Origin of the sequence: Agrobacterium sp. MA01 (assembly GCF_009650195.1) — a bacterium.
Taxonomy (GTDB): domain Bacteria; phylum Pseudomonadota; class Alphaproteobacteria; order Rhizobiales; family Rhizobiaceae; genus Allorhizobium.
Window position 1 is genome coordinate 230,686 of the sequence record NZ_CP045856.1, and the last position, 57,671, is coordinate 288,356.

Annotated in this window: 52 protein-coding genes and 1 pseudogene (2 of these 53 only partly in view); 31 read left to right on the forward strand and 22 right to left on the reverse strand. The window is 57.0% G+C overall.

Features of this window, described 5'->3' with window-relative positions; genetic code table 11:
- The 5 genes from GH983_RS23720 to GH983_RS23740 all read right to left on the reverse strand — a co-directional run.
- Window positions 1-1,039, reverse strand: the 5' portion of a protein-coding gene (locus tag GH983_RS23720) for an O-antigen ligase family protein (RefSeq protein WP_069044205.1). The gene continues 320 nt to the left of window position 1, outside the view; the window shows 1,039 of its 1,359 coding nt (coding positions 1-1,039); its start codon is at window positions 1,037-1,039; its stop codon lies off the left edge, out of view.
- A gap of 82 nt (window positions 1,040-1,121) precedes the next feature.
- The gene (locus GH983_RS23725; protein ID WP_069044206.1) at window positions 1,122-1,856 is read right to left on the reverse strand and encodes a glycosyltransferase family 25 protein; all 735 of its coding nucleotides are present in this window, start codon (window positions 1,854-1,856) and stop codon (window positions 1,122-1,124) included.
- 1,045 nt (window positions 1,857-2,901) lie between these two features.
- Entirely contained in the window at window positions 2,902-3,963 is a 1,062-nt protein-coding gene (locus GH983_RS23730) for an aldo/keto reductase (RefSeq protein WP_069044208.1), read from the reverse strand.
- Window positions 3,964-3,979: 16 nt separating this feature from the next.
- Entirely contained in the window at window positions 3,980-4,711 is a 732-nt protein-coding gene (locus GH983_RS23735) for an aspartate/glutamate racemase family protein (protein WP_246727642.1), read from the reverse strand.
- The gene (locus GH983_RS23740) at window positions 4,708-5,787 is read right to left on the reverse strand and encodes a LacI family DNA-binding transcriptional regulator (RefSeq protein WP_069044209.1); all 1,080 of its coding nucleotides are present in this window, start codon (window positions 5,785-5,787) and stop codon (window positions 4,708-4,710) included. The genes GH983_RS23735 and GH983_RS23740 overlap by 4 nt, the downstream gene beginning before the upstream one ends.
- Before the next feature lie 185 nt (window positions 5,788-5,972).
- On the opposite strand from GH983_RS23740, the gene GH983_RS23745 reads away from it, so the two are divergent.
- The 12 genes and pseudogenes from GH983_RS23745 to GH983_RS23795 all read left to right on the forward strand — a co-directional run bounded on the left by GH983_RS23745 (window position 5,973) and on the right by GH983_RS23795 (window position 19,559).
- Window positions 5,973-6,995 carry an ABC transporter permease gene (locus GH983_RS23745; RefSeq protein ID WP_069044210.1) on the forward strand — a complete coding sequence of 341 codons (1,023 nt, stop codon included), beginning with the start codon at window positions 5,973-5,975 and terminating at the stop codon, window positions 6,993-6,995.
- Window positions 6,996-7,025: 30 nt separating this feature from the next.
- Window positions 7,026-8,036 (forward strand): substrate-binding domain-containing protein, encoded by a 1,011-nt coding sequence (locus GH983_RS23750; RefSeq protein ID WP_069044211.1) that lies wholly within the window; start codon window positions 7,026-7,028, stop codon window positions 8,034-8,036.
- 101 nt (window positions 8,037-8,137) lie between these two features.
- Window positions 8,138-9,682 carry a sugar ABC transporter ATP-binding protein gene (locus GH983_RS23755; RefSeq protein ID WP_069044212.1) on the forward strand — a complete coding sequence of 515 codons (1,545 nt, stop codon included), beginning with the start codon at window positions 8,138-8,140 and terminating at the stop codon, window positions 9,680-9,682.
- Window positions 9,679-10,710, forward strand: coding sequence for an ABC transporter permease (locus GH983_RS23760; RefSeq protein ID WP_069044213.1), 1,032 nt, complete (start codon window positions 9,679-9,681; stop codon window positions 10,708-10,710). The genes GH983_RS23755 and GH983_RS23760 overlap by 4 nt, the downstream gene beginning before the upstream one ends.
- A gap of 14 nt (window positions 10,711-10,724) precedes the next feature.
- Complete coding sequence (locus tag GH983_RS23765; RefSeq protein WP_069044214.1) at window positions 10,725-11,726, forward strand: dihydroxyacetone kinase subunit DhaK; 1,002 nt, start codon at window positions 10,725-10,727, stop codon at window positions 11,724-11,726.
- 4 nt (window positions 11,727-11,730) lie between these two features.
- Entirely contained in the window at window positions 11,731-12,378 is a 648-nt protein-coding gene (locus GH983_RS23770; protein ID WP_069044215.1) for a dihydroxyacetone kinase family protein, read from the forward strand.
- Between the two features lie 31 nt (window positions 12,379-12,409).
- Complete coding sequence (locus GH983_RS23775; protein ID WP_153763860.1) at window positions 12,410-14,008, forward strand: FGGY-family carbohydrate kinase; 1,599 nt, start codon at window positions 12,410-12,412, stop codon at window positions 14,006-14,008.
- A gap of 322 nt (window positions 14,009-14,330) precedes the next feature.
- Complete coding sequence (locus GH983_RS23780) at window positions 14,331-15,038, forward strand: FadR/GntR family transcriptional regulator (protein ID WP_069044217.1); 708 nt, start codon at window positions 14,331-14,333, stop codon at window positions 15,036-15,038.
- Window positions 15,039-15,048: 10 nt separating this feature from the next.
- The gene (locus GH983_RS23785) at window positions 15,049-16,251 is read left to right on the forward strand and encodes a mandelate racemase/muconate lactonizing enzyme family protein (protein ID WP_153763861.1); all 1,203 of its coding nucleotides are present in this window, start codon (window positions 15,049-15,051) and stop codon (window positions 16,249-16,251) included.
- A 24-nt stretch (window positions 16,252-16,275) separates the two neighbouring features.
- Window positions 16,276-16,395, forward strand: a pseudogene (locus tag GH983_RS24435) (FGGY-family carbohydrate kinase); the annotation flags it as partial.
- Between the two features lie 357 nt (window positions 16,396-16,752).
- Window positions 16,753-18,057, forward strand: a complete 1,305-nt coding sequence (locus tag GH983_RS23790) for a sodium:proton antiporter (RefSeq protein ID WP_153763862.1) — start codon at window positions 16,753-16,755, stop codon at window positions 18,055-18,057.
- Between the two features lie 128 nt (window positions 18,058-18,185).
- Complete coding sequence (locus tag GH983_RS23795) at window positions 18,186-19,559, forward strand: NAD-dependent succinate-semialdehyde dehydrogenase (protein WP_153763924.1); 1,374 nt, start codon at window positions 18,186-18,188, stop codon at window positions 19,557-19,559.
- A gap of 540 nt (window positions 19,560-20,099) precedes the next feature.
- On the opposite strand, the gene GH983_RS23805 is transcribed toward GH983_RS23795, so the two are convergent.
- Window positions 20,100-20,465 carry a cell wall metabolism sensor histidine kinase WalK gene (locus tag GH983_RS23805; protein WP_153763864.1) on the reverse strand — a complete coding sequence of 122 codons (366 nt, stop codon included), beginning with the start codon at window positions 20,463-20,465 and terminating at the stop codon, window positions 20,100-20,102.
- Between the two features lie 264 nt (window positions 20,466-20,729).
- On the opposite strand from GH983_RS23805, the gene GH983_RS23810 reads away from it, so the two are divergent.
- From GH983_RS23810 to GH983_RS23835, 6 genes are read left to right on the forward strand one after another with little or no spacing between them, the layout of a single operon-like run.
- The gene (locus tag GH983_RS23810) at window positions 20,730-21,833 is read left to right on the forward strand and encodes a LacI family DNA-binding transcriptional regulator (protein WP_153763865.1); all 1,104 of its coding nucleotides are present in this window, start codon (window positions 20,730-20,732) and stop codon (window positions 21,831-21,833) included.
- On the forward strand, window positions 21,830-22,825 hold the full coding sequence (locus GH983_RS23815; protein WP_153763866.1) for an ABC transporter substrate-binding protein: 996 nt from the start codon (window positions 21,830-21,832) through the stop codon (window positions 22,823-22,825). Before GH983_RS23810 ends, GH983_RS23815 begins: the two co-directional genes overlap by 4 nt.
- 60 nt (window positions 22,826-22,885) lie before the next feature.
- Window positions 22,886-23,689 (forward strand): ABC transporter permease, encoded by an 804-nt coding sequence (locus GH983_RS23820; RefSeq protein WP_153763867.1) that lies wholly within the window; start codon window positions 22,886-22,888, stop codon window positions 23,687-23,689.
- A 5-nt stretch (window positions 23,690-23,694) separates the two neighbouring features.
- Window positions 23,695-24,480: an ABC transporter permease gene (locus tag GH983_RS23825; RefSeq protein ID WP_153763868.1), complete on the forward strand. Its 786-nt coding sequence runs from the start codon at window positions 23,695-23,697 to the stop codon at window positions 24,478-24,480.
- Window positions 24,477-25,538 carry an ABC transporter ATP-binding protein gene (locus GH983_RS23830; RefSeq protein ID WP_153763869.1) on the forward strand — a complete coding sequence of 354 codons (1,062 nt, stop codon included), beginning with the start codon at window positions 24,477-24,479 and terminating at the stop codon, window positions 25,536-25,538. Before GH983_RS23825 ends, GH983_RS23830 begins: the two co-directional genes overlap by 4 nt.
- Window positions 25,513-26,331, forward strand: coding sequence for a phosphodiesterase (locus tag GH983_RS23835; protein WP_153763870.1), 819 nt, complete (start codon window positions 25,513-25,515; stop codon window positions 26,329-26,331). The genes GH983_RS23830 and GH983_RS23835 overlap by 26 nt, the downstream gene beginning before the upstream one ends.
- A 1,012-nt stretch (window positions 26,332-27,343) precedes the next feature.
- Here the strand turns inward: GH983_RS23835 and GH983_RS23840 are convergent.
- The 6 genes from GH983_RS23840 to GH983_RS23865 all read right to left on the reverse strand — a co-directional run bounded on the left by GH983_RS23840 (window position 27,344) and on the right by GH983_RS23865 (window position 33,971).
- A complete protein-coding gene (locus GH983_RS23840) occupies window positions 27,344-27,811 on the reverse strand; it encodes a transposase (RefSeq protein WP_153763871.1) in 468 nt (155 codons plus the stop codon).
- An 88-nt stretch (window positions 27,812-27,899) separates the two neighbouring features.
- Window positions 27,900-28,967, reverse strand: a complete 1,068-nt coding sequence (locus tag GH983_RS23845) for a hypothetical protein (RefSeq protein ID WP_153763872.1) — start codon at window positions 28,965-28,967, stop codon at window positions 27,900-27,902.
- A 63-nt stretch (window positions 28,968-29,030) separates the two neighbouring features.
- Window positions 29,031-30,953, reverse strand: a complete 1,923-nt coding sequence (locus GH983_RS23850) for a vanadium-dependent haloperoxidase (protein WP_153763873.1) — start codon at window positions 30,951-30,953, stop codon at window positions 29,031-29,033.
- On the reverse strand, window positions 30,847-31,350 hold the full coding sequence (locus GH983_RS23855) for a hypothetical protein (RefSeq protein WP_153763874.1): 504 nt from the start codon (window positions 31,348-31,350) through the stop codon (window positions 30,847-30,849). The genes GH983_RS23850 and GH983_RS23855 overlap by 107 nt, the downstream gene beginning before the upstream one ends.
- A 110-nt stretch (window positions 31,351-31,460) precedes the next feature.
- Entirely contained in the window at window positions 31,461-32,474 is a 1,014-nt protein-coding gene (locus tag GH983_RS23860; protein ID WP_153763875.1) for a hypothetical protein, read from the reverse strand.
- Window positions 32,475-32,489: 15 nt separating this feature from the next.
- Window positions 32,490-33,971, reverse strand: a complete 1,482-nt coding sequence (locus GH983_RS23865; RefSeq protein ID WP_153763876.1) for a hypothetical protein — start codon at window positions 33,969-33,971, stop codon at window positions 32,490-32,492.
- A gap of 983 nt (window positions 33,972-34,954) precedes the next feature.
- On the opposite strand from GH983_RS23865, the gene GH983_RS23870 reads away from it, so the two are divergent.
- The 3 genes from GH983_RS23870 to GH983_RS23880 all read left to right on the forward strand — a co-directional run bounded on the left by GH983_RS23870 (window position 34,955) and on the right by GH983_RS23880 (window position 38,440).
- Entirely contained in the window at window positions 34,955-35,383 is a 429-nt protein-coding gene (locus GH983_RS23870; RefSeq protein ID WP_153763877.1) for a helix-turn-helix domain-containing protein, read from the forward strand.
- A gap of 332 nt (window positions 35,384-35,715) precedes the next feature.
- The gene (locus GH983_RS23875; RefSeq protein WP_153763878.1) at window positions 35,716-36,885 is read left to right on the forward strand and encodes a diguanylate cyclase; all 1,170 of its coding nucleotides are present in this window, start codon (window positions 35,716-35,718) and stop codon (window positions 36,883-36,885) included.
- 181 nt (window positions 36,886-37,066) lie between these two features.
- Window positions 37,067-38,440, forward strand: a complete 1,374-nt coding sequence (locus tag GH983_RS23880; protein WP_153762192.1) for an ISNCY family transposase — start codon at window positions 37,067-37,069, stop codon at window positions 38,438-38,440.
- Window positions 38,441-38,740: 300 nt separating this feature from the next.
- Here GH983_RS23880 and GH983_RS23885 read toward each other — a convergent pair whose 3' ends face one another.
- Entirely contained in the window at window positions 38,741-38,992 is a 252-nt protein-coding gene (locus tag GH983_RS23885; RefSeq protein WP_153763879.1) for a hypothetical protein, read from the reverse strand.
- Window positions 38,993-39,334: 342 nt separating this feature from the next.
- Complete coding sequence (locus GH983_RS24220; RefSeq protein WP_194842859.1) at window positions 39,335-39,508, reverse strand: hypothetical protein; 174 nt, start codon at window positions 39,506-39,508, stop codon at window positions 39,335-39,337.
- A gap of 499 nt (window positions 39,509-40,007) precedes the next feature.
- Here GH983_RS24220 and GH983_RS23890 point away from each other — a divergent pair, with 499 nt between their 5' ends.
- Window positions 40,008-40,319 (forward strand): DUF736 domain-containing protein, encoded by a 312-nt coding sequence (locus GH983_RS23890; protein WP_069044266.1) that lies wholly within the window; start codon window positions 40,008-40,010, stop codon window positions 40,317-40,319.
- Window positions 40,320-41,137: 818 nt separating this feature from the next.
- Here the strand turns inward: GH983_RS23890 and GH983_RS23895 are convergent.
- Window positions 41,138-41,872 carry a hypothetical protein gene (locus tag GH983_RS23895; RefSeq protein ID WP_153763880.1) on the reverse strand — a complete coding sequence of 245 codons (735 nt, stop codon included), beginning with the start codon at window positions 41,870-41,872 and terminating at the stop codon, window positions 41,138-41,140.
- Window positions 41,873-42,700: 828 nt separating this feature from the next.
- On the opposite strand from GH983_RS23895, the gene GH983_RS23900 reads away from it, so the two are divergent.
- Window positions 42,701-42,895 (forward strand): hypothetical protein, encoded by a 195-nt coding sequence (locus GH983_RS23900; protein ID WP_153763881.1) that lies wholly within the window; start codon window positions 42,701-42,703, stop codon window positions 42,893-42,895.
- A 9-nt stretch (window positions 42,896-42,904) separates the two neighbouring features.
- Here GH983_RS23900 and bcsN read toward each other — a convergent pair whose 3' ends face one another.
- The 5 genes from bcsN to GH983_RS23925 form a co-directional block, all read right to left on the reverse strand.
- Window positions 42,905-43,357 (reverse strand): cellulose biosynthesis protein BcsN, encoded by a 453-nt coding sequence (gene bcsN, locus GH983_RS24625; RefSeq protein ID WP_371418519.1) that lies wholly within the window; start codon window positions 43,355-43,357, stop codon window positions 42,905-42,907.
- Window positions 43,358-43,385: 28 nt separating this feature from the next.
- Window positions 43,386-43,682: a WGR domain-containing protein gene (locus tag GH983_RS23910; RefSeq protein WP_153763883.1), complete on the reverse strand. Its 297-nt coding sequence runs from the start codon at window positions 43,680-43,682 to the stop codon at window positions 43,386-43,388.
- Between the two features lie 296 nt (window positions 43,683-43,978).
- Window positions 43,979-45,916 (reverse strand): Ti-type conjugative transfer system protein TraG, encoded by a 1,938-nt coding sequence (gene traG / locus GH983_RS23915; RefSeq protein WP_153763884.1) that lies wholly within the window; start codon window positions 45,914-45,916, stop codon window positions 43,979-43,981.
- Entirely contained in the window at window positions 45,903-46,118 is a 216-nt protein-coding gene (gene traD, locus GH983_RS23920) for a conjugal transfer protein TraD (protein ID WP_153763885.1), read from the reverse strand. Before traD ends, traG begins: the two co-directional genes overlap by 14 nt.
- Before the next feature lie 4 nt (window positions 46,119-46,122).
- Window positions 46,123-46,449, reverse strand: coding sequence for a TraC family protein (locus GH983_RS23925; protein ID WP_153763886.1), 327 nt, complete (start codon window positions 46,447-46,449; stop codon window positions 46,123-46,125).
- A 249-nt stretch (window positions 46,450-46,698) separates the two neighbouring features.
- Between GH983_RS23925 and traA the strand changes: the two genes are divergently transcribed.
- From traA to GH983_RS23950, 6 genes are all read left to right on the forward strand, one after another.
- Window positions 46,699-50,103: a Ti-type conjugative transfer relaxase TraA gene (gene traA, locus GH983_RS23930; RefSeq protein ID WP_153763887.1), complete on the forward strand. Its 3,405-nt coding sequence runs from the start codon at window positions 46,699-46,701 to the stop codon at window positions 50,101-50,103.
- Between the two features lie 68 nt (window positions 50,104-50,171).
- Window positions 50,172-50,663 (forward strand): conjugative transfer signal peptidase TraF, encoded by a 492-nt coding sequence (gene traF / locus GH983_RS23935; protein WP_246727643.1) that lies wholly within the window; start codon window positions 50,172-50,174, stop codon window positions 50,661-50,663.
- Window positions 50,664-51,182: 519 nt separating this feature from the next.
- Entirely contained in the window at window positions 51,183-51,269 is an 87-nt protein-coding gene (locus GH983_RS24630; protein WP_371418527.1) for a hypothetical protein, read from the forward strand.
- Between the two features lie 115 nt (window positions 51,270-51,384).
- On the forward strand, window positions 51,385-51,963 hold the full coding sequence (locus GH983_RS24635; RefSeq protein ID WP_371418528.1) for a nitrilase-related carbon-nitrogen hydrolase: 579 nt from the start codon (window positions 51,385-51,387) through the stop codon (window positions 51,961-51,963).
- 161 nt (window positions 51,964-52,124) lie between these two features.
- Window positions 52,125-52,382 carry a hypothetical protein gene (locus GH983_RS23945; RefSeq protein ID WP_069044276.1) on the forward strand — a complete coding sequence of 86 codons (258 nt, stop codon included), beginning with the start codon at window positions 52,125-52,127 and terminating at the stop codon, window positions 52,380-52,382.
- Window positions 52,383-54,165: 1,783 nt separating this feature from the next.
- On the forward strand, window positions 54,166-54,387 hold the full coding sequence (locus GH983_RS23950; RefSeq protein WP_153763890.1) for a hypothetical protein: 222 nt from the start codon (window positions 54,166-54,168) through the stop codon (window positions 54,385-54,387).
- A gap of 69 nt (window positions 54,388-54,456) precedes the next feature.
- On the opposite strand, the gene GH983_RS24505 is transcribed toward GH983_RS23950, so the two are convergent.
- Window positions 54,457-54,588 carry a hypothetical protein gene (locus GH983_RS24505; RefSeq protein ID WP_256367287.1) on the reverse strand — a complete coding sequence of 44 codons (132 nt, stop codon included), beginning with the start codon at window positions 54,586-54,588 and terminating at the stop codon, window positions 54,457-54,459.
- A 263-nt stretch (window positions 54,589-54,851) separates the two neighbouring features.
- Complete coding sequence (locus GH983_RS23955) at window positions 54,852-55,661, reverse strand: undecaprenyl-diphosphate phosphatase (RefSeq protein WP_153763891.1); 810 nt, start codon at window positions 55,659-55,661, stop codon at window positions 54,852-54,854.
- 455 nt (window positions 55,662-56,116) lie between these two features.
- On the opposite strand from GH983_RS23955, the gene GH983_RS23960 reads away from it, so the two are divergent.
- The gene (locus GH983_RS23960) at window positions 56,117-56,404 is read left to right on the forward strand and encodes a hypothetical protein (RefSeq protein WP_153763892.1); all 288 of its coding nucleotides are present in this window, start codon (window positions 56,117-56,119) and stop codon (window positions 56,402-56,404) included.
- Between the two features lie 1,101 nt (window positions 56,405-57,505).
- On the forward strand, window positions 57,506-57,671 hold the start of the coding sequence (gene galU / locus GH983_RS23965) for a UTP--glucose-1-phosphate uridylyltransferase GalU (protein ID WP_371418521.1). It continues 725 nt past the right edge of the window; 166 of the gene's 891 nt are visible here — the first part of the coding sequence; the start codon lies at window positions 57,506-57,508; its stop codon lies off the right edge, out of view.

The window sequence follows — 57,671 nt, forward strand, 5'->3', positions numbered from 1 at the left end:
CATGACCAAATACGGGGTTCTCTTGGATTGCCGTCAGCGACGTCTCCCACATTGCGAGTCGAAGTCCGATGGAAGCATCATCGGTGACTTCTGTCGATTGGTTTGGCTCGGACGAAGTTGCAGCTGCTGGCTCGGAGTTATTCGAAGTTTGCACCGCTTCTGGTGCCGTTGCCCCATGCGATGGGGAGTTGTTTTCCTCATAAGCGGCTGTGAGCTGCGAGCTCATCCTTATCAAGGTCTCGACTGTCGAGGAGAAGCGGCTGGCTGGTCCGCAATCCGTTGCTAGGCCTATGAGAGCGGAGACCACCGCCCCCACGATTGCCGCTGTGGCCACATGATAGAGCCGTGGCGTGCTTTTTCTAAAGGAATGCAGGATGCTCAGGAGTGCAAGTACGCCGAAAACGCCAACTTGGGCCACTGCGACGCCGCGGGAGCCGGTATAAGTCGTGGAGACGACGATACTGAGCGCGAGCAATCCAACGCGAACCCAGCGCTCGCGCTCGGCTAACCTTTCCCACCCGACCAGACAGATGAATGTGATTGTCGAGAACAAGAGAGCAGGGATAAAGGGCCAAGGAGCCAGGCCCCGCACGCGGCAGGCATCCCTGATCCCGGCAAACATCATATAGGACAAGACGGTGAAGCAGGCGACGAGCAGCCAGGGCATCAGCCTGCGGAACAGAGAGGCCAAATCTCTAAACTGCAGGCTCCGCACCAAGCCAACGGCGAGCATGGCAATCGCGATGGAATAGGATTCCAAGCTTGGATTGACCGGACGGGGATCTGTAGCCTCAAGTCCTGTAAAGAAGAAAAGGACATACAGGCTATATGCGAAGTAGGTGCCGAATGGGGCGAGCAGCGTCCAGATCGACACGCGATAGTGCCTGTTCTTAAGCGCGTGCAACAAGAATGGGATGGGCAGAACGCCAGCAACGACGAGAAGAGGCGTCACCTTGCTGCCGAGAAACAATGCAACGGCAAGCCCTGTGAGAAACAGAATGTCCGAGGCATGCCACAAGCGGTCGATATGGGTCTTCATGGTCCCGTTCCAGAAATCTAAGAGGCTTGAAGGACGAGAGGGGCAGCTATGGTGCCGGCTCTAAACATCCCGCTACGCTTGCTCAAGCACGAAGTGCATAGGCCAATCTTACAAAATCATCCCGTAGCCTTCGGGCATAGGTCCCGAGGCGTTTCCATTTCGGGAACTTGACGGAGCGGTAGATGTCGCGTGTCGCAATTGTCGTGCCGCCGCGCGCTATGTTCGCCACGTTCTTTCGTGTCGTGTAAACTAGCGAACCATGGTCCCAGCCACGTTCGAGGGCCGCGTCCCAAGGGTAGCGCATGACCGTCAGGTGTTTGATCAGGAGCGCGGCCCCCCGGCGAGACACCGCATAACAGGCGGATGAACCGAGCGGTCCATGAATGGCGCGACCGATCTCGTCGCCTAGGCTTGATGTGTTGGTCCTTTGGAAACCGACGACCCGGTGGTTGAAGAACTTGATCACGTCGGCATCCGGAACCGCTTCAAATGCCGCGTGTACGCGATCCTTGAGGTCTGCGCTCAGTTCTACATCATCTTCTATTATGAGTGCGGTATCGTCGTTCGTTGCGAGGAATGCGTTGAGCGCCTTGATGTGGCTTCGATAGCAACCGTATTCGCCGGCGAGCATCAGGCGGCCGGTATTGCGGCGGAATGCTGCATCGTCGATTGCCTCCCGTTTCGTTTCCGGCGTCAACTTGCCATCGACTGCAGAGACGCGGGTGAGGGGCAAGCCTAGCGCGGTGGCTCGTTTAGCCAGGACTTCCCAACGGTCGGTCGATCGATCCAGATTGATCGCAAGAATTGCGACGCTCATGTGCTTATGTCCTCATTCTTATCTGAAAAGAAAGTAAGGGGAGACGTTGATGCCGGTGTCTTTTCGAACGCGCTCGGCGAAGAGAGCGACGTGCTTCACCTCGGTATTGGTCGGCGCAATGATCGAAATTCTTTTTGAAGACACAGTGCGGGCCTACCGACGCTTCAAGGGGAAAAGCATGGTTTTGGCGCAGATGCCAGCTCGATTTCGTCCCAGCGTTTCGGACTGACTGCGCATGCTCATTCTTAGGCCACCCCGTCTCAGCTTTTAAGCGCATCCCTCTATCCCGGAGGCTCGGTAGCATCTGGGCGCTGATGCAGCAACAGGCTGTGGGCATCTTGCCTGTTGAGCACGTTTGATCGTCGTCTCGCTGACCTTTGGGATCGGTCGCTGCGGTCTCAGTCGTCACGATAGTGGCTATGGCCTTCAAATCTGTCGCAGGTGCCAGTCCCGCCATCATGTGGAGGAGTGGTGAGCCGATGACCTTGGCAGAGTCGATCACCACGTCCAGGCGTTTCGCAAAATCCGCCTTGCGTTCGGGAAGGGCCGCCATGCCGCGTTCGCCGGCTACCCAGTCACCGGGCGGGATTTTGAAAAGTGCCTGTACAAAGCCAGCGGTCTCAAGCCGTTCTGCGACAACCTCGGCCGGGTATTCACAGGGAAACAGATACTCCACGGCCTTAAATCAGCATTCGGCCGCCGCTGCGAAGCGATCGAGGAAAAGCATCTCGGTGAACATCATTGACAGGTTGGCCGCAAACTGGGGCATATCAGTGTTTCTCCTCCAGGCCGTAAACTCAAGGCCAGCATTCTTTGCCAGCTAGCGCGCCAACCAGACGGCGTCGTCCTCGTCCCGCTCATCGGCCTCGAGCTGTGGTCGACAACTGGACGCAACGCTCGCGGTCAGCGAGGTCAGCTCTTTTGGCAAGAGCGAAATGCATGCCGAGACCCTCGCGGGAAAATTGCCGCTTTGCCCTATCATGACGACGTGCTGACCATGTACCCGCAAGACCAAGACCGCAGTTCTTGATCTTGCGCCCGCAATTCACACCATGCCCAGGTCGTGGAAGGAAGAGTGCAGCGCTCTATCAGCCGGCGAGAAGCGATTGGCCGCAAAATTGTGCTGGTGCCAATAGGGGTAGATGTAATCGGGCCGGCTCACCAGGTTGAGGCGAGACAATTCCTGATCGGAGAGGGTAAGGCTTGTTGCAGCGATGTTATCGCGGAAATGGTCCTGGCTTAAACCGCCCACGACGACTGTCGAGATCGCCGGGCGCGACAGCGTCCATGCGAGGCTCACCTGAGCGACCGAAACGCCCCTCTCGGTCGCGATCTCCTCCAGCACATCGATGATGGCCCAAAGCCGTTCCTTGTCGCGGATTGGTGGCTCGCTCCAGCCTTGAGCCTGGCGTGACTGCTCCGGCTCCCTGTTGCGCGCAAAGGCGCCCGACAGAAGCCCGGCAGCAAGCGGGCTCCAGACCATCACCCCGAGCCCTTGGTCAACCGAGAGCGGCAGGAGTTCATATTCTGCCTCGCGCGCCTCGAGCGTATAGTGGATCTGCTGCGTGACAAACCGCGCCATCCCCTTGTTTTCCGAGATCTGCAGGGCTTTCATAATGTGCCATCCGGAATAGTTCGAACAGCCAATGTAGCGGATCTTGCCCTGCTCGCGCAGCGTATGCAGTGCTTCTAGCGTCTCGTCGAGTGGCGTCAGGCCATCCCATTCATGCATGAAATAGATGTCGATATGGTCTCGCTTCAGTCTCTTGAGCGAGCGTTCGCACTCTCTGATGATATGATAGCGGGAGGCCCCTTCGTCATTGGGGCCGTCGCCGATCCTCATGCGGGCCTTGGACGAAATCAACACGTCATTGCGCTTGGAGCCCAAGGCTTCGCCGAGAATTTCCTCCGAGCGTCCGAGCGAATACATGTTGGCCGTGTCAAAAAGATTGACCCCAAGATCGATACAGCTGTCGATCAGCCGGCGCGCTTCCTCAACGCCTTGGGTTGCCACCTTGGCAAATCCGCCGACACCTCCGAAGGAAAATGTGCCCATGGAAATGGCCGACACCTTGAGACCCGAACGGCCGAGCATTCGATACTGCATTTGATCCTCCTCCTTCTCAGTCACCCGACATGCGCGACAGGCGTAGCAATCCGGCAATCTGGTCCATGCCAAGCTCAGGGCTTGTCAGATAAGGTCGATGGTGTTGCCCCGCTTGAAGGGCGCGCGCCATGGACGCCTGAGCCAGCACAACGAGCTCGACCTCGCTTGAGAGTGTCGCATAGGCCTCCTGCACCAGGAGGTCATGACCTTCTTGGTCGCCGCTTTTCAGCCGCGCGAATGCCTCGTTTACAAGCCGTGAGACGAATTTGCATTGGCGGCCCATTCGCTTGGCCGTGCCTTCCAGGAGCCGCGTGGTCGGGTCGAGCGTGGTTGGCAAGGTCGCCAGAATGCCGATCGTCGAGGCCTGATTGACGGCTTGTTCCGCCATGCCTCTGTCGATCCGAAAAAGCGGTGTTGCGGTCTTTGCGGCCAAGGCGTCGACGACCTCGCCGAGTGTCGAGCAGGTGACGATGATGGCGCTGCTTCCATCCTCCTCAGCTTTGTGCACATGTCTCGTGAGACGGTCGAAAACCTCCTGGCTCACATGGCCATTGGCAATCACATTTGAGAGCAGGCTCTCCTCCACGACCGATGCGATCTGCCAGCCCGGCAGTCTTTCTGCTGCAAGCACGGCAAAGACGGGTTCCAATGTCTTGACCGTGTGAATGAAGGTCAGCTTGCGGGGCTGCGGCATAGGTGGCTTGCCCTTTGTTGGGTCCTTGATTTGGCCATTCGTCTCGCTGGTCATTGCGCGGGGATCTGCTGCTTTGCGGCACGGGTCTTGCTGCGCTGCATGAGCTTCTCGTGGCTTCCGCGTAAGACGAGATCGGCCCCGACCTGGATCTTGACCGCCGGCTGAGGCTCTGTCGAATTGATGAGATCATCGAGAATGGTGACGGCGAGATAGCCGATCTTTCGTTTCGAGACCTCGATCGTTGTCAGGCCCGGATCCATCGTCGCACTCTGGGGCAGGTTGTCGAAGCCGATGATCGAGACGTCATCCGGGATGGTCAGCCCATGCTCGCGCAAGGCGCGGATGAAGCCATAGGCGATGATATCATTGGTGCAGAAATAACATTCAGCCAGGTCTAGGCCGTCGGCCAATAGCTGGCGCGTATCGCTATAAGCGCCGTCATAGGTCGATTCCACAGAGAGAATATCGGCCGGGTCGACCGACAGCCCGAGCCGCGCCATGTTCTTGAAAAAGGCATCGCGGCGAAGCTTGAAATTCGTCGTCTCGACATGCGAAGCCACAAAGCCGATCCGTCGGAAGCCCTGCTGATGAAAGCGCGACAATACCTTGTAGACGGCGTCCTCATTGTTCATGTCGACGAAATTGGCGTCGATGACATCGAAGAACGTATCGATGAAGACCGTCGGATATCCAAGTCCCTGGATCAGCCGGATGTCGGCCTCGGTCAGTTCTGTGCCAAGTGCCACGACACCCGAAATCGGCGCTCCGGCAAGCGATTCCGCAACCGAACTGATTGGCTGACCTTCGAAGCTGACCACTTCGAGCGTGTAGTTGCGCCTGGTAGCCTCAGCCGACATGCCATCGATATAGTCTGAAATGAAGACGCTGTGGTCGCGATTGACGGTATGGCCATGCTTGGCAATCTTTAAGAAGCGGAGCGTCTCGCCCGGCTCACTGGTCGATTTGCTGGCCCTTGGCACATAGTTCAGACTTGCCACGGCTTCGAGAACCTTGGCGCGCGTGACGCCTGAGATGTCACCCTTGCCGTTCAAGACGAGAGACACGGTCGCTGCAGAGACGCCGGCGGCCTCCGCGATGTCTCGGATCGTCAGGTTCTTGCCGTTCTTCATCGCTGTCCCGAATGCTGCATCTGCGAGATAATTTACTAAACAGTATGTCCGTTAAGCCGGATGTTTACGGCAATTGCGACCGGTTCGCAATCGGATTTGCGGGCAGAATAGGGCTTGTCACCGGGTTTCCGCTTTGCTAGCGTTTAGTGAAGTCGAGAAACGTTCACTAAACATGGGAGGAGACCATGCGGCGAACCGACGGCCAATTCATGATGCTTGTCGTCATGAACGCCATGCTGCTTGTTGCTGGAGTGGTGATCTCTGGCGGCTCCTTTTTGTCACTGTTCAATCTTCAATCCATGGCTGGTCAGGTCCCAGAAATCGGACTTTTGGCCGTCGGTGTCATGTTGGCCATGTGTGCCGGCAATGGCGGCATTGATCTCTCGGGCATTGCGCTTGCCAATCTCTCAGGCGTCGTTTCTGCGGTCTTGATGGTGTCGATCCTCGGGCCGGCTTCCGATCCCACCACATTCAGCCTGGGCTTCATGCTTGGCTGCCTTCTGGTCGGCTTTGCAGGCGGACTCTTCAACGGCTTTTTGATTGCCCGCTTCTCCATCACGCCCATCCTGTGCACGCTCGGCACACAGATGGCGTTTATGGGCCTTGCCATTGTCGTTTCTCAAGGACGTGCCGTGACTGTTGGCAGTCCGGAACTTTTGTCGAGCCTTGGCAACGACATGCTGTTTGGCGTGCCGATCAGCTTTGTCATCTTCATCGTCGTCGCAACCCTGATTGGCGCCGTGTTGAAGTTCACGCCCTTTGGTCTTTGGCTGATGTTGATGGGGACGAACCCCAAGGCTGCGACCTTTGCCGGCTTCCCGAAAAACGGTGTGATCCTCGCAACCTATGCCCTGTCTGGAACCTTGTCGGGTCTCGCCGGCATCATCATTGCGGCTCGCAACGTCAACGTGAAGTTCGACTATGGCAGCTCTTATCTGCTGATCGCCATCCTGATCGCGGTGATGGCGGGTGTTCGCCCCGAAGGTGGCTATGGCCGGGTTGTCTGCGTGGTCTTGAGTGCGATCGCTCTCCAGCTGATGTCGAGCCTTCTGAACTTCGGCGGTCTTTCCAACTTTGTCCGAGATTTCGCCTGGGGAGCCCTGCTGCTCACCTTCCTGGCTGTCGGTCGCTACGACGTGATGGGGTTCCTGGCCCCAACGCGTCGCTCTGAAGATCCTTCGGCGTCTGTCCCTCAATCGCCGAAGTAACAAAGCGAGGGAAAATTTGTGGAGGAAAGCATGAACTCGTTTGCCAAAAAAATGATGCTCGGCACAGCACTTGCAGCCGTCACGCTGGGAGGCTCGGTCGGCGTGCTCGTGGCCCAGGAAAAGCCGGTGATCGCAACCGTGGTCAAGATCAGCGGTATCCCGTGGTTCGATCGCATGAATACCGGCGTGGTTGCCTTCCAGGAAGCCAATGCTGATCTCGTTGCAAGCCAGAGCGGTCCGGCGACCGCCGACTCGGCCCAACAGCTGCAGATCGTCAATGACCTCGTCGCCAAGGGCGTCAACGCGCTTGCCGTCGTTCCGATGGATCCCGCCGTGCTTGAAGGCACACTGCAGCGCGCCATGGAACGTGGTATTGTTGTCGTCACCCATGAGGCCGACAACCAGATCAACACCAATGCCAATGTCGAAGCTTTCGACAACGCCGATTATGGTGCCGCACTCAACGAGCGACTTGCCGAATGCATGGGCAAGGAAGGCAAGTGGACGACATTCGTCGGTTCGCTTGGCAGCCGCACCCACATGCAGTGGGTCGGTGCGGGCGAAGAAAACGCCAAACAGTATGCAGGCATGCAGCTCGTTGATGCCAACAACGAGTCCTTCGACGATGCCAATGCGACCTATGAAAAGGCCAAGGAAATCCTGCGCAAGCATCCCGACATCAAGGGTTTCCAGACCTCTGCCGGCAATGACGTACTCGGTGTTGGTCGCGCGATTGACGAAGCCGGTCTGAGCGGCAAGGTCTGCCTCGTCGGCACAGGCCTGCCGAACCCCTCGGCTGATCTGCTGGAATCCGGCGCAATCACCGCAATCGGTTTCTGGGATCCGCAAAAGGCCGGCATGGCCATGAACACGATCGCCAAGCTCCTGCTTGAAAAGAAGGAGCTCACCGATGGCATGGATCTGGGTGTCCCCGGCTATGAAAAGGTGACCGTCAAGCAGGGCGCCGGCCAGGGCTTGCTGGTCGTCGGCAACGGCATGGTTCTCGCCGACAAGGCGACCTACAAGGACTTCCTGTTCTGATCCTTTGAGTGAGCCGTGACCGGGAGATCGCTCTCCCGGTCATACCGCCGCAGCGTGAACCCGCCTGCGGATAAAATGAGGATCCATTTCCCGTGGTCGCAATGCAAAGAAGCGTTGAGCAGCCGGCAGAGCTGCTCAGATTGAACAATGTCGAGAAGTGGTTTGGCGGTGTGCATGCGCTCAGGGGCATCAACCTGACGCTTGCCCGAGGCCAAGTCTATCACCTTCTGGGTGAAAACGGCTGTGGCAAGAGCACCGTCATCAAGATCATGTCCGGTGCGCATCCGCCGTCTGCAGGTGAGATCGTGCTTGAAGGCCAGAGTTATGCCGCTCTAACCCCGATCCAGTCGCTCGCAGCCGGGATTGAGACCGTCTATCAGGATCTCTCGCTATTGCCCAATCTGACGGTCGCTGAAAATGTAGCGCTAACCGAGCAGCTCGTATCGTCTGGCGGACGACTGGCGCGCCTTTTTAACCGCAGCCAGATGCAGGAAACGGCAGCACGCGCGCTTGCAGCAGTCGGCCTGCCCAACGACCGCCCCTTCCTGCAGGAAATCGTCTCAGATCTGCCGCTTGCATCGCGGCAATTGGTGGCGATTGCGCGTGCCATCGCCACACGGGCAAAGCTTGTCATCATGGATGAGCCGACGACCTCCCTGACCAGGCGGGAAGTCGACAACCTGATCGAAGTCGTCGAGCGCCTGCGGCTTGAGGGCGTAACCGTGCTCTTCGTCACCCACAAGCTCGAGGAATGCTACCGGATCGGCGGCAACGCCATCGTTTTTCGCGACGGGAAATGCGTGGCGCAAGGTCCGATCGCAAGCTTCACCAAGGATGACCTCTCCGAATTGATGACCGGGCGGCAGATCACCGCCACCCGCTATCGTGAGGGACGTGCCGACGGCGAAGCCTTCTTTGAGGTCGACGGGCTGCGTACCGACAATGTCGAAGGCGTAACGCTTGCCTTGCGCCGCGGAGAGATCCTCGGCGTCACCGGTCTTGCCGATTCCGGTCGCAACGAACTTGCCATGGCGCTTGCCGGTGTCATGGCGGTCGGGCGTGGCAAAATGCTGATCGATGGGACGGAGGTGCGACTGAATTCTCCCTCGGACGCCATCAGACACGGTATCGGCTATGTCCCGGAGGATCGCCTCGCAGAAGGTCTGTTTCTCGACAAATCCATTCTCGACAACGAGATCGCTCTGATCCTTCGGGATCTGACGAATGGTATTGGCGTCATTGACCGCGAGCGGGCGAGGGGACTTGCCGATGATCTCTCGGCGCAGATGCGCCTGAATACGATGAATATCGACCTGCCGGTCGGCTCGCTTTCGGGCGGCAACCAGCAGCGTGTCCTGATCGGTCGCTGGCTGAGCATCCGCCCGAAGCTTCTCATCCTGCATGGCCCAACCGTTGGTGTCGATGTCGGATCAAAGGACACGATCTACAAGGTGATCCAGTCCCTGTCTCAATCCGGCATGGGGCTGATCATCGTCAGTGACGATCTGCCGGAGCTCTTGCAAAACGCAGACCGGATCATCGTCATGAATGGAGGCCAGATCGTTTCAGAATTTGAAGCAGACAAGGCGTCTGAAGACGATCTCTACCGGGCGATGCTTGGCAGTGAAAAGGGGGGTGAACAATGAATGCGACCAAAGCCGAGACGGCCCCTTCGTCAAAATCTGCGCGCTCCTTCAGTCTGGGCAATCTGATACGTCGACGCCCCGAGACGATCACTTTCGCGCTTCTCGTGACCATCTGCATTGCTGTTTCGATTGCCAATCCGGCCTTTCTTCAGCCGTCGACCCTGATCGATATCGGCCGTGCAAGCGTCGTCATGGGGCTCTTTGCGCTCGGCGTCTTCGTCATTCTGGCAGCCGGCGGCATCGATGTCTCCTTTACCGCGATTGCAGCCTTCACCATGTATTCGGTGACCCTTTTGGTGCAGAGCTATCTGCCTGGGCTTCCCATCGTTGTGATCATACTGATCGCGATGGCAGGCGGTGTCCTCCTCGGCGTGATCAACGGCCTTCTCGTTCACCATTTGCGTGTTCCCTCCCTGATCGTGACGATCGGCACCCAGTATCTGTTTCGCGGATTTCTTCTGTCCTTCATCGGCACCGTCTGGATCATGTCGCTGCCGCCACAGATGGGGGCATTCGGGCGGATGCCACTTCTGCAGTTCGAGACCGCAAATGGTGCCCTCGTCACCTTGCCCTTCTATTTCCTCGTGCTTCCAGCCGCCGCCATCCTGACCTGGTGGATTTTGAATCGGACGCTGATGGGGCGGGCAATCTTCGCCGTGGGCGGCAATGCCAATATCGCCGAGCGCCTGGGCTACAGTCTTCGTACCGTGCATCTGTTCGTCTTCGGCTATGCCGGTGCTTTAGCGGGCCTTGCGGGTATCATTCATGTCTGTGCCAACCGTCAGGCAAACCCCTTTGATCTGGTTGGCACGGAAATCAACGTGATTGCTGCCGTCGTCCTGGGCGGCGCTCGCATTACCGGCGGGACCGGTACGGTTCTCGGTACCATTCTCGGCGTCCTCCTGGTCGTGGTCATCAACAGCGTCCTGGTTCTCGTCGGCATCCCAAGCACCTGGCAGCGACTGGTCGTCGGCAGCTTCATCCTGCTGGCCGCTGCCTTCTTCGTCACGCGTCAGCGCAAAAAGTAACAGTGGAGGATAAAGTGAAGAAGTTTCTCAACGATCCGGTCAACTTCGTCGACGAGATGCTCGAGGGCATCTATGCGGCGCATCCGATGGTCACTTATACGAATGACGATCTGCGTTGCCTTGTGACGGCCAAGCCAAAGCCCGGCAAGGTCGGGCTCACCACGGGCGGTGGCTCGGGTCACCTGCCGACATTCTTGGGCTTTGTCGGCGACGGCATGCTCGATGGTGCAGCCGTCGGCGGTGTCTTCCAGTCTCCCAGTGCCGAGCAGATGTATCAGGTGACCAAGGCCGTCGATCAAGGTGCCGGTGTCCTTTACATCTACGGCAATTATTCCGGCGACATCATCAATTTCGACATGGCCGCTGAATTGGCCGATCTCGATGGCATTGCCGTCAAGCAGGTTGTCGGCAACGATGACGTGGCCTCCTCAATCGTTGGAGAAGAGCACAAGCGCCGCGGTGTTGCAGGCATCTTCTTCATCTACAAGGCGGCCGGTGCAGCTGCCGCCGAAGGTCTGTCGCTTGATGAGGTCGCACGAATTGCCGACAAGGCACGGATGAAGACCCGGACCATGGGGGTCGCGCTGTCTAGCTGTGTCGTGCCTGAAATCGGTCATGCCACTTTCTCGATCGGCGAGGATGAAATGGAAATCGGCATGGGCATCCATGGCGAGCCCGGTATCAGCCGCAAGAAGCTTGGCGCAGCAGACGCCGTTGTCGACGAGATGATGGATCGTATCTTCAACGAGACCGATTACAGATCAGGAGATGATGTTGCAGTCCTGATCAACGGTCTGGGTGGTACGCCGCTTGAGGAACTTTACATTCTCTTCCGCCGGGTCCGCCAGCTTCTCGATGCGCGCGGCGTAAACCTCAAACATGTCTGGATTGGAGAGTTCGCAACCTCAATGGAAATGGCGGGCGCCTCGATTTCGATCCTTCATCTTGACGAAGAACTCGACCGCCTGATGGCAGCGCCTGCCAATACGCCCTTCTTCAAGCACGTCACGGGATAAAGATATGAGCCTCGAAAGACTGGATGCGAGTCATCTGATCGGACTGTTCCAGAGCTGGCAGCAGCTTTTTGCCGAGCAACGGGAATATCTGATCGCACTCGATGGCAAGGTTGGTGACAGCGATCTAGGCATCACCATGGCGAAATCCTTTGCAGCGGCGGCTGACGCCGTCGCTGCCGAAGGCGAAGAGGCCGGTTTGTCCAAGCTGTTGCGCACGGCTGGTGCAACAATGGCGCGCACAGCCCCCTCGACCATGGGGACGTTGACGGCCACCGGTTTCCTGAGGGCGAGCAAAGCGGTCGAGGGACTGGATGCTCTTGATACGGAAGCGCTTGCTCAGTTCTGGCGCGCCTATACCGATGGGATTGCAGAACGGGGCAAGGCAAAGGTCGGTGACAAGACCCTGCTTGATGTGCTCGATCCCCTGACAAGCGCGCTGGAGGCAGAGGCTGAGAAAGGTACGGGTCTCACGGACGCGCTTTCTTCGGCAGCCAGGGTCGCAGAAGACGCACTGGAAGCGACGAAGTCGATGGTCGCTCAGCATGGAAAGGCTGCAGCGTTTCAGGAGAAGACCATTGGACTGCAGGATGCTGGCGCAACCGTCGGGTTTTTTCTGATCAGGCGAATGAGCCAGTTTGTGGCAAGCCACTGATATTGCGTCACCGGCCGCAGGATTGATTGAAATGACCGAAAGTTATGCCGTTGGCGTTGATGTTGGCACGGGAAGCGTACGAGCGGGTCTCTTTGACCTTTCTGGCAGGATGCTGTCTGTCGCCAAACGCGACATTACCGTGTTTCGTGAGGGAAGCTCGATCGTCGAACAGTCGAGTGCTGAGATCTGGGACTGTGTCTGTAGTGTCATTCGCGAAGCGGTATCCATGGCTGGGATCGATCCTGTCCAGGTAATTGGGCTTGGTTTCGATGCCACCTGTTCACTGGTGGTCGTCGGCGAAGGTGGTCAATCGCTTGGCCTTGGTGGCAGCGACGATCCTTCCCGCGACATCATTGTCTGGATGGACCACCGCGCCGTGGATCAGGCCGAGCGGATCAATGCCATCGGCCATGATGTGTTGCGCTATGTCGGCGGGCGGATTTCGCCCGAGATGCAGACGCCGAAGCTCCTGTGGCTGAAGGAAAACCGCCCTGAAGTTTTCGGACAGGCCTGGCAGTTTTTCGATCTCGCCGATTTTCTCACCTGGAAGGCGACGGGCGATCTTGCCCGCTCGACCTGTACCGTAACCTGCAAATGGACATATCTTGCCCATGAGGCGCGCTGGGACGAGAGTTACTTCCACAAGGTCGGACTTGGCGAACTGGCAGACGAGGGATTTGCCCGGATCGGCACACAGATGGTCGAGCCCGGCACAAGGCTTGGGGCGGGGCTTGACGAAGCCGCAGCATCAGCCATGGGTCTGAGATCAGGGACTGCCGTTGCAGCTGGCATGATCGATGCCCATGCCGGCGGCATCGGCACAGTCGGCATTGGCGACAATCCCATGGCCAATCTGGCCTATGTCTTTGGAACGTCCTCCTGCACCATGACCTCGACGACTGAGCCGGTCTTCGTGCCTGGTGTCTGGGGACCGTATTACTCAGCCATGGTGCCGGGCCTCTGGCTGAATGAAGGTGGCCAGAGTGCAGCAGGGGCCGCGATCGATCAGCTCTTGTCGTTTCACCCGGCAGCAGAAGAGGCGAGGGGGAGGGCGCAGGCATCAGGCAAGTCGCTTCCAGCTTTTCTGGCCGAGATGGCGACAGCTCAGGTCGAGACGCTGTCCGAGACAGTTTTGGCGGCGGGCGAGTTGCATGTTGTGCCAGAGTTTCTCGGCAATCGCGCGCCTTTTGCCGATCCCCATGCGCGCGCCGTGATTGCAGGTCTTGGCATGGAGCGCGATCTCTACAGTCTGGTCGCGCTCTACATCGCCGGTCTGTGCGGCATTGGCTACGGGCTTCGCCAGATCATCGAGACGCAAGCCAAGCATGGGGCAGGCGTCAAACGCGTCGTGATCAGCGGTGGAGCCGGATCGAGCTCACTGGTGCGCCAGTTGCTGGCTGATGCCTGCGGCTTGGCGGTGGTGGCCCCTCTCGCCGATGAGCCGGTCCTGCTTGGCTCGGCAATCTTGGGCAGTGTGGCAGGCGGTGCCTTTCCTGATGTGAAAGGGGCAATGCAGGCACTATCTGCGATCGCGTCCATATACGAACCGGGCAAGGACAAGATCGGCGAGCTGCACGAGCAGCGGTTTGAAGCCTTCGTCAAATTGCAGGAAGTCGCGCGGGCGCTTTAGCCTGTGGCGTGATGGCAGACCTGGTATTTGTGGCATTCCTGGCTGAACGCGTTTGCCGCGGCGATCTGAGCCAGCATCAGGGCGAGACCGCACGAGATATGAGCTCATCCGATGTGTTTGCATGTCAATCGGTGATACCAGTCGAGCGGTGGCCCCTTATACGCGCCTTCGACAGCCTGGAGGCATCTAGCCGATTGCGGGCGGGACGTGGCTCTCGGACAAGCTGGTAACGCGTGCTGGTGATTGACACGCCAAAGGACAAAACCTAAACCATAATAACAGAAGCTGTCTGACAGGTTTTGTCATTTTGGAGCTTTTATCTATGGTTAGTGTGGAGACAGGCAGTGACGGCCGGGTGGATGGCGTCATCGCTGCGCTCACGTCCTATATCCGCGACAATGAGCTCGGGCCTGGAGACAGCCTGCCCAGCGAGCTGGCGCTGTCGAAGGAACTGCGCGTCTCGCGCACGGTCGTTCGAGAGGCCTTTCGATCGCTGGCAGCCGTAAGACTGCTCGATCTGCATGTGGGAAAAAGAGCGCGGGTGGCACAGCTCGACCATGGCGCCATGTCACTGATGATTGAACATGGTGTGGGGACCGAGCAGATCAACGTCCATCAGATTTACGATGTGAGGCGGACGATCGAGATGCGGACGGCCAGTCTTGCAGCCCTCAGACGCTCAGACGAAGAGGCGCGCATTCTCATCGACCATGCGACAGCCATGGAGACGCAGTTTCATTTGGCCGAGACAGTGATGGAACACGATCTGGCCTTCCACCTGGCCATTGCCAAGGCGTCGAAGAACCCGATTTTTTCGCTGATCCTTGGTGCGTTTCAAACGGTCTCGCGACAAACCTGGCCGATTGGATGGCGCAGTCGCTCCTCAGACGAGGAACGAAGAGCCATGAATGCACTCCACCTGGCGATCGCCAAAGCCATCCTTGCAGGCGACCCACAGAAGGCAAGTCAGTTGATGGCACAGCATTTCGATGAAAGCGCCAAGGCGCTGCTTGCCGCCGGCATTGCTTAAGGAAGCCACCATGAAAATCACCAGGCTGGAAACCGTGCGCATCGAGGAGCGGCAAAATCTCCTCTGGATCCTCGTCCATACGGACGAGGGTATCACCGGGCTTGGAGAGACCTTCTTTGGGGCCGAAACCGTGGAGGCCTATATCCATGAATATGTCGCCCCTCGAGTGATCGGCCGCGATCCGCTTCAGATTGATCTCCTCGCAGCAGACCTGGTCGGCTATCTCGGTTTCCGCTCTTCTGGTGCTGAAGTGCGCGGCAATTCCGCCTTTGACATCGCGTTGTGGGACATTTTCGGGAAGGCGACCGGGCAGCCGATTGCGCAATTGCTCGGCGGCTTCAGCCGTCGTGAAATCCGGACCTACAATACCTGCGCTGGCACCGAATACATCAAGAAGGCGACGGGGCAGACAACGGCGAATTACGATCTGTCGAAATCGGCGACGAGGGCTTATGATGACCTGAACGGTTTTCTTCTTCGTGCAGACGAACTTGCCCATTCCTTGCTCGAAGACGGCATCACGGCCATGAAGATCTGGCCCTTTGATGTGGCCGCAGAAAAAAGCCGTGGCCAGTACATCTCCATGCCGGACCTGAAACGCGCGCTTGAGCCGTTCGAGAAGATCCGTTCGGCCGTCGGCGACAAGATGGACATCATGGTCGAGTTCCACTCCATGTGGCAACTTTTGCCAGCCATGCAGATCGCCAAGGCGCTCACGCCCTATCAAACCTTCTGGCATGAAGACCCCATCAAGATGGACAGTCTATCCAGCCTCACACGCTATGCCGCGGTATCTCCGGCTCCCATCTGCGCCTCTGAGACGCTCGGCTCACGCTTTGCATTCAGGGACTTGCTGGAAACGGGATCAGCCGGCGTTGTCATGCTTGATATCAGCTGGTGTGGTGGGATCTCGGAGGCAAGGAAAATCGCTGCCATGGCCGAAGCCTGGCATTTGCCTGTAGCACCTCATGACTGCACGGGCCCGGTCGTGCTCTGTGCATCGACGCATCTGTCGCTCAATGCCCCCAATGCCCTCGTCCAGGAAAGTGTCAGGGCCTTCTATAAGACCTGGTATCGCGATCTGGTGACGGCACTGCCCGAGGTCAAGAACGGCATGATTACGGTTCCGCCAGGTCCAGGTCTCGGGATGGATTTGCATCCGGATCTGGATAGGATCTTTACCGTGTCGCGGCGAATGTCAGACGCATCGTGATCAGTGAGGGCGGGCTAAAGTGCACTGGTTCGCCAGATGCTGGCCGATGCCTGCGGCACAGACGTGGTGGCGACGAGAGCAGAAGAGCCGGATCTGCTCGGCTCGATCATGTTGGGCAGTGTCGCTGACCAAGTCTTTGCCAACTATCTGAGGCCAGGCAAGCGCTGTAGGCGATCGCGTCAGTCTTCAAACCGGTCGCGGGCCCGATCGACAAACTCTGTCAGCAGTGTCTTGAAGCCTTCGTCAAATGAGAGGATGTCGGCCGACGGCTTTTGTAAACGGCGTTTGAGGTCCAGCTGGGCGGTCGTATGGCGGGGTGGTTCTGCGACCGTGATGAGCGGTTTCCTCTACTGGGGCTTGGTTTCGGTTTGCGGCGGCTTTTGACGCTCTGTGGCTCCGCACCCGCTTTGAGGGAGTGATGCCAAAACACAGGGCCATTCGAATATTGAAAAAGTAGCTTAGGGCAATGGATCTAATCCTGCTTGGCCGTGTTTAGGTCACATGATCGATCTGAACGAGTGGTCCCCCGATCCGTATATCCTGGTGCTCACGGGGCTTGGCATTCTAATTGCGCTCGTCGCCTGGTTGCCTTTGGCTCTCAAACGTCTTCCGCTCTCATTGCCGATCATCTGCATCGCGTTGGGAGCAGCATTGTTTCTGACCCCGCAGGTGTCGGACCAGCCGCTACCTTTCACCTATCCCGAGTTCACGGAACGCTTCACCGAGTTCGTGGTCATTATCGCTTTGATGGGGGCTGGCCTGAAACTGGACCGTGTGTTCAGTTGGCGGCGGTGGGGTGTGACCTGGCGGCTTCTGGCATTGACCATGCCGCTGAGTATCGTGGCTATCACGCTGATTGGCGTTTGGGGCTTGAGCCTTTCCCTGCCTGTCGCGCTTTTGCTTGGTGCAAGCCTGGCGCCGACCGATCCTGTTCTTGCCGCAGACGTACAGGTAGGTCCTCCAAAGACAGGCCAGGAAGACAAGGTGCGATTTGGCCTCACATCAGAGGCTGGACTGAACGATGGGTTGGCATTTCCCTTCGTGAACCTCGCCATCGCACTCAGCCTTGCAGCCACGACAAAAGAGCCTTGGCTGGGAACCTGGATCCTTCACAACGTGCTTTGGGAAATTGGCGCCGGGATCGTGGGCGGCTGGCTGGTCGGCCGACTATTTGGTTGGCTCACCTTCCGGATCCCTGCTGATACCAGGTTGTCTCAGACGGGGGACGGATTGATCGCGATTGCTGCGACCTTCGTCTCCTATGGTCTTACGGAACTGATCGAGTGCTACGGCTTCCTCGCGGTGTTCATTACTGCGCTTACTCTTCGCCAGGCTCATCGGCAGCATGACTTTCATCGTGAGATGCATGATGTGACCGAGCAGGTCGAACGCCTTGCCATGATGATCTTGTTGGTCCTTTTCGGAGGGGCATTGGTGAGTGGTCTTCTTGCGCCGCTTCGCGCCATCGATGTGGTTGCCGCCCTTGTCATTCTGCTCATCATTCGCCCTTTTGCAGGCTTGATCGGATTGCTTGGCTTCAAGGCGAGTTGGAGGGAAAAGCTCACGCTTGCCTTTTTCGGTATTCGTGGCGTTGGCTCATTCTACTATCTCGCTTACGGCCTCAACCATATGCCCGTTGAAGGCGGTGAGCGGCTGTGGGCGATTGTTGGGTTGGTGGTGCTGCTGTCAGTTCTTATTCACGGCTTAACCGTGACACCGATCATGCGCCTGCTCGATCGCAGCCAAGGGCGAGACCCGGATTCTGAAGGCTTGCCTCCGCCTGGGCTGCAGGGTCCGGCCTCGTAAGTTGCGAACCTATGGGCAGATAACAGCGTTAGCCCAACGGCAGCGCTCATCAAATGACCAGGCTGCTCGAACTCCACTCATTGGCCGATCAAAATGGCCCGACACATCAAACAGGAGAAAGCTCCCCTATGTCCAATTCTCTTAAGACCATCAACCCGCTGACCGAAACCGAGATTCAGTCTTATCCGCACATGTCAGACGCAGAGGCCATGGCTGTCGTTGAAGCCAGTCACAACGCATTTCTGGAGTGGCGCCTCAGGAGTCTCGAAGAGCGGGCAAAGGTGATCGCGGCGATTGGCGATGAGATGCGCAACTCGAAGGACGAGTTCGCCAGGCTGATGACCGATGAGGTTGGGAAGTTGCTGAAGGACAGCCTTAGCGAGGTCGATCTGTGCGCCGCCATATGCGACTATACCGCAAAGATCGGTCCGTCTGCACTGGCTGACGACGAGCGCGAAATCGAAGGCGGCAAGGGATATGTCACGCACGCGCCGCTGGGCGTGATCTACGGCATCCAGCCCTGGAATTTCCCCGCCTATCAAGCCGTCCGGTATTCGATCGCCAGCCTGATGGCAGGCAACGGCGTTCTCCTCAAGCATGCCGAAGCCTGCACGGGCAGCGGCCTTTATCTGCGTGATCTCTATGAGCGGGCCGGCCTGCCCAAGGGGCTGTTTGGCGTATTGCTGATCTCGCATGAGCAATCGGACAAGGTCATCGAAGACGAGCGCGTACGGGGTGTGACATTGACCGGCAGTGACAGGGCCGGCCGTGCGGTGGGCGCGAAGGCCGCAGAGCTGGTGAAAAAGACCGTGCTCGAACTGGGCTCCAACGATGCCTATCTGGTGCTTGACGATGCCGACCTCGATCTCGCAGTCAAAACCTGTGTGAAGGGCCGCATCTACAATAACGGTCAGACATGCGTAAACGCCAAGCGCTTCATCGTCACTGAAAAGAACTATGATGCCTTCGTCGAAGCCTATACCAAGGCGTTTCAAGCGGTCACGGTGGGTGACCCGACGGATGACAAGACGCAGCTCGGCCCGATGGTCAGCCAGAAGCAACGAGATGAACTGCATAGCCAGGTTCTAAAGAGCATTGAAAAGGGGGCACGGCTTCTTGCCGGTGGCAAGATTCCCGATCGCACAGGCTGGTTCTATCCGGCCACAGTTCTTGCGGATGTTGAACCTGGACAGCCTGCCTATGAAGACGAGATGTTCGGTCCCGCTGCGGCGATTATCCGTGCAAAGGACGATATGGACGCGATCCGGATCGCCAATAGCAGTCGATATGGTCTTGGTGGCGGTATCTTCAGCAAGGACGTCGAGTATGCGCGCAAGCTGGCCTCCGAACATTTCGACACTGGCATGGTGTTCATCAACACCTTCAACGTCGCTTACCCGAGCATGCCATTCGGTGGCGTCAAGACATCTGGCTATGGCCGCGAACACGGACCGGAAGGGTTGAAGGAATTCGTCAACGTCAAGTCGATCCGTATCGGTTGACCTGCTCGACCCATCGAGGCAACGGGCAGCTACCGGCGGCCCGTTGGCAGTCAATGCGTCAGCAATGCGCCGAAGTGAAGAATTGGTGCCGTAGCACCTCATCTACCGACCTGAGGTGCTACGGCACCAATGCACGCTGCAGAATAGCGGTGCTCTTCGTCGTTTTCCTCTCCGAACTGAGCCTGATCGACCGGGCAGGCTGTCTACAGCGGCATCGACCAATGTACCCGTCCACGAGTAGTTAGCCGCAGCAGCATCGAAGTGGAGCATGGCGGCTATCACCTCGAATTCCAGCGCCCATGCAGAAATTTGGAAAAGGAACCAACCTCCGGATTATGCGTTGTCCAGTCGGACAACGGAAAGGAATGCACATGAACAACATCATCTATATTGTTGGATTGGTCGTTATTGTTATCGCGGTTTTATCTTTTTTCGGCCTCGGCTAAGCCAGACGTGAGGACTTCTAAGATCAGGTCGCCGATGTGAATGAGACTTGTCCGCAGGTTGCGGGCAATTAAGACGTTTTCGAGCAGGCGCGCCTCAGCCTTGGGTCGGCCAGTTTGCCTTAGTTGACAGCTCAAGCGTGAAAACGCTGCCCAATCCCGGTCCATCACTCCACACAGAAACATCGCCGCCGTGTAACTCCATGAGTTGCTTGACGAGGCCGATCCCAAGTCCCCCATGAGCATGATTCCGATGCTCTTCGACTTGCTCAAACATCCTGAAGATTGCGCCCGCGGCCTCGGCACTGAGGCCCAGACCATTGTCAGTGATGCTGATGCGATAGGTGCGCGGATGTAATTCCAGCGCTACCTCGATCTGACCGTCCATTGCCGTGTATTTTGCGGCATTATTCACGAGGTTTGAAACGCACTGTGTCAGCCTTACCTTGTCAGCGAATATCATGCAGGACTGATCCGGAACCCTAATGGTCACCGCATGGTTTCGCTCCTCGATTGCCTGCCTGTCATGTCCAGCGCAGAGTGAATGGCATCTCTCAAGTCAAAGTCAGACTTTACGAGATTGATTTTGCCCTGCGTTATCCGTGACACATCGAGCAGGTCGTCAACCAGCCCGAAAGGCGATCGGAAGTGAACGCGAGGGTAGCCTGTCACAATCCTGTAGTCGTTCCTATGCTATCCGTTGGAAACGTTTCCACGGATCGGTTCCATGCCTAAGATCGCCAGCACGAGCGTAACAATCAAAGATGTTGCACAAGCGGCCGGATGTGGCATTGCGACAGCCAGTCGGGTGCTCAACAAGTCCGGCTCTGCCAGTGCTGACGTTCGCGAACGGGTGGAGCGTGCTGCCCGCGATCTCGGTTTCAGCTTTTCCGCACTTGGCAGGGCACTGCAAAGTCGCCGGTCGATGACTGTTGGCTGCCTCGTGCCATCGCTTGCCAATCCGGTCTTTGCCGAGGCCGTTCAGGGCATCCAGTCGGAGCTTCTCGGTTCGGGCTACCAGCTTTTGATTTCCTGCTCCAACTACGATGAAGCCGCTGATGATGCGGCCATCGAGATGTTGTTGTCGAAGGAAACGGACGCGCTTGTCGCAACCATGGTGGCACCCGACCGAAGCCCCGCCATGCAGGTTGCGCGCAAGCGTGGACTTCCCGTCGCGCTGATGTTTCATGATCCCATGGAGGGTTTCATCACCTCCTACATCGACAATTTCGAGGCCGCCAAAGAGGTGGCGCGGCACTTTGTCGAATTGGGCCACCAGCGCACCGGATTTGTCGCCTTGCGCTTTTCGACCTCTGATCGCTCGCGCAATCGCTACACCGGATTTCACGGCGAATGCATCGCTCGGGGCCTGCCGGCACCCGCCCTGATCGAGATCGGCGAAGCCGAGGCTGCCAAGCCTGAATGCCTGGCCGAAATCCTGGCGCAGCATCCGGATCTGACCGCGATTTTTGCCTCAAATGATTTCCTGGCAATCGCCGTGCAGAAGGCGGCCCGGCTGCTTGGCTGGCGGGTGCCGCAGGATCTCTCCGTTGCCGGCTTTGATGGCATTGAAGTGGGCCGGCTTCTTGAAGCGCCGCTTGCCACCGTCGAGACTTCGCCAGAGGCCATGGGCCGCCAGGCGGCTCGCTCAATTCTCGATATGTTGCAAGGAGGTGTCGCTGTTCAGCCGCCCGCCTTGCCATTCCATTTCCGGGCCGGCGCCACGCTTGCCGCGCCGAACCCGGAAAAAGGTGACGACGGTCGGGCTGCCACCCAACCGCCGTCTGCTCTCCCTGATGAACCTCACGCTCAACCAAGGATGAACCGATGAAACTTACCGTTCTTGCCGTTCTCTTCGCAACAGCCACGGCTGCACCCGCATTAGCCGAAGATGCCATCTGCTACAATTGCCCGCCGGAATGGGCCGATTGGGCTTCGATGCTCAAGGCGCTGGATGAAAAAGTCGGCGTGAAGATGCCGCATGACAACAAGAATTCCGGCCAGGCGCTCAGCCAGATGATTGCTGAAAAGGCATCCCCCGTTGCCGATGTCGCCTATTATGGCGTGACCACTGGCATTGCCGCCATCTCCGAAGGCGTTGTCCAGCCCTATAAGCCGGCCGGCTTCGACGAAATCCCGGAAGGCCTGAAGGATCCGGAAGGCAACTGGTTTGCCGTTCACTATGGCACGCTCGGCATGTTCGTGAATGTCGATGCGCTGAATGGCGCGCCTGTGCCGAAGTGCTGGGCAGACCTGACCAAGCCTGAATACAAGGGCATGGTCGGCTATCTCGATCCGGCATCGGCCTTTGTCGGTTATGCTGGTGCTGTTGCCATCAACCAGGCCTTCGGCGGTGATCTCAACAATTTTGAGCCTGCCATCAAATACTTCAAGGATCTGGCAGCCAATAGCCCGATCGTGCCGAAGCAGACCTCCTTTGCCCGCGTCGTCTCGGGCGAAATCCCGATCCTGTTCGACTACGACTTCAATGCTTACCGCGCCAAGTACAACGAGAGCGGCAAGTTCGAGTTTGTCATGCCCTGCGAAGGCACCGTCCGTGTTCCCTACGTCATGAGCCTTGTCGCTGGTGCGCCCAATGCAGAGGCCGGCAAGAAGGCACTCGACTTCATTCTTTCGGATGAAGGCCAGGCCATCTGGACCAATGCCTATCTGAAGCCGGCCCGTCCTGTGGCCCTTCCGGCCGAGGTTGCTGCACGCTTCCTGCCGGACAGCGAATATGAGCGCGCCGTCTCCGTCGACTATTCTGCGATGGCCGCTGCCCAGAAGGGCTTTGGCGAACGCTATCTGGCCGAGGTGAAGTAACATTCAGGCCGGGCAGGGCGTTCAGCGCTGCCCGGCCTTCGCCTTAAGGAGCCCACCCCCATGTCATCCCGACTGTTTGTCAGCCTGTGCCTTGTGCCACTGGCCATCTTTGCTCTGGCTTTTCTGGCCCTGCCCATTGCGCGGCTGATCCTGGCCTCGGGTGAGGGAGAGGCGGGCTGGGCAATCTATTGGCAGATTTTGCAGACGCCGCGTTACCTGACGACCTTGATCCAGACGGTGCTCGTCTCGTTCGCAGTCACACTGGCAGCCCTTCTGGTCTCGACCACGGTCGGCGTTTTTCTGACCCGCAATCGCTTCGTCGGCCGCTCGATCCTCCTGTCGATCCTGACGCTGCCCCTGGCCTTTCCCGGTGTCGTGGTCGGCTTCATGATCATACTTCTTGGCGGACGTCAGGGCCTGTTCAATGCGATCTTTCCGGGAGAGGCTGTCTTTGCCTATTCCATCTTCGGGCTCTTCCTCGGCTATCTCTATTTCTCGATCCCGCGCGTGCTGCTGACCGTCATGGCCGCTGCTGAAAAGATCGATCCCGCGCTCGAAGAGGCGGCGCGCACGCTCGGTGCACCACCGCATCGGGTGGTGCTCGATGTGCTCTTGCCAGCACTAGCACCTGCGCTGATTGCCGCTGGCGCCATTGCCTTTGCAACCGCCATGGGCGCCTTCGGCACAGCCTTCACCCTTGCCACCGATATCGATGTGCTGCCGATGGTGATCTATACCGAGTTTACCCTGTCGGCGAATATCGCCATGGCTGCCGCCCTTTCGGTCTGCCTCGGCGTGGTGACCTGGGCAATCCTGTTTGTGGCGCGGATCTTCTCCGGCTCAACCATTGCTGCGGGAGGCTGAAGGCTATGCGCAAAGGTAAAGCACTGCAGTTGATTGTCACCCTTCTGGCCGCGGCATTCCTCCTGGTGCCGACCATCCAGTCGGTTCTGGCGGGTGTGACGGTCAACTATTTTCAAGGGTTGAAATCGGGTCTGACACTCAAATGGATCGTCGAGGTCTGGGACCTCTATGCCGGTTCGATCTTTCTGTCTCTTGGCATTGCGCTCGCCTGTCTCATCGTCACGCTGATCATCGGGGTCCCCGCCGCTTATGCCATGGCCCGCAATCCCGGTCGTCTGACCCGGGCACTCGAAGAGTTCATCTCTCTGCCGCTTGCCATTCCAGGTCTTGCCCTGGCCTTGGCCCTGCTCCAACTCTACGGCACCTACAAGGGTTTTCGCATGAGCTGGACCTTCATTCTGGTCGGCCATGTTCTTTACACGCTGCCCTTCATGGTCCGCTCCGTCATGGCCGTTCTGGCGGCGATCGACTTGAAGTCGCTGGAAGAGGCAGCGGCAAGCCTTGGGGCGGGGCCGGCGCGGCGGTTTGTCGATGTCGTCGTGCCCAATGCGCTGCCGGGCATTCTGGCCGGTGCGCTCACCGTGGTGACACTGTCGATCGGCGAGTTCAACCTGACCTGGATGCTGCACACGCCTTACCTGAAAACCCTGCCGGTCGGCCTTGCCGACAGCTACGCCTCCATGCGGCTCGAGATCGCTTCGGCCTATACGCTGATCTTCTTCGTGATGATCGTGCCCCTCCTTCTTGCCATGCAATGGGCCAGCGCCCGTGCCCAGAGGATCACACAATGACCCTTGCCCTTCGCAACATCGCCAAAACCTTTCCCGGCGGCACCCGCGCGCTTCAGCCGACTGATCTTGATATAACGGAAGGAGAAATCGTCTCGCTGCTCGGGCCATCCGGCTGCGGCAAGACAACACTGCTGCGCATCATCGCAGGCCTAGAAACGGCTGATGCCGGAGCCTCGATCCGTTTCAACGGCAGCGATATGACCGACCAGCCGGTGGAACGGCGCAAGATCGGCATGGTGTTTCAATCCTATGCGCTTTTTCCCAATATGTCGGTGCGCGGCAATATCGGTTACGGCCTAAAGATGCAGGGTCTGGCACGCCCGGAAATCGAAAGCCGAGTTGATGAGGTGATCGCCCTTTGCCGGTTGGAGCCCTATGCCGCGCGTTCGATCACGGCACTTTCCGGCGGCCAGCGCCAGCGTGTGGCGCTTGCCCGCGCCTTTGCGCCGCGCCCACGGCTTTTGCTTCTCGATGAACCCTTGTCGGCGCTCGATGCCGCCTTGCGTACGACCTTGCGGGATGAGCTTGCAGGCCTGCTGAGGCAGTTCGGCATCACCGCTGTCTTCGTTACCCATGATCAGGATGAAGCCATGGCGATTGCCGATCGGGTCGCCGTCATGTGCCAGGGCCGGGTCGAACAGATCGGCACGCCGGAGGCGCTTTACCGCGCACCGGAAAATGCGTTCGTTGCGCGCTTCGTCGGCAATTCCATGCCGCTTGGCGGTCACATCTTGGGGGCAAATCTGCGTCTGCCGGGCGGTGCCCTGTCGCTGCGTGCGCCCGCCGATGGCAAGGCCGCCTTTGTCCGCGCCGAAGACGTGAAGATTACAGATGACGGCCCCTTGGTTGCACGGGTCGAAACCGTCACCTTCCTTGGCACGCATTACCGCATCGCCTTGTCAGGTGCGGCAGACGACATCCTGTTTTGCCTGCATCAGGGCCTGAGCGCGCCGAAACCCGGTGATACTGTCCATCTTTCGATCGCGCCGCAATCCATCCTTACCCTCAACCTTTCAGAAAGCAGCCGCCTGAATGCCAGCCTTCATCCAGATCAGTGATCCCCATATTGTTGCCAAAGGCGCGCTTGTTTGCGGCCATTCCGATACGGCAACTGCGCTGCGCACCGCGGTTGCCTCGATCAACGAACGCTTGGCTGCGCTCGGGGCTGTCGATTGCGCCATCGTCACCGGCGATCTGACAGAGCATGGTACGGACGAGGAATATCAGCATTTTGCCGAGATCATGGCCGATCTCGCTTTGCCCTGGCTTGCCATTCCCGGCAATCACGACACGCATGAGGGCATGCGAAAAGCCTTTGGCGGTTCTGACTGGATGTCAAAATCCGGTCCCATTCACTGGATGCGCGATTTTGGCCCCTTTGCCGTCATCGGTCTTGATACGCTGCTTGAGGGGGCGCATCACGGCTGGCTGTCTGAGGAGGGCTTTGCCTTTCTCGATCAGTGCCTTGATGAACTGAACGGTCATCCAGTGATTGTCGCGACCCATCATCCGTGGCTGCCCTGTGGCATCGTGCCCATGGATCAGGACAATCTACGCAATGGTGCGGCCCTAATGGAGCGGCTGGAACGTTATAGTGGCGTTGCAAAGATGATTTCCGGCCATGTTCACCGCGCAATCACCGGCCAGATCGGCAAGGTCAGCTGCCTGATCGGTCCATCCACGGCCCATTCCGTCAATCGCGATCGGCGGGATGGAGCAGTGCATGCGCTTGCCATCGAACCGGGCGGTGTAACCCTGCATGCCTGGCTTGATGCCCCGCAGGAGATGCTGATCTCCGATGTCTTGCCCTTGACGCTGAAGCCGGCCGTCTGGCCGTTCGATGGCCCTTAGGTGGGCCCGTGCGGGGGGCAGCCCGGACTTATGCCTTAGTCAACGCCGAGCTCTCGCGGAAGTTATAGGTGCCGTTGATAGAGGGGATTCCGAAATCAACGGAAACGTCAGTCAAGACCGCATTTCAGGAGGTGATTTTGGCTGACCGGGAGCTGGCGGATATGGAATGGCGGATCATCGAGGGGCTGTTGCACCAAACGCGGTAGAAAGGGCCTGCACTCGTAGGATAATCGACAACAAGTCGACGGCATGCTGCATGTTCTTCGGGTCTGATGCCCCCGGCGCGACATGCATGAGCGCCACGAAAAGTGGAAGGCTATGCATCTGCGCTTCCGCCCTTGGGCCGAAGAAAGCGTCTGGGACCCTCCGCTTGAGGCATTCGTCGAACGGAGGCTGACAGATGGCTGGCAGCATCAGTTCAACAGTTCGTAGCCATCCTCAGGCTATGGGATGAGACCCATGCTTCTTTAGGGGGTCCATCCCAATTACACGTCTGCATGCGACTAGCCGACATACAAGGATCGAAGCTGCATCGAACGGATGCTCAATCATCTCAAGCGTTCCGTCGCGTGGCGACCCGATAGAACAAGACACGAAAGTCCTTCTGCGCATTCCCCGCTCCGGTTGCCGCAAATATATGGTGGCTATCCTTTGTCTATAGGTCTGAGGGTATTGGCAAAAATTAGAGTTTACACGCTGGACTGTTTCGTACTTAAAGATGCAAGGCGCGCGCGAGCAGGCTGCCGCATCTTCAACTGGGGTTTTGATGAGGGATTGAAAAATGCGGCTGCTTGCACTTTGCGTCGTCGTCGCGATCGTAATTACGATTGTCTTGATCATTGCGACGATCAACGCCTGAGCCCCGTCGGCAATACTTCGAAATCGGGGTAGAGCCGATAGGTGCCTTACAAGCCTGGTACCCAGTTTTTTTATCGCGATCGCACCGCAAGTTGTGTAGCCAGAACACTTGGTCGATTGCTCTTGCGACGCCTGGGCGACCGTTGTCTAATCGTCATTGATCGGTATCATCGACGGTCAGAAGTTTCGTCAGCGTCTTTCGCCATTGCTGGTCGTCGCTGAGATTGGCCTGCTCAAGGATCATTTCCAGAACACGCTCAGCCAGGATGATCTTCAGCCTGGCGTTTTCAGCCTTTAGTGCAACCAAACGATCTTTCTGAGCAGAGCCCGTGGCTGTCGTCTTTGACAGCCAGTAGTAGAAGGTCGATCTTGCTATGCCGTATTTGCGGCATAACTGGGCGGCCGGCATGCCTTCTTCATACTCTTGCAGCACCTTCTCCATCGTTTCCAGGTCAATTTGGTCTTTTTTTGCCATGCCAGATCCGCCTCCGATCGCAAGGAATGCTTTTGCCTTCAACTCAGGCCCCCCGGCGATATGGTCCGGTGCAAAGGCCAAGGTCAAGCCGATCAGCGCATTTGTCGCGGAGCCCGTCGATATCGCGGAAGCTGCGGTTTTGGGCATTCTTTGGCGCGAAGATCAGTTCCTGAGAACGCTTTTGATGAATTGGCAGCGGGGAGATTGTGAATGCGCGTTCGAATTCAGCATCTCGTCAGCGTTTTTGAGGGGGGGCGTTGTGTCTTGGCCCTTCCGGCCGACCACTGTTTCGAACTGCAACGAAACGCGACAGGAGATCGAACCAGAAGGGTGCGCCAAGTGTCACGGCAAAGGCCGTCAGCACGAGGCCCAGGCATTTCGACAGATACTGGCCAACAGTACTGCCAAACGGCTGGGACTCTGGCCAGCCAAGTGGCAGAGGAAGGGCTTTATCGACTTGTGCAATAGAGGGCAGGCTCGGCGAGCCCCGTGACAGCCCTTCAAAATACTGAGCGACTGCCGCGCGCAAGGTCTCGTCGTACCAGAGCATGCGGGCAATCTCTAGGCTATCGGCATTCAGTGCTGAGGCCAAGATCAATGCGACTGCGAAGGACAAGAGCGACATCCAACGCTTGTAGACGCCTGAGGCACGCGCCATTACCTGGTCGAACCATCGACCCAACTCGGTCTTGGCTTCCTCGATGGAGGAGTTTAGATCCAAACCAAGACTTTGAAAAATTTGGAGAAGCGGAGAATCCTTGTCGATCCTCTCGAAGGCCATCGCGATTGGTCGGGCTGGGCGATCGGGACCATCTGAACTACCAACCTTGCCAAGCGCATCGATCAATGCGACTGCGAAATCATGGCGTTCAAGGTAGCTCGGTGCCTCCTTTGCACCGATCGCGCGTCCCCGAACGATGTTGGGTCCTGGGTCATCCAGACCTCGCCGCGACAGACTTCGGATCAGGTTGGTTTGCCAAAAGGCATTGCGTATCCTTTCGTCCCCGAGCGCGCGCGAAAGCTCGTGGTAAAGGTTGCGAGCCCTTAATCGTGTCAAGCCTGCTATTGCTTCGTTAATGCTCGTGCAGATCAGGCTCAGCAAGAGATAGACCATCATCAAGCCGATGGTTGTATCCACTGCGGTAGAAAACAACATGGGTTTCTCCGATTCAAGCTCTCCATGCTTGGTCAACTTCGCCCCGCAACCTGCTGTCCTGACGATCTTTGTTCTCGTCGCGGCGGACAGGCAGATCACACGGCGGCTGGCAGGCATGATGCGTTTGGGGACGCGAAAAAGGCTCATGGAAGATCATCACTGCCTTTGAGGCCAAGGGCCGCCCCGTATGGACGAGACGGCCCGTCTCGATCAGTAGGTCGTGTCCGTGATCTTGCTTTGCTGAGGTGTCGACCGCGCTTTCGGCATTTCGTCGGCTTGCTGTCGCATGCCGCTGTCAAATATGTCATTGGCGATGCCGAGACCCAAGGGGACGCCGCCGATCGGCAGTGGGTCGCCGGCGTTCCGCTTTGCAGTCCAGACATGCGAATAGCCGACATCGGCAGGGTCCTTGTAGCGCTCGCGCCCGTCGGCATCGCGACCGCTTCCGGTATCGCGATAGTCAAAGGCGTCGAAACGCCAGTGGACACCCAGCCAAATCCGGCTGAACGCATTTTCCCATATTGCATGCCAGAGGGACGAGAAGTTGCGCTTCACATAGGTCCGAACAAGCCCTGGCTGGTCCTCGATCGGCGATGAAGGATCGTAAGGCTGATGCAAGTCGCGGCTTACGCCATTCATCTCCTCCGACACAAATGTGAAACCGATGTCGTCGACCCCATTTCTGTCAACAGCGGCCGTCCCGTTCGAGGCGTAGTAGAGCCTTGCCATCTGAAAGCATGCTGCGCCAAAGGTTGCATGGCCTGAGGGATAGGCGGGGAAGGGTGGTTTGAAGCTCAGACGGTTGGAGTTTGTTTCTGGCGCACCAAGTGCGAGCCAGAACGGATCGGCAGGCGGCGTCACCATTGTGCTTCCGGTCTCGGAGGCGAATGCGCTTGCGTCGTGTTGGCGAATGCCAGACAATGGGCGCCAGAGATCGTGGCGGTATTTTTCGGCCCAGGCGAATTTGCCTGCATCCGCCATCGCCACATTGGCAAGCGCAAACAGCCGGACGAACTCTTTGCTTCTGTCGAAGTCGCTCAGCGAGGCATCGCTCCTCGACCAGGCGATATTGCGCAGGATCTGATTGTAAAGACGCGGAGGTGTTCCGATGAGATTGGCTCCATCATAAGCCCAGAAATAGGCCGCCACCGTCTCGTCTGCCGTCCGATGCGTTGTGTTCAGGAGCGGTGTGCCGCCAAGCCGCTGGACCTCCTCCAGTGCTGCTGTGTATTCTGGATCCGGTAGTCTTGGCCAGTCTGCGATCCGATGGCCATCCGGATCGGTCGCTGCAAAGGTTCTCACGGTCTCGCCGTAAAAAGGGCCGTGATAGACACGCTGTGCCTTTTGTCCTTTTGAAGGGTCTCGAGGATCAATGTCCACACGGCGGACAGGGTTGAGCGGCTCGTCATCGAAGTGATAGCGACCTCCCCGGGGCCTGTAGTCGCCCTGATCGGCGCCCGGCTCGCCTGGCAATACCGCAAGTGCTGCGTGGACTTTCTCGGCAATGGTCACGCCATAGTGATGTGCCGGCGATCCTGCTGCAATTGCCACACCGAATGGGCTCTTGAAGTTGCGCATCGCTTCGCGCAGCGCATTGCTTGCCACGTCACAAACCTCGCCTGGGGCACAGTATAGTCGCTCAAGGATTGTAATGGCGGCAGCGGTGAGGGCTGCATTGGCATTTACTTCTGTTGCCTGGATGGAAGGATCAAGTGGCGGACGATTGACGTCTCGCAACCAGGTTGCGGGAGACGAGTGTTCGTCATGACCGAGAGCGCCGAAGAAAGCGTCGTGCATGGCAAGATGAAGAAGCCCCAGAGCTCGAGAGCTCATGGTAGGGCCACCTTGCGGGCCGCGAAGCGAATGCGTGATACGGTTCATTTGAAGGCCGGCATGGTTCCAGTACAGGACGGGAAATGCGTTAAGCCCGGCAGGTTCGTCGACATCAGGTAGAACAAGCATCGGTTTCTCCATCTGGCTGCTTGATTTCAAGCGTTTCAATGATGCGTGGATCTCAGCGAGCCATTCACCGACTTGGTGTCCAAGCTTGCTGTTGGGCGAGAAAGTGCCAATTGAGCGCGCCCTCGGCGTTGGGGGCAGGATGGGGCACATCGTAAAGGACGCTCTCGCCATCCACTGAGCCCCGGCTATGCGCGTGGCGTCCGATGGCCGTCAGGTGGAGCCTTGAGCCGTCCATGTGCAACACCGCCATGCCGTCTGCCGGAAAGAAGCGGCCCGGCACCGTCAAGCCAGCCGGTAAATGCCGCAGCATCAGGAATTGGGGCCTGTCGGCGCTGTTCTCCGCGAGGATGGCAAAGATCGAGTTTTGCTCGCTGAGGTTATCTGGCGCCGCTTGAGTGTCGCGAGCTACCGGTGTGGCGGTATCCGAGATGATCAGATATTCGCCCCCTGGACCCCGTCGCTCAGCAATCAACCATTCCTCCACAGGAGCATTGGTCTGATGCGGGGCTTCATAAGGGCCAACACGCAGACTATTGAGCATTGCGATGCGAAAGTTATCGGGCGTCATCAGCAGCCTCCTTCAAGCTGCTGCGACTGTGCCTTTGATCCGTGAGCCCACGGTCAATCTATCGTCAAAACATCGTTAAATCAGAGCGACTGACCAAGATCGACCAGCACTCACGATGTGCCAACAGCTTCCGGGAAATCCTCAAAAAGCATAGAGAGTGCCGGACTGCTGCTGTCAAAGTGGGCCGTGATGTCAGCAAATACGCGACTGTGGCGAATTATCGCTTCCACGGCGAGTTCGGTGATTTCCTCGCTTTCGAACACATGGGGAATAATCCGGCGCAGAAGCGTCCAGGAGGCGATATTGTCGCTCATATAGTGAACGCCGGCAAAGACCCGTCGATCGCCCCAATCGACCATATATTTCTGCAGCCGTTCTCTCTCCGCAGCTGTCGGCTTTTGTCCCGCCTTGATCAGTTGGTCGTAAACCGTGCAGCCACCGAGGATACCTTGCATGCAATGACCGCTGGGAAAGGCCGGATGCTGACCCGTATGGACGTTGCGATGGGCCGTAACCCAGCGAAAACCAGGCAGGTTTAAGGCGGTCGCCGCCGCTCTGGGGCGCGGTCGCTGGAAATATTCTTTCAACCCGAGGACCTCTGGCCGCTTGCCTGCAGCATCTTGCAAGAACATTCTTTTAAATGCTGTCGCTTCGACCTCAGGCCCCCCATACAAAGGATAGTTCGCGGTGCCGTCCTTGCCCGTCCGGTATTCGATTGACGTCGATACGGAACTTGGCAGCTCAAGGCCGCTATAGTCTGGATGATCGAAACGAGCGTCTTCAATACGATAATGCCAGAGATGGTCCCGGCGCGGCCCTTCGAAAGGAGTTTCTGCGCCCGTCAAATCAGACAGGATGCCCAGTGTGTCGCCGCCGCCCTGATAGAGACGAATAGCAAGCTGCAACTCGCTTTGTGTTTCATGTTCCGCAAAGCTGGCAGCCTTTCCCCTCCAGCCGCCATTTTCCCAACGCGGCCAGATCTTGTCTGCAACCTCGGCCATCCAAGCGGTAATGATCGTCGGATAGCTGTCATCGGTCGTGGGCCAGTCCCTTGGCACCGTCTCCGGCGGCATGATCTGGAGCTTGAGTGCGTCATGCATGACGCCGTAGGGTGCCAGCCTCATCGGTGAATTCCTCCGCTATTTGAGCCCCAATGTCCGGGCCGCGTGTAAGGTCAGCTCCCGATGGGCCGGATTGACGATCGGATAGTCGCTGGAGCGCAGCATATCGATGGAAAGATCGGGCTCGCGAGCCATCAGCGCGTTCAACTTGTCCCGACCCTTGGAGGTCTCTCCAAGAAGCGCGTATCCGGTCATCAGATCCATGATCGTCGGGCGGAACAGGATATGCTCAAGCGAGGCTTCCCCAGATTGTATTGCCCTGCGGATTTGACCGGCCATCAGGTTGGCAAATTGTTCGATCGCCAGGGCAAAGGCCTGGGCGACAGTGCCGCGGCACAGCAAAACTGCCGTTCTCGCTGCTCTCACAGCCTCGCTGGCCTTGCCGCAATAGGTCAGCGCAATCGCGTAGAAAATCCAGCAAGCGCCATGCCCTGGAAGCAAGCGCACGGCCTCTTTGGTTAAAGTCAAATTCCGTTCAAGGTCGTGTAGCAGAAACCCGTAGCTGTGGCCGGCCATGGCCAGGGTCAGGCCGTTTTCAGGCGATAGCCGCATGGCTGTGCGGAAGCACTCCATGACCTGATGACTGTCTGGGGCCAGATGCCCCTTGCGATCGTTCAATTGCAGGAGATGCCCGATGCCAAGCAAAGCGTGACTGAGCCCGGTCTCTTCTGCGGCAAGCGCCGCTTCGCCGCATCCGATGATGTCGCGAGGCATCATCGATCCCGGAACCAGCATGCCCAGGAGTGCCTGACAGCGATTGGCATGGGCGCTCCATTGTGCGCCCTTCAGGCTGTTTGCCTCAATTCGAATGGCAAAGTCCTGCAGCAGGTGAACGATCTCGTACTGAACATTCCTGATTACATACCAACGCTTCGGCGCGATTTCGCGTCGGACCTGCCATTTGAGTGAGCCAAACCCGTCAGTGACGGAGAGAGATAGGCTGCCAGTGGATCCCATGCGAAGGATACGGACACGTGTCACCAGGTCCGTCGCGCGCACTGGGCCGCAATCGCGCTCGGCGCCAATCACCACAGGAAGACCGATGATCGAAAGTGCTTCGATGATCTTTTCAACCAAGCACTCGCCGATCTCGCTCAGCCCCTCATCGGCCGTAGAGCTCAAGGACAAATGCACATACCAGCGTCTGTCCGGCTGACTTGGGGGCTCGGCCAAACCCCACCTGAGGGCGCGCCTCTCAAACTCGCTACGTGTCTGCCGCAGCCAATCATTGAAGCCCTCCTCCCGCAGATCAAAACCGCGCAGGATTTCACCCTGGCAGCCCGGCGCAAGATGATCGAAATCGACATGATTCCGCTCTAGCCAGATCCAGGTGCGATCCGCAGAAAGAACCTCGGTCTCGCTGTTCAACAGCGTTCGAAGCGTGGTCAGCGACTGTCGCAGGCTGGCTGCAGCCTGAGCGGGACCGCGATCGCCCCATAACTTGTCTTGTAGCCATGTACGCGTTTGACGATGGTTGCGGGTCAGGGCAAGCATTGCCATAAGCGCGCAGTCCTTTCGGCCCGCCGGCCTGATCGACCGCCCGCTGCGATCTACCAGGTCGAAGGCGCCAAGGACTTTTACTGAAAATGGTTTCGACGATCGCATTGGGAACTCGTCGTTTCGTGTTTTATCAGTTGGTCTGAGCGCTGGATGTATTGAAGAATGTCAGATTTCTATATTGAAGTATATCATTGTTGAAAATTTCAAATTAAGCAACGTATTGTTGCAAGAAATTCTGAAACCCAATCCGTACTGATTTTCTTGCGTAATTTTTCCTGTTTAGTATTTTTTCTAAGAAATATAGGAAATAAATCTTAATTTACTGGCTGTGAGCTTGATTTTTATAGTGCTTAAAATTTGTTATTCTGGATAATGGTATCATATTGGCGGTCCAGTGTTGCGTGATGGTAAAATGTATAATGCGGCGCAGCAAAGAATTTCATGCCTTACGTTCTGCTTTCGGTTGGTCGCTAATCATTGATCGCCAAGCCGTAAGTCTGTCGCCTGACATTTCTGTCACCGAAGAACAGGCACCATATGTCACTTAGCCGTTTTGCCAGTCTGCAATGCTGATACCAAGTGTCGATGATAGGAACCGATAGGATGGCTTATTGCGGGTTTCTGGCTAGGCGCGGCGCGCCGGGCGATGCTGTGCATCGGCCAAGCGGCGCAACAACGCCAGGGGCCTGCAATAAGCCACCTTTGGTCGGCTTCCCGCCCGTTCTGGCGTCGTCGAGCTCCTTGACCGATGCGTCAGCATCGCTCTTCGGACCTCGCCTAGCCAGAAAGGGCGGTCGAGCCGATCCTATGGGTTCCTATCATCGACACTTGGTATGAAGCCCGTTTTGGTGTGTAGATTATGGAAATATCCGGTTTCTTGAGCGCATTATCGCGTCTGCTTGAGCTGTCGTCTCTCTGGCCTTTCGATTGCACCTTGATGCAATTCGCGCGATGATTGGATGTTTTATTTTAGGAGTAAATCTATGCGTAAAGCCCCCGATGCTATCGACCGTCATGTTGGTGCCCGCATTCGACTGCGCCGCAACATGCTTGGGGTAAGCCAGGAAAAACTGGCAGAGGGATTGGGACTGACGTTCCAGCAGGTGCAGAAATACGAAAAAGGCACCAACCGCGTTGGTGCAAGCCGCCTTCAGCACATCGCGGCGATCCTGGATACCCCGATCAGCTATTTCTTCGAAGAGGCCCCGAGCCCGTCGGCCTGTGCAATTGAGCATCAGGGCGATACACCAACTGAGCTTTTGACCTCAAAGGACTGTCTCGCGCTTGCCCGGGCGTTCGTTTCGATCAAAGACGAGACGGTTCAGCAAAAGGTGCTCTCGCTCGTGCGCTCGCTCGGTTCTGGCAAGGCTGCCCCGGATGCGCTTGAGGATTGGGTACAGTCTAGGTCTTGATTCTCTCTTCCAACACAGCTTTGTGCTGGTCTGCCCGGAAACTTCTGGCCTGAACTGGCAGGCCGTCTCCTAGCCGGCAGCACGACTTTTTGATGGCGCGGCAAGCATTGTCATGCGTGGCACGCGATCAATAGCCACTCTTACAAGAGACGAAAACGAAAGACCTGTTTGGCATCTGCTGGAGATCTCACTCTAGAGCGATCCATCGAATGCCTTTGGAACCGCCATTCCCTGTTCTGTAAGCGTCGCCAATTGGCCATTTCCTTTACACATGGCTTGTAAAACTGACGGGCCAGGAGGACACCGAACCTAACAAGCTCGAGCAGGATGAGATGAACGGCGCAGCATCTTTTTTGGTCGTCAACTTTGTCGTCGCACTGTCATTCAGTGTGGTTTTTGTCGTCGTGGCAAGGCGCAGTCACTCGCGCACGGCCGTAATTTGGCTGGGCGCAGGATTTGGTGTCGCATCGCTTTCAGCAATTTGCGAGCTACTGGTCGCCTATGCCGGTCCGACCCGCTTTTGGGCACTTTGCGCTTTTGCCACGGTACTATGCGGTATGGTCATGCTGACGATCGGTATCGGTCAGATGTACGGGCGTCGCATTTCATTGCCGATCGCCTCAGTTTATGTTCTGGCGAGTGTCATGCTGGCGCACATGATCTATGAACTGCCGCGCGGTACGCCTTTGCAAGCCTTGCTCTATCAAAGTCCGTTCGCGCTGGTTGTTCTTGTGGGCGCGATCACGGTGATCCTTGCGCGGCAACGGACCACCCTCGACCTTTTCCTGGGCATCCTCCTGACCATCACAAGCGCACATTTCTTCGGCAAAGCCGGGTTGGCGGTCTGGGTTGGCTCCGGAGCGACGGCCAAGGATTATGTCCACACCAACTATGCTCTGATTTCGCAAAGCCTCACGGCTGTGTTGATCGTCACCGTCGGCTTGACGCTTCTGGCAAAGCTTGTCCTTGAAATACTGGCTGTTCACAGGACGGAATCGGAAGTTGACATCCTGTCAGGGCTCGCCAACAGACGCGGTTTTGACAGGCAGGTCAATGAAGCGCTTCAGCGGCATGGGCGAGGGCGGCATGCCATCATCATCACCGATCTCGATCACTTCAAGCGCATAAACGATACCTACGGACACCATGTGGGTGATACCGTGATCCGGGCCTTTAGCGAAGCCTTGCGCTCTCAGGCGCCGCAAGGCTCTGCGCTCGGTCGGCTAGGAGGAGAGGAGTTCGCCGTCTTCCTTCCCCAGACTTCTGAGCATGAGGCAGGTCGATTGGCTCTGAAGTTACGTCATGCGACGATGTCACTGGAAGGACTGCCGCCGTCGTTGCGTGTAACTGCCAGTTTCGGGATAGCAGTTGTCTCGTCTATCGCTGATCTTGACGAGGCCTATCGTGAAGCTGATGTTGCGCTTTATCGGGCCAAGGGCGCGGGGCGCAACAGGGTCGAATTGGCGACCAGTGCGGCGCAATCGGTCGCGTCACCGTGTTAGCACTTGACGTGCGGCGGGGTTCAGAAGGCAGAGTTTTCTATCCCATCCAAATTTGGCTTGATGAAGTTCCATAACATACATTATGCGATCTTTGTTTGTAGCCGCAAAGTTAGAATGTCCTGTTTCTGCAAAGTTGGAATGTCACACTCCCCGGTCCTGAACGATGCCTGGGAGATTGCAGATGGGATTGATAGCGATGAGCGAGCGTGATCTGCAGCGGATCGAGATTCTGTCGAGGGTAGTTGCCGGGCGGATGACCACGGTTTCAGCGGCGCATGTGCTTGACCTGAGCGAGCGTCAGGTACGCCGGCTGCTGGAGCGTATCCGGACCGGCGGCGCGGCGTCGATCCGGCACAAGGCGATCGGCCGGCCCTCAAACAATCGGATCAGTGACGGGGTTCGCGATTATGCGATAACGCTGGTCCGCGAACGTTATGCAGATTTCGGTCCGACGTTGGCAGCCGAGAAGCTGACTGAACGCGATGGCTTGCGTGTGTCGCGCGAGACGGTGCGCGGTTGGATGTCCGATGCTGGGCTGTGGTTGTCGCGCAAGCAGCGCCGGACGTTTCATCAACCGCGACTGCGGCGCGAAGCCTATGGCGAGCTGGTGCAGATCGACGGGTCAGAGCACCGCTGGTTCGAGGATCGTGGACCATCGTGTTCGCTGCTGGTGTTTGTCGACGATGCGACCGGCAAGTTGATGCAGTTGCGCTTTGTGCGTTCCGAAAGTGCCTTCACCTACTTCGATGCGCTGGAGCTCTATCTCAAGCGTCACGGCGCACCGATTGCCTTTTATTCGGACAAGCATTCGGTGTTTCGGGTGGCGAAGAAGGATGCCAAAGGTGGCCAGGGCATGACGCAGTTCGGACGTGCGCTTTGCGAGTTAGATATCGAGATTCTTTGTGCAAACTCGAGCCAGGCCAAAGGCCGTGTTGAGCGGATGAACCGGACGCTGCAGGATCGTCTGGTCAAGGAGCTGCGGCTCGCAGGGATCGCGACAATGGAGGCGGGCAATGCGTTTCTGCCTGTTTTCATGGAGGACTACAATGCGCGTTTTGCGGTTACCCCTGCCCGTTCGGACGACCTGCACCGGCCGCTGAATCTGGCGCCGGATCGGTTGACGGAGATCCTGTGCAAGCGCGAGCAGCGCTATGTCGGATCGCAACTGACGTTCTCGTTCGAGCGTAAGCGGATCATGCTGGAAGAGAGCGAATTGACGCGTGGTCTGGTTGGCAAATATGTCGAGACCTATGCCTATGCCGACGGTCGCCTGGACATTCGCTGGAAAGGCCATTCCCTGCCCTACACGGTGTTCGACAAGGAGCAGCGCGTGACGCATGCGGCGATCACCGAGAACAAGCGGCTGGGTGACGTATTGGCCTATATCAGGGAGCGCCAGGAAGAGGATGACAAGCCGAAGGTGAAGAGCAACAGCGACAAGAATGGCTACGTCAAGCGCCTGGGCAAGCCTGGCCGGCGGACGGATTTCACGAATGATCCGGCGGTGATTGCGAGACGGATGAAGGCGCTGTCGCGTCAGGACGCTGCGGAGTGAAGTACCGACAATCGCCTCAAAGCTAAAGCCGAAGCGGAGTTCCCCACCCGCCCCGATCTGATCTTGCAAGCGGGTCTGCCGCTCAGATCGGGGCTGATCGTGGTGCTGTGTGGCGACTGCTGCGGACATTTTAACTTTGCAGCACAGCGGACATTCCAACTCCTCCGCCACATTGTTTGTAGCCGGGTACATTCTATTTCCAAGTGCGACAGTTGGGTCAGCTAGAGATGCGACAGTCTCGCCTCTTGATGCACTGCTCACTGAACAAATACCCGGCGCCCGCTATCCGCCGATTTATTTCTAGTGAAGGATCTCGGAAGGGTCTTCAATCCCGTGGTCGATGCTGCGGAGATAAGCGGCGATCTCGAGCTGGAGGTGGCTTCGATCACCGTATCGCTCGCAGATCGCGTTAACTTCGTCACTGACGCTTTCGCTCAACTCTTCAGGCAAGACAAATTCGGCGATCACGTAGGTTGATCGACCAAGTGCATAGATCGGACAACCGGTTGCCAAGATTTCGGCTACAAATTCGGGGATCTGATCCGCTGTCATCCGTATCTCGCACGTCCTTCAGTTCTTGAAGATAGCACTTTCGTCATTCCAATCCTACACATAGCGGAAATAGTCGAACTATGCCCTTCCCGCTTATCGGTCCAGGCGTGCTTGTCGCGCCTGACACGACCCTGATTTGTGCGCACCTCGTCAAGGGCGCTGCGCCTGGCCGAAGGATCCGATCATTCAGCTGCACTCATCAACACGAATACTCTCCGGCCGAAAATGAGCGGAGGGTAAATGCAAGCGGGCGAAATTAGTCCAGCCGTCTCATGCGCAGCGGGCCATTGGGTCCTTGCGCTTCACTGAGTTGCAGTTGGAAGAAGAAACGTCAGCTGATGGTTAGGACTTGTCGTCACCGACGTTCACCGCCGTGTGATTTCCTTCCCGCTCGTCTTTGAGACCTTTTGCTATGTCGGCGTCCAGCTGTCCCCAGATTGAAGGTTTCGGTCCATCGGGTTTGGGTTTGCGGGATGGTTTGCGCTCAATGATGAACGATTTTGTCTGCTGACGCATTGATCCTCCAGGCTGCGATTCGCCGTAGCATCGTTATCGCAAGGCGTGTCGGGGGCAAGCGGGCAATGCGCTGCTTCAGGATTGTTTCCCCAGTCGGCACAAGCGGGAGCGGTGGTGCAAGTAGCCCATGGCCATCGTGCCTGCACCTTGTCTGCGAGAATGCGACGAAATGGCCCTTCCCTCATCACTTCCCTTTGATGGTCTCTGGCCGCCCTTTGCGGGCTCGATGAGGCATGTCTGACCGCAGATCGGCTGCGCCTCGATCGTCTGGCCGCAACGGCAGTCGCAGATTTCTTGCCCCGGAGCGAAAGCTTGCCCACTCGCTGGAACGAGCGGGGCAGGCTTCAAGGCCCTCCTCGCCCTCCAACAAATCTGCACCTTGCCGCCCTCCATTGCATTGCGGCCTTAATCAGGTGCGGTCCGATCGTCACCGGTCATTGTGACAGCCATCGAGGCCGCGATGGGCGTGGCCCGAATACGAGAAGAAGGAATGAGTACAATGGCAACCATCGGCACCTTCACTGCAAACGAGAACGGCTTTACTGGCTCCATCCGAACACTTGCCCTTAACGTAAAGGCGCGCTTCGCCCGGGTCGAGAACCCCTCCGATAAGGGCCCGCAGTTCCGCGTCTATGCTGGAAGCGTTGAGCTCGGCGCGGCATGGCAGAAGCGCTCCACCGAGACTGACCGCGACTATCTCTCGGTCAAGCTGGACGATCCAAGCTTCCCTGCTCCGATCTATGCCACGCTGACTGAGGTCGAGGGCGAGGACGGCTACCAGCTCATCTGGTCGCGGGCGACCAGGGACTGACGGGGATCTTGAGGCTCCGCAATTTGCGGAGCCTCTTTCCAGTCAACTCACTGGTTCTGTTTATGGTATCGGATGGCCAATTCCACCGGCAGCCGCGAGGATTGATCAGAAAATCGCTTGAAACAATGCGACTGGACGAGCGATCTTCAGAAGATAATCAAAGCAGTAATCACTGCCTGCTGATACGGTGCGCATAGACGGAGACGACGCAGCCTAGCAAGCATCTCTTATCGCGATTGCGACTATGTTTAGCCCTGTGTCACTCGTCAAAGCAATGATCCGAAAACTTGTGAAGACGCAATCGCAGGCGCCATTTATCATGCTATCATCACGTTTGAACTGATATACTGCAGACGCTGCGGGTCGATGAAGGTTTTGTGGGCGACATGAACAGACGGTGGTTGCTTATCGTACTTGCATTTATCCCGGAATGCAGCCCTTTTGGCAACAATTTGATCGCTGCTTGTGAAGATCTCATCAAGCAACAGTTGACTGCGCCATATATATATCATCGCGTCGACATTCATATGAATGTGGATCGGGATGATCCTGGTCCAACAAACTATGCTCTCGTAATTACTTATGAAGTATCCACAGCGCCGGCCAGCATCAACCGTGATCAGGTCATATGTAGATACTTCAGTCAGGACGGAAACGTGTTGGACGCCAGTATCGATAATGTGACTCTCATATATATGAGCCGCTGACGAGTCTTCTGTTCGGCCCTCTATTTCCGAGCTTTCGCTGCTTGGGATCTGGGCAGCTTTGACTTGCAACGAAATTCGAGCGCCGTGCAGCGCGCGTCGTGTCCTCTCTCCTCAGTGCACAACACCTGCATTGCTTCCTGGCTGCGAATTTAGGCAGGCCGACCACAATGGCGTCTTGTGGTAGACGCCGTCCTGGATGGAATCGCGGTCTTCACGCTGCTCATATAGCAGCCCGAGCCAGCAAAGGCGTCGCAGATAGCCGTATTTCAGGTCCATTTTCAAAGGCCAGGCTTTCACAAAGATCTCCACATCTGAAAGGGAGGCCAGATCGGGATTGAGAGCTCGCAGGAGTTCGTTTGGTGAACAGCCGTGATCTGCCTCGACTTCGAGCCGTTCCAGAAGTGGCTTCCAAAAAGGCATGCGCTCTCGCACCTCCCTCGCCTCTTCGCCCTCGCCTACGTGAGAATAGAGATACTGCGCAGCGATAGAATTGAACTGCGGTCGAGGATTAGCCAGGAACTCAAGGCCGCGTTTGCTTGGAACCAGACATTTCTTGTCCAGGCGAAGAAATTTCAGGCGTTGCAACAGGTCGCGCACTGGCCACAGAGGCGGCATGTCACTTTGGTCCAAAACCTTGTTTACACTGTAGAGATCTGCTTCGCCAAAGCCTGGCCACTGGAAACTGACTGCGGCCCAATGCACGAATTTGCGGTTCATGGCGCCCGCGGGTGTCAAGCCAATGCCGTCATGGGTCTCAGCATAGGACAGAGCGAGCAACATTCCCCTGAAGACTGGGGAGAGTGCTGCCACATCAAGGTTACCATCAAGCCTGATTTCTGGAAGCATTTAAGCCCTGTTCCCGACGCGTTCTGTCAAAATGAAACACTGGAACAGCAAGAAGATCTCTTGCTGAAAAAGCAACCCCTCAACGTTTCGATCTGCCTTGCAGCATCTGTCTGAACAAGCGCTTAATTGCAACAAACGAGTCCATGAGCATTTGTCTGGCATAAGGCGTCGCCTCTGCAGCTAGTGCAGAGAATATTTTCGGGCTTTAGGCGATCCCTGTCCATGGACTTTATTTTCGATCAGGTATCGATCTTGCGGCGTGAAGTCGTCAAAGCCTTCAATTGTCGCTTCATGCCATAGAATACGGTGGCCTTCGCATTTTGCACTGATTGTAGCGATCAGATGGCCATAGATTATGACGTCGAAGAATAACCGGCGTTTGTCTTTGCTAAGAATTTCGACAAGGTTTGAGATCTCGAGCCCCACCATCGTACCCGCCCACTTGCCTCCCTTACCTTCCCTTGACCATCGCCAGCGCCGCGCTTGAAGATTTGCATATGATGTAAAGCAAAGATAGGGGCTGGGCGCTTTGGTCGAAGACGGTTTGCGCCAGCCTTATCTGGTATTTTGGCGGCTGAAGGCCAGGCTTACCACGCGCACTTCCATGCAGGCCCTGATCCCGCGATTGGACTCCGGGATCTGATAGCATAATGGCCGGAAGTAAGTTGCTCTGCCTATCGATTAAACTCGGCTTAAGGCATGGGGCGGGCGACCGCATCCTCAGGATACGGTAGCGCCTTGGGGTGCGCTCGGTCATGGGGAACCGCGCCCAATGTATAGTTTAAGGGCATTAACGCGGAAAAAGCGATAGTCTTTTGAGCTCTGTGAATGTTCTTTGTTCATATCCTGAGAATGCTCACCGTGCGCACGGACGCCGCCTTCTCAACAGGCTCAGCAGACATGGCCGCTCTGGATCTGGCTAACCTGGGGGTATCGGTGTTTTTGACAGGGCGTGATATCCGCAAACAGTTTGATGGAAAGACCGCCGATGAAGGAAGACAGGATGAACCTGCGCTTGCTTGAGGAGCGATGCTAAGCTGATTGGCTTTGCGCCGTGATGCACGCCTTGTTCATTGACAGTCCGCTCAACAGATCTGCAAGCCTATCTGGACCGGTCGCGGCATGGCAGTCGCGGAGGTGAACCTCCACCGCCTTATCGCGGCCAAGTTCAATATCGCAGCTAATGCTCTGCCAAGCGTAAACACAGCCGCCGTTCGCGCCAAGCTTACCAGTTGCCGTGCCATAGGCGCCATAGAAGTTCTGTCGGACGCCGGGATCTATGCTCATCGCCACACCTGGGAACTCACGCCGCCGCGTGCCCGGCAGAAATCGATGACGATACAATCTGGAAGGCCGGCTCCTGACCTTGCAGACGCTGCATCTGTCCCGGCTCGCGGCATGGTGTGGATCCTTAGTTGCAAACCGCGGCTCACAAGGGGCCCTAAAGCACCGCCTACTTGGAACGCAGGGTGGACGCTTGCGCAAAAGCGGGTGTTCTGTCCCGCTATGGGGTTTATATGTCGATCGCGTCTGGCCTGGTTGTCGGTCTCGACCCTGGCCTTTGTCGCGGGCACGGTCGATACCCCCTCGCCTTTTTTTGTCTCAGAAGCTCCAGAAACAGGCTAACGGCCTCTTCCTCCCGTTCGAAGGATTGGATCCTCCTTTGTCCGCCCTTGCCAATCCTGCCCCAAGCCCTGGTCAGGCAGATTTCGCCAAACAGGCTTGTCGAAATTTCCATAGCATAATAGCGCGCCATCTTCCTCGAGGCGTCGGTCCGTTCAACATATAACTGATAGGGCTGTGTGATCATGGTGGCAGCATCGAGAGTTTTGCAAGATGCGTCCAACGAGAGTTATGAATCGGTTCGAGGGGACCGATTCATGTTCTTGATCTATCGCCTCCTCGGGTAATGGACATTGCAGGAGGCAGGATGTCAGGCTGCCGGATGAAATGAATGAGGACGGGCCGACATCTTGGAACTGTGGACATTCAGGCCAGACACGCGGCCCTTCCGCCGTCCAGAGCAGCTTTTGCAGACGGGCGCAGCGGGTTTGGGTCCGGACTGCGTCAAGACAAGAATATAGAGCATGCACGGTGCTCTGGCTTTCACCGGATATTCTGGTGTTCGCGCGCTTGCCTAAAGCGGCTCTGATTGAGACAAGCACGCATTTCCGAGCGGCGAAACCACAAAGCCCGACCGCAGCGCAAAGGCGGATTGCCGCTGGTAAAGATGATCTGCTCGTCAGCGCGCATCTGTAGCACTTCATGCGGCAGGATCAGCGGCCGGCTTGCCAGTTGCGTCGAACGGGTTTTTGACATGCCTCTCGCTTGGAAACTGCGGCTGATCTTGTCGATCTCGACGGTCGTCATGCCGCAACGCCTGGAGATATAGTCGGCCGTCTCGGGGTCATTGATGGCTGAAAAACTGATCCAGCTTGCGCTTTCAAACCACTTACTGGCCGCATCCCGGCCACCGAAGCTCTCGCGCATCTGCCCGATGGATTGGTAAAGCAGGATGAGGCTGATGCCGTATTTGCGGCCAGCATCACGCGCGGTTTCAAGGATGCGCATGAAGCCCAGGCGCGCGACCTCATCGAGGAGAAACAGAGCGCGTCCCGGCATTGCCCCGTCCCGACCATAGATCGCGTTCAAGAATGTACCGATCATGACCCTGGCCAGCCCCGCATGCATTTCCAGGGTCTTGAGATCAAGGGCGATGAAGATGTCAGTCTTTCCATTTGCCAGGTCGTCGGTGGCAAAGGTCGATCCGGAAACGAGTGCAGCGTAATTGGGATAGCTCAGCCAGTGGGTTTCCTTGATCGCATTGGCATAGACGCCGGAAAAGGTCTCAGGCGTCATATTGACGAATGTGGCGACATTCTCCTTGACGAAGTCAGACTGCGAGCTCTCGTGAATACGCTCGAGCCTTGCTCTCAATTTGGGCTCGGGCTCTGACAAGTTTGCCCTGACAGTGCGTAAGTTCTGGTTTCTTTTGTCCGTATGACCAGACAGGCAGACATCTGCAATTACGGCCGTCAGCAATTGTAAGGCCGAGGCACGGAAGAAGTCGTCGCGGTGGCTGCTTGCACGACCGCTTTCACTCATGATCCAGGAGGCAACGGCTGCAATATCTTCCTCCTTGCTGGTGCCGTGACAACCGATCCAGTCGAGTGCATTGAAGCCGACAGTCGGATCCTTGGGATTGAGAACAAAGACATCACGACCGTCTGTCATGCGATGCTCTTCGACCATGGGGGCCACCTCGTTCGATGGGTCGAGGACGATGAGCGTGCCGTTCCATTTCAGCGCCGTCGGTATCGTCACCGACGTCGTCTTGAAACCGCCAGATCCGGCAAAGGCGATCCCATGCGTTGATCCAAAGGAGGCATCGAAACACAAGAGCTTTGACCTGCCCCCTGCCCCCCAGGTCGCCTCATTATCGGTGCGGAACGCAATGCTTGCTGCGCTGTCGTGGTCGACCCGGTAGCACTCACCGATAACGATGCCACCGCCCTCACCAAAGAGCTTGGCAGCTTTGGTCAAGCTCATCCAGTCGGCATCACCATGAAGGGCCCGTCTGCCGCGGATACGTTTGGGCTCACGTCGCTGAAATGCCGCATTGCCCCGGACTGCCACACGCAGGGCAAAGCCTCCACATAAGGCCAGGAGAACGGGACCGATCGCCGTTGCCACATCGAGCCGGAAGAAGCCGGAGGCATCGAATACATCGGCCCCACTCGACGAGAAATTGCGAGAGCTTTTCGACGAGACTTCAAAGAGCAGCACCAGGATCGCACCTGCCGCGACACCCCAGCCTGTTGCCTTGATGCTGAGTGCTCCTCTTGCTGCGAAAAGCAGGATAAGGCCAGACGCAGCCGCTGCCGCATGGGGCAGGATTGCGCTTACGTGATCTAGGATGATGCGCGTTTTGTCGCTTACGCCGAAGGATAGATGCCATGGGAAGATGACCAAAGGCAGGACAAGCGCGCAAAGACCCATGATTGCCGCGGCAGCTGTTGCGATTAAAATTTTAGTCGGGGTCATGACCAAAGGCCTTGACCCCGATCGCCAGTAGCCGGGCTTTCTCGTCGACACTGGCTCCGATCCTGCTTGCCCCGTCGATCAACAGACCAAGCAGCAATGCGCGTTTTTCATAACGCAGCCCGGCTTTGACGATCAGGCCGCCGAGTTCGATCTTGTCGCGGGTATCGCGCTTTCTCGCTTCAACTGTCTTTAGCCTTTGCATCCGCTCAGTCCTCGATATCTGGGCTTTGAGCCGAGAAAGCACTGTGTAGCTGGGGGGCTTTGGCTTCGGGGTCTCCTCCTCTTGCTTTGTTCTGGGCCCCTGCCCTTTGCTGGGGCCATCCCATTTGCTCGGGCTCCTGGCTTGCGCTCCGAAAGCGGTCTGCCAATTCTTCGAAGGCGGCCTGCAATTCGCGTTCGTCGACGACGATCTCACCGAGCCCTGCCTTCAAGGCGATGCGTCCGATCCGCTCTGCGTCTCGCGTTTCTGCCTGTCTCAACTGCTCCTGCAAACGTGCCAGGTCTTCTTTGATTTTTGCCGTCGTCTTCTTCATCGGATGTCTTCTCCTCGTGGTGTCGATGATCACCGGGAGACAGGTTCACGGATTTTCTCGCATAGGGCGAGGTACAAATTTGTATCTCGCCCAAGACCGATATCTGGCCAATGATCCCACCGCTCGACGAGAGCGGTTCCGAAGGGCGCAATTATACGTCGCTGACGCGACGTTGATCCTCGATACCCCAGGCCTCGGTTTTCTTGTCGGCTAAGCTATTGATTTTTATGGAGGAAGAAGGGGTCTCCGATGGCCGTTCCACATTTTTCCGTCAGCATTGTCGCGCGTGGTTCTGGCCGCAGTGCTGTGATGTCGGCAGCCTATCGGCATTGCGCGCAGATGGACTTCGAGCGGGAAGCCCGACGGATTGACTACACCCGAAAGCAGGGCCTCAGGCACGAGGAATTCGTAATCCCTGCCGATGCACCGGACTGGCTTTGCAAAATGATCGGCGATCGCTCGGTCGCCGGCGCATCGGAAGCCTTTTGGAACCATGTCGAGATCTTTGAAAAACGCGTCGATGCCCAGCTTGCCAAGGATGCGACAATTGCTCTCCCGGTCGAGCTATCATCTGCTCAGAACATTCAGCTGATGCGAGAATTCGTCGAAGGGTTTATCACCTCGAAGGGCATGGTCGCCGATTGGGTCTATCACGATGTGCCGGGCAATCCGCATGTGCATCTGATGACCACCTTGCGTCCTTTGACCGAGGATGGCTTCGGTGCGAAGAAACGGACTGTTTTGCTGCCGGACGGACGGCCGCTCCGGAACGATGCCGGCAAAATTGTCTATGAGGTTTGGGCTGGAGGCACTGAGGACTTCAATGTCCTGCGCGATGGTTGGTTTTCCTGTTTGAACCGGCATTTGATGCTGGCCGGGCTCGACCTGCATGTCGATGGTCGCTCCTTCAAGAAGCAAGGCATCGAGCTTCAGCCGACACTTCACATCGGGGTTGGCGCAACGGCCGTCGACCGGAAGTCGCAAGCAGTTCACGCGCGAGAAACGGTCGCTCTACCCGCTGGTTTGCCCGTGCCTGGGTCAGCGTCTGCGCCGCTCAGTGCTCCAATCAAGGCCGCAGGCTCTCCAGCGCATCGACGGGAGCTTGAGCGCATCGCCTTGCAAGAGGAGGTCCGAGCACACAATCTGCGTAGGATCGAGGAGAATCCTCGTATTGTTCTTGACCTCGTCACCCGTGAAAAGAGCGTCTTCGACGAGCGTGACATCGCCAAGGTCCTGCATCGCTATGTCGATGACGCCGGGCGGTTTCAGTGTCTGATGACACGGATCATGCAGCATCCCGACATTCTGCGGCTCGACCAGGAGCGGATCGATTTTTCCTCCGGTATCAAACGGCCGGCGCGCTTGACCACACGCCAAATGATCAGGCTCGAAGCCCAGATGGCCAACCAGGCGATCTGGTTGTCAGAGAAGTCCGCGTTTGACGTCTGCCGGGCACGTCTTGAGAAAGCCCTCTCACATTTCCCCAGATTGTCAGATGAGCAGAAGGCCGCGATCAGCCATGTCACGACAGCGTCACGCATTGCCCTTGTGATCGGGCGTGCAGGGGCTGGCAAGACAACGATGATGAAGGCAGCCCGTGAGGTCTGGGAAGCAGCTGGCTATCAGGTCGTGGGAGCGGCACTGGCGGGCAAGGCGGCCGAAGGTCTTGAAAAGGAGGCGGGTATCGTCTCGCGGACCTTGTCGTCGTGGGAATTGCGCTGGGATGGGGGAAAGAACCATCTCGATGAAAAAACGATCATGGTCCTGGATGAAGCCGGGATGGTGTCTTCCAAGCAGATGGCTCTGCTTGTGAAGGAAGCGACACTGCGCGGGGGAAAGCTCGTCCTGATCGGTGACCCTGAACAATTGCAGCCGATCGAGGCGGGAGCCGCGTTTCGCGCAATCGCTGACCGGATCGGTTATGCCGAACTTGAAACCATCTACCGCCAGTATCAACCCTGGATGCGAGAGGCGTCACTCGATCTTGCCCATGGCCATGTTGAACAAGCGGTCGCTTCTTACGCAAAACAGGGTCGCGTCTTGGGATCTGAGACCAAGGCAGAGGCCGTCAGACGCCTGATTGCCGATTGGGATCGGGACTATGATCCGGGCTGTTCGTCTCTGATCCTTGCCCATCTTCGTCGTGACGTCAGACTTCTCAACCAGCTTGCCCGGGAACGGCTGGTCGAGCGTGGGATTGTTGAGCCGGGTTATCGTTTCAAAACAGAAGAGGGAATTCGTCTTTTTGCCGCTGGCGATCAGATCGTCTTTTTGAAAAATGACGCTGTGCTCGGCGTCAAGAATGGCCTGCTGGCCAAGGTCATTGCAGCCGGACCTGGTGTCGTCACGGCAGAAATTGGCGCTGGTGCTGATCGTCGGCTCGTCAGGATTGATGAACGTCTCTACGGCAATCTCGATCATGGCTATGCGACCACGATCCACAAGAGCCAAGGGGCAACGGTTGAGCAGGTCAAGGTGCTCGCCTCACTCTCGCTTGATCGCCATCTGACCTATGTGGCGATGACCCGCCACAGACAAGAACTCAGTGTCTACTACGGGAGACGATCCTTCAAAAAGGCAGGTGGGCTTGGGCGAGTGTTGTCGCGCAAGAACGCCAAGGAAACGACACTCGACTACGAAGAAAACAGTTTCTACCGCGCAGCGCTTCGTTTTGCTGAAGCGCGTGGCCTGCATTTGCTTGACGTTGCTCGCATGCTGGTTCGCGATCGCCTGGAATGGACCTGCAGGCAAAAAGAGAGGCTGACGAAGCTTGGCTCACGCCTCATCGCTATTGCGGGCAGGCTTCGCCAAAAGCAGTCTGTCATGGCAGCAGTCCAGACACCGTCTGATCCAGTCAAACCGATGGTGTCAGGCATGACGGCATTTGCAAAATCGATCAGCCAGGCTGTCGAAGAAAAGCTCGCGGTCGATCCCGGGCTTAAGCGGCAATGGCAGGAGGTTCTGGCGCGGTTTGCCAAAGTCTACCGAGATCCTGAGACTGCATTCAGGGCGCTGCAAATCGACGCCATGATGAAAGATCCGCAGACCGCGCCTCTGAAGCTTGATAGGGTTGCCAAGGCGCCGGAGAGTTTTGGAGAGCTCAATGGCATGCCGGGGCTCATTGCCAGCGCCCGTCAAAAGCAGGCCCGTGACGTGGCGCTCACCAATGCACCGGCGCTTGCCAGACACCTCGAACGCTATCTGAAAGCCCGCGCAGAGGCAGAATTGCGCTTCAAGCAGGATGAGCATGCGATACGCCAGCATGCATCGTTTGAGATTCCCCGCCTTTCTCCGGCTGCCATGGAGACCCTGTCACGCCTAGAAGCTCGACTGGATCGACAACAATCTCCCGGAGGCCTCGACACCCCCGAAATTGACGGCATGGTCCGCGATGAGCTTAGGCGCTTTGCCGAGGCCGTAGCCACACGCTTTGGCGAGCGAACTTTGTTGTCACTGGCAGCCAAAAACGCTGATGGCGAGGTGTTTCACAAGCTGACTGCCGGCATGAACCAGGCGCAGAAAAGCGAAGTGCAAGCTGCATGGATGGCCATGCGCACAAGCCAGCAGCTTTCAGTCGCTGAGCGCCTGACAAAGGGGCAGCGGCAGGTGGAGGGGCTGCGCCAGACACAAAGCAAGGGGCTTTCCCTGAAATGAGCGCGATTGCGGAACGTGACAGGATCGCCCGACAACGGTGCTTTGCAGGGAAAGCTCTGACGGCTGCAATGGTTGCCGTTACAGTCATTGCGCTTTTGGGTCTGGTCGGCGGGTTCCGCCTCAATCTGACCCCGAGTGCCGCCCTCGGGCTCTGGAGGATCGCACCGCTTGAACTCCCCGTCACGATCGGCCAGAGCGTCTTTGTCTGCTTGCCCAATAGGCCTGCCATGCAAGTGGCACGCCAGCGTGGATACCTTCGGGCTGGCCTGTGTTCCGCGGGCAATGCACCACTCATCAAGAGGGTTATGGCGCTTTCCGGGCAGCGCGTGGTGATTTTGGATCATCTCCTGGTGGATGGTGTCAGGATCGAGGCCTCGCATCTCCTAAACCATGACGCCAAGGGTCGTCCGCTTCTCCACGACACCGGCGGCATTGTGCCCCCCGGCATGGTCTACCTGTTTTCGCCTTATCCAGGATCGTGGGATTCGCGCTATTTCGGGCCGGTGCCGGCATCTGGCATCCTGGGGCTTGCGCAGGAGATCTGGACCTATGCGCCGTGAGAGCTGGATTTCCACGAGCCATGCTCTCGGGCTCAGCAGCCTTTCGGGAGCAATTGCAGTCTTCGCCTGGAATGGGGATGCTATCTCACTGCCGCTTGCCCTTATCTTTCCGCTTATCTGGTCGCGGGCAAAAACCCGGTTCGCAGCAGCGCTCATATCTGCCTCTTACTTCTTGGTCGCGTCCCGCGATTTGCCGCTGAGCGTTGCCGAATATTTTAACGCCGATATCCTCTTGGGTCTTGGCGTCTGGATTGCCTCCGCCTTCTCCTTTGTCCTTGTGCATATCCTGCTTTGGAGGCAGGCAGCTGATTGGCGACGCGCCTTTTGTTATGCCCTAATCATGGCTCTCACGGGCTTTCCTCCCTTTGGGATCACAGGCTTTGCCCATCCTTTGACGGCGGCGGGGATCGTCTTTCCCGGATGGGGCTGGTTTGGGCTTTTCGCGACTGTGATCCTTGCCTGTTGTCTGGTGACTAGACACTGGTGGATGGCGGCACTTGTGCTGGGTGCATTCTGGCTGTGGTCGAGTGTCCCGAACTTGTCCAGCAAGATCCAGATGGTCTCACCCAAAGCCTCGACCGAAATCTTTTCCCCCGCTTCGTCTGAAGCGAAGCCCCTCGCTTTGCTGGCAGCCGGGCCCGCGGCCGGGCAGACAGCGTTGCCCAAAGCTCGGCCCAAAGCTTGGCCCAAGACTTGGAAAGGCGTCGAGCTTCATATGGGCATGAGCCTTGGCCGTGATCCGTCACTTCGTCATCAAAGGGAGCTTTTAGCGATCGTCGAAAAGGCGGCTGGCCGGGATAAATACTTCATTCTCCTGCCGGAGAGTGCCCTTGGGCTCTGGACCCCGGCGCGGGAACGCTTTTGGACGCAATCGCTTCAGTCTCGGGCCTTGACGGTGATCGCGGGCGCAACCCTGATCAATGCCGATGGCTATGACAATGTGATTCTGGCGCTTGATGAGAGCGGGAGCCGGGTTATCTATCGCCAACGCATGCCGGTCCCGATTTCCATGTGGCGACCCTGGCATACATGGACCGGTCAATCAGGCGGCACGCCGGCACGGGTTTTCGAGAACCCGGTGGTCGAGTTTGATGGGATCACGGTCGCACCACTGATCTGCTACGAGCAGCTGCTTCTCTGGCCCGTCCTGCATTCGATGGCTTACGACCCCGATCTTCTCATTGTCATCGGGAATGGGTGGTGGACGGCAGGAGCTAAGATTGTTGCGGTTCAAAGAGCCAGTGCGACTGCTTGGGCGAGGCTCTTTTCCATGCCGCTTGTCATGTCGTTCAACATTTGATTAAAAGACAATTCAGATGCGCGTTCGAAGGCTAGGTCAGCTCGCGGCAAGGGCGGCATGGTTAACAACAATTTAAATATTATGTTACAATACTCGCTGTCTGTTAATCAGTCTCAGTTCTGATTGCAGACAAATGCATCGGGAAAATCGGCGGGGCTAACGTGGTCAAGCGTTACAACTTCAAGACATCCAAATCGGAGGCTGACCGCCCTTCTGATGAAGCGCTTTTGAGCCTTCTAGAGGCGAATATGCAAAGATTGCCTCTAAACGATAACGCATCCTGGACTGCTCGGGCAAAGCCTTTGGGCGTCGTCGCCTCGATTGGCTCCTTTGTCGCTTATGGGGCTATCCTGTTGATGGGCGCATTCATTCTGTTGATTTTCAGGCTGGTGCCAGCGTCGAAAGACAGCGATTATTGATTCCAGCGTCCATGACCCCATCGGTGTGGGGCGATTTCATCATGTTGCGCTTCCCAGCGAGATCGATTGCCCTTCACCTGACCTGATCTCAGGCGTCAACGAGAGGGCGCTGGGCGTCGCCAGTTGGCTCGGTTCTCGAAGCGATCATCGCATGCCGGCCTTTGAGGTCGCGGAAGGTCTGACAATGAAGCATCGTTCCCCACGTTCTGAACTCGATCTGACCTGTCATTCCCTGGCGCGAGCGTTTATCTACAAGAATCTGCGTATTGCAGCGCAATGCATGGCATAGTAGTTGAGCTTAGCATTAACTATTTGTTAACCACGTGAGCTTCGATCGCAGAGGTCCCGGAAATGAGCGATTTTTATGTCGTGCTAAGTCTCTGCATCTACTTGGCAGTCGCAACGGCATTCCTGACTGAGACCTACGCGGAAGGCGAGCGTGTCGGCGGGTTTTGGGACCGAGATCGGGTCATAGGTCTGCTGATGTGCACTGTTTGGCCAGCCTTAACATGTGCTGTCGCCGTGGCTGCCATTTGGTCGTCGAAATCCACCGTCGGTCTGACGCCTTCTGCCCAATAGTGAATTTCCAGACCTTTTGTGGCGATTGGTTGCATCCATCGTCAGCGCCGGCGCCCTCTTCTTTCAGACGGCGCAGTTTCCGTACCGCTTCCACTTTGCAGCTAGGATTGGCGAGATGAGATCATATCAGAACGGTGTATCCTGAAGACTTCGATCTTCATACGCCGAGCTGCGGAAACAGCATGCATAGCCAGTTGTCTCAAGCACGCTCAATCAAGACGCGGGGACAGTTCACCACTCGAAGTGCAGGCGGCGCCACCAGATCGGACCCGCGACCGTTCGAGAGATTGGCCGATGCGCAATTTCTGGATCTCGAAAGAGATTGCCGATGTCTCACGTTCACCACGCGGCCAGATGAAGGCAGAGGACACGCTGCCGCTTAGATGAGCCCTATGCTCCACAATAGCAGCCACCAGAACAATGCCGACAAAAGCATTGTGGTCAATAGAGCTTTCAGCCTTAAGGTAGGACGCAACATGATCCGTACTCGTCACACTTCAAAGAATCAATTTCGTACCAGCTCGAGACAAAGGTAGAGCTTTTGGCCCGCCATGTCGGCCCCCAGATCTTGGATTGTGAGAGATGGCCACGAACTCGTGATGACCGCCGGGCTATTCCTAGCCTCTACAACGCGCTGCGGTAATGGATTTGTCTGGTTCTGCCCGTGTTGAATTTTGATAACAATATCAGATGCCTATGGCTCAAAATTGTGAGCGTGCAGGTGTGCGCATAGGCTTGTTTCACCATGTCGACCATTCGCGCTCTGCGTCTTATCTGAGCTCTCGCTACTTGCGATCATGTTTTCATATGCGTGAATGAGTTCGGCAGAAATGCTTCTTCATGAGACAGGAGGAGCCGCTTTCGGGGGTAGCGCTTCACGGTTTGAACTTCTCAATCAGTTCGAAGGAGGTCTCGCCATCCGCAATATTTTCGAGTGCGCGGGGTGCCCAGAGATAGGGAAGCCTACTCGTGCTGTCTGGGCGCGGGGCGTTCATTCATCAGGGATGGCGCGGTCGATTGAGCATTGCTCCGATTGCGCCAGCGTCTCCCCCAATGCTGCTGCGGACAAGACGCGCATTTGAGCCAGGCTCTGACCCGCGGTTGGTGGCGCGTGGCTTGCACCAACCCATGATCTTGCGTGAGGTTAATCGATGTTTAACGAAAATGATAGCATGCTAGCGTCTCGTCACGTCGGGACATGTCCATGCTTTACTTCGCCCTACTTCTCTATTGCTTTGTCGGCACGATCTTCCTGATGGAGAGTTATTTTGAGGGTGAGCGCAACGGCGGAGAGTGGGATACATGGCGCGTAGGCGGCCTTGTGCTCAGCCTCGTCTGGCCGCTGCATTTGGTGATCGGCCTGCTCGCTGTCATTTGGTCACGTCGCGTTTCACCGTCTGTCATCACCCCCAGCCATTGGCGGTAATGACGCGATCATTCACGATCTCGATATGGTCGGCAGTCCCATCGAGCGCAGTCAGTAAAGAGTTGCGGTTCAGCGCTGGTCAGGAACCCCTGAGCTAACCACGTCGCCAGTCTCGATCGCGCGGATGGTGTCGCTGAGGATCGATGTGACTTCCTCGTGCGTGTAGCCCATCCGCAGAGCTTCATCCACAAGGGCAGCCATGGCCTCTTCGAAAGAGGACACTGATTTTGGGGTACGCGAGGTATGATCAAAAGGCTCAGGCGCGCTTTCCGCAATGTCCAAGGTCCTTGTCAAATCCCTTGCGAAATCTGGAGCTTTTTTGTTTCCCATGGGGAAAGGATAGGCGAAAGGGAGATCTGTTCAACTTGATGTTGAAGACATCGTATATAAACGTGGTTACTGACAACTTTCTAAATCAGGCCCAACTCTGTCGTCGCGGCTGACAAGCCTAAATCTGCGTGCCCTCAACCAAAGATCACAAGCCCGAGAATGCCAGCCACGCCGACGGCGATCCGCCACCAGGCGAAGGGCGCGTAGCCTCGTTTTGAAACAAAATTCAAAAGCCCCCTGACGACGAAGAGAGCCGAGATGAAGGCTGCCACGAAGCCGATGCCGATGATCATGGTGTCGTCGACGGTCAGCGCGTTGCGGTTCTTGTAGAGATCGAGCGTGAAGGCGCCGAGCATGGTCGGCATGGCGAGGAAGAAGGAGAATTCCGCCGCCGAGCGCTTGTCGGCGCCGAGCAGCAGCGCGCCGACAACGGTCGCACCGGAACGCGAGGTGCCAGGGATCATCGCAACGCACTGGCAAAAGCCGATCTTCAAGGCGAGTGACAGCGGATATTCGGTGACGTCGTGATACCGTGGCTTTAGCGGCAGGCGGTCGATCCAGAGCAGGACGAAGCCGCCAAGGATCAGCACCACGCAGATCAGCATCGGCGTCTCGAAAAGAACCGTCTTGATAAAGTCATGCGCGAGGAAGCCGATCACGGCAGCGGGCAGGAAGCCAAGGAGCACCGCGCCAACAAAGCGACGGCTCGCTGCGCTCGTTGGCAAAGACAAAGCAATGTTGAGCAGCTTGGCGAAGTAGACGCTGAGGATGGCCAGGATCGCGCCGAGCTGGATGAGCACCGCAAAGCTGTTGCCCGGCGATTCGAAGCCGAGGAAATGGCTGGCCAACAGCAGGTGCGCGGTGGATGACACCGGCACGAACTCGGTCAGGCCTTCGATCAGGCCGAGCACAAGCGCGCTGATAATAGACTCATTGTTTTCCACGTTCGCATTCCCCTCTTAACGTCTCGACTAAGCATCTCGTGTGAAATCAAACAGGAACGCTCAATACGGAACGGCTATCATTCAATTGTTGAAATCTCATTTGTTTCTCTATGAAGGCTGCGGGCGCAAAAGAAGGCGCAAGACTGGCCAGACTCTTCTTTGCCGGTACAGTTTGACTGTCACGGGGCGCCGACATTGTTTTTTGTTTGACGACTTCTCAGTCGGCTCCTTGGTCCTGGCAGTGCGTATTGCAGGGTGTCTTTCGCCTTCAGTTCGGAGGAGGTGGTGGGCCGACGTCAGCAGTAAAGCGCGACGCTAGCAGTTTCAGCGCCTCCCGAGACGATACGAATCCGTTAACCATGTCGCAGCTTTTTCTCGGCGGTTACCACGCCAATCATTGACCGAATATTAGTTCATGAAAATACTCATTGTGGTCTGTGGGGATTGCGTAGCGTATGGAAAGCACGACTTCGTCTGAATTCTTGGATCTCTGTCTTGCGGTCATCGAATACGGGATCCAAGCGCGAACGATCGGCATGTCACAAGAGCAATGCTCAACCGCGGTTGTTCAGCCAGCATCCATGGAGCCCGAGGATGATTGCCTCGAAGATCTATGTCGCTTTGGCTGGGAAGTGGAAGATGCGTTCAGAAGAGCCGGCCTCGATGAATGTGTCGTCTCCGGTGCCGGCATAATGGTTGTTCGTTCGGAGCTTTTGATCTCACGCCAGATCCCAGCAGCATAAACAGACGGCGCTCATGCCTATGCGATCAGCGTTAGATCCTTTCCCTCACGCCGGTGATCTCTAAAATCTCGTCCAGCACGAATTGAACCCGCCTGAGCGTTTAGGAAAGGCGGCCGACGCAGTCTTCTTGATTCGTCTGTGAGGCACTGTGAACTGCAACCGTCATTGCTTACCATTTTGCACTGACACCGCTGGGGCCATCATGATCCGCGTGGAAAATGGTTTGCATTGGGCTGAACGTTCCGTTTCTCTCCGATCCGCTTTCGCTGCTCGTTCAGTCCCGTACGAATTCTGCTTCATCAAACCGTCCCATCCGCAACCTCCGGACATTAACGCCTGGCTCGTCTTCGGTCGCCGTGTAGACAATCTTCGGACGTTCCGGATCGATCATTCTCCACTCTCGCTCGAGGCGTTCAAACGTATTTCTGGATACAAATCTAGTCATCTTGTTCCTCCGCTGTTGCTTCATTTACTAGGCTGGAGTGTTTCTGATCAACTGCATCGTTCATTTAAAGTTACCCGGAAAGGTTAATGGCGAAGGTGGTGATACACGCCCCTACGAACCGAAGTTAATGAATATCCTATGCTCATCGAATTGCATGAGACTGGCGCGCTGCAGTATCTCCGGGCGACAACTCGCCGAAAGCTAAAGCAATTCCAGCGCGCGTTGCTGACATTCCAGCAGGCTGCAGGCCGACGTCCACAGTCCCTCGGGTCCAGATCGTCTGCTTTTTATGCGGATGGCCTCCACGATGCTGAGGCTCCTATTTAAGAGCTCATATGCTCAATGGAATCGGCAGATATGTGAGAACGCCGGAGTGGTGTGCTTTGCGCTCATGAGCGAGTGCATAAACAATCGATGTTTCCGTTTTGCACGGAACCATATTTGGGCCTCATGAAGCAGCAGCAATTGGATGGCCTGATTATGCGCATAGTGGATATATGCAACACGTCCGCGTTGAAAGGCCGAAGTTGTTTCTTCACATCCGCAGTGCCGCTGACAATCGAGCTCTGTCCTTACTGTTTTTTATAGAAAGTATTGTAGTTCGGCTCATACAGCCAATGAGTGAAAACAACAAAAGACCAATTTTGGGGATAAAAGTGGTTAAATTCGAAAATACAATACGTATCGCAGTGTTCCCTGTAGCTGGTCTCGGCACGCGTTTTCTTCCCGCCACCAAGGCGGTTCCGAAAGAGATGCTGACCGTCGTCGACAAGCCGGTCATCCAGTATGTTGTTGACGAAGCCATCGAAGCTGGGATCGAGC

Coding starts and splice junctions, on each gene's coding strand:
- GH983_RS23725 (WP_069044206.1), bottom strand. CDS start 1,856: ATGAGCGTCGCAATTCTTGCGATCAATCTGGATCGATCGACCGACCGT.
- GH983_RS23730 (WP_069044208.1), bottom strand. CDS start 3,963: ATGCAGTATCGAATGCTCGGCCGTTCGGGTCTCAAGGTGTCGGCCATT.
- GH983_RS23735 (WP_246727642.1), bottom strand. CDS start 4,711: ATGACCAGCGAGACGAATGGCCAAATCAAGGACCCAACAAAGGGCAAG.
- GH983_RS23740 (WP_069044209.1), bottom strand. CDS start 5,787: ATGAAGAACGGCAAGAACCTGACGATCCGAGACATCGCGGAGGCCGCC.
- GH983_RS23745 (WP_069044210.1), top strand. CDS start 5,973: ATGCGGCGAACCGACGGCCAATTCATGATGCTTGTCGTCATGAACGCC.
- GH983_RS23750 (WP_069044211.1), top strand. CDS start 7,026: ATGAACTCGTTTGCCAAAAAAATGATGCTCGGCACAGCACTTGCAGCC.
- GH983_RS23755 (WP_069044212.1), top strand. CDS start 8,138: ATGCAAAGAAGCGTTGAGCAGCCGGCAGAGCTGCTCAGATTGAACAAT.
- GH983_RS23760 (WP_069044213.1), top strand. CDS start 9,679: ATGAATGCGACCAAAGCCGAGACGGCCCCTTCGTCAAAATCTGCGCGC.
- GH983_RS23770 (WP_069044215.1), top strand. CDS start 11,731: ATGAGCCTCGAAAGACTGGATGCGAGTCATCTGATCGGACTGTTCCAG.
- GH983_RS23775 (WP_153763860.1), top strand. CDS start 12,410: ATGACCGAAAGTTATGCCGTTGGCGTTGATGTTGGCACGGGAAGCGTA.
- GH983_RS23780 (WP_069044217.1), top strand. CDS start 14,331: ATGGTTAGTGTGGAGACAGGCAGTGACGGCCGGGTGGATGGCGTCATC.
- GH983_RS23785 (WP_153763861.1), top strand. CDS start 15,049: ATGAAAATCACCAGGCTGGAAACCGTGCGCATCGAGGAGCGGCAAAAT.
- GH983_RS23790 (WP_153763862.1), top strand. CDS start 16,753: ATGATCGATCTGAACGAGTGGTCCCCCGATCCGTATATCCTGGTGCTC.
- GH983_RS23795 (WP_153763924.1), top strand. CDS start 18,186: ATGTCCAATTCTCTTAAGACCATCAACCCGCTGACCGAAACCGAGATT.
- GH983_RS23805 (WP_153763864.1), bottom strand. CDS start 20,465: ATGATATTCGCTGACAAGGTAAGGCTGACACAGTGCGTTTCAAACCTC.
- GH983_RS23810 (WP_153763865.1), top strand. CDS start 20,730: ATGCCTAAGATCGCCAGCACGAGCGTAACAATCAAAGATGTTGCACAA.
- GH983_RS23815 (WP_153763866.1), top strand. CDS start 21,830: ATGAAACTTACCGTTCTTGCCGTTCTCTTCGCAACAGCCACGGCTGCA.
- GH983_RS23820 (WP_153763867.1), top strand. CDS start 22,886: ATGTCATCCCGACTGTTTGTCAGCCTGTGCCTTGTGCCACTGGCCATC.
- GH983_RS23825 (WP_153763868.1), top strand. CDS start 23,695: ATGCGCAAAGGTAAAGCACTGCAGTTGATTGTCACCCTTCTGGCCGCG.
- GH983_RS23830 (WP_153763869.1), top strand. CDS start 24,477: ATGACCCTTGCCCTTCGCAACATCGCCAAAACCTTTCCCGGCGGCACC.
- GH983_RS23835 (WP_153763870.1), top strand. CDS start 25,513: ATGCCAGCCTTCATCCAGATCAGTGATCCCCATATTGTTGCCAAAGGC.
- GH983_RS23840 (WP_153763871.1), bottom strand. CDS start 27,811: ATGCCCAAAACCGCAGCTTCCGCGATATCGACGGGCTCCGCGACAAAT.
- GH983_RS23845 (WP_153763872.1), bottom strand. CDS start 28,967: ATGAGCCTTTTTCGCGTCCCCAAACGCATCATGCCTGCCAGCCGCCGT.
- GH983_RS23850 (WP_153763873.1), bottom strand. CDS start 30,953: ATGGCGAGAGCGTCCTTTACGATGTGCCCCATCCTGCCCCCAACGCCG.
- GH983_RS23855 (WP_153763874.1), bottom strand. CDS start 31,350: ATGACGCCCGATAACTTTCGCATCGCAATGCTCAATAGTCTGCGTGTT.
- GH983_RS23860 (WP_153763875.1), bottom strand. CDS start 32,474: ATGAGGCTGGCACCCTACGGCGTCATGCATGACGCACTCAAGCTCCAG.
- GH983_RS23865 (WP_153763876.1), bottom strand. CDS start 33,971: ATGGCAATGCTTGCCCTGACCCGCAACCATCGTCAAACGCGTACATGG.
- GH983_RS23870 (WP_153763877.1), top strand. CDS start 34,955: ATGCGTAAAGCCCCCGATGCTATCGACCGTCATGTTGGTGCCCGCATT.
- GH983_RS23875 (WP_153763878.1), top strand. CDS start 35,716: ATGAACGGCGCAGCATCTTTTTTGGTCGTCAACTTTGTCGTCGCACTG.
- GH983_RS23880 (WP_153762192.1), top strand. CDS start 37,067: ATGGGATTGATAGCGATGAGCGAGCGTGATCTGCAGCGGATCGAGATT.
- GH983_RS23885 (WP_153763879.1), bottom strand. CDS start 38,992: ATGACAGCGGATCAGATCCCCGAATTTGTAGCCGAAATCTTGGCAACC.
- GH983_RS24220 (WP_194842859.1), bottom strand. CDS start 39,508: ATGCGTCAGCAGACAAAATCGTTCATCATTGAGCGCAAACCATCCCGC.
- GH983_RS23890 (WP_069044266.1), top strand. CDS start 40,008: ATGGCAACCATCGGCACCTTCACTGCAAACGAGAACGGCTTTACTGGC.
- GH983_RS23895 (WP_153763880.1), bottom strand. CDS start 41,872: ATGCTTCCAGAAATCAGGCTTGATGGTAACCTTGATGTGGCAGCACTC.
- GH983_RS23900 (WP_153763881.1), top strand. CDS start 42,701: ATGTTCTTTGTTCATATCCTGAGAATGCTCACCGTGCGCACGGACGCC.
- GH983_RS23910 (WP_153763883.1), bottom strand. CDS start 43,682: ATGATCACACAGCCCTATCAGTTATATGTTGAACGGACCGACGCCTCG.
- traG (WP_153763884.1), bottom strand. CDS start 45,916: ATGACCCCGACTAAAATTTTAATCGCAACAGCTGCCGCGGCAATCATG.
- traD (WP_153763885.1), bottom strand. CDS start 46,118: ATGCAAAGGCTAAAGACAGTTGAAGCGAGAAAGCGCGATACCCGCGAC.
- GH983_RS23925 (WP_153763886.1), bottom strand. CDS start 46,449: ATGAAGAAGACGACGGCAAAAATCAAAGAAGACCTGGCACGTTTGCAG.
- traA (WP_153763887.1), top strand. CDS start 46,699: ATGGCCGTTCCACATTTTTCCGTCAGCATTGTCGCGCGTGGTTCTGGC.
- traF (WP_246727643.1), top strand. CDS start 50,172: ATGGTTGCCGTTACAGTCATTGCGCTTTTGGGTCTGGTCGGCGGGTTC.
- GH983_RS24635 (WP_371418528.1), top strand. CDS start 51,385: ATGAGCCTTGGCCGTGATCCGTCACTTCGTCATCAAAGGGAGCTTTTA.
- GH983_RS23950 (WP_153763890.1), top strand. CDS start 54,166: ATGCTTTACTTCGCCCTACTTCTCTATTGCTTTGTCGGCACGATCTTC.
- GH983_RS24505 (WP_256367287.1), bottom strand. CDS start 54,588: ATGGCTGCCCTTGTGGATGAAGCTCTGCGGATGGGCTACACGCACGAG.
- GH983_RS23960 (WP_153763892.1), top strand. CDS start 56,117: ATGGAAAGCACGACTTCGTCTGAATTCTTGGATCTCTGTCTTGCGGTC.